This window comes from Pseudonocardia bannensis, assembly GCF_012911875.1.
GTDB classification, from domain to species: Bacteria; Actinomycetota; Actinomycetes; order Mycobacteriales; family Pseudonocardiaceae; genus Pseudonocardia; species Pseudonocardia bannensis.
In genome coordinates this window covers 1-52,826 of sequence record NZ_JAAXKZ010000028.1, presented here as the reverse complement: position 1 = coordinate 52,826, position 52,826 = coordinate 1, and the positions used below count along the sequence as shown (strand labels likewise).

At 72.7% G+C, this 52,826-nt stretch carries 44 protein-coding genes, 3 tRNA genes, 1 rRNA gene and 1 pseudogene; 28 read left to right on the top strand and 21 right to left on the bottom strand.

From position 1 onward, the window contains the following. The 5 genes from HF519_RS10415 to HF519_RS10395 all read left to right on the top strand — a co-directional run. The coding region (locus tag HF519_RS10415; RefSeq protein WP_281358481.1) for a sigma factor-like helix-turn-helix DNA-binding protein at nt 1-258 on the top strand (258 nt) is incomplete at its 5' end. Further along, nucleotides 251-913 (top strand): anti-sigma factor family protein, encoded by a 663-nt coding sequence (locus HF519_RS10410; protein ID WP_169412572.1) that lies wholly within the window; start codon nt 251-253, stop codon nt 911-913. The genes HF519_RS10415 and HF519_RS10410, both read left to right, overlap by 8 nt. A 134-nt stretch (nt 914-1,047) precedes the next feature. Next, nucleotides 1,048-1,614 carry a flavoprotein gene (locus HF519_RS10405; protein WP_169412570.1) on the top strand — a complete coding sequence of 189 codons (567 nt, stop codon included), beginning with the start codon at nt 1,048-1,050 and terminating at the stop codon, nt 1,612-1,614. 889 nt (nt 1,615-2,503) lie between these two features. Next, nucleotides 2,504-4,072, top strand: a complete 1,569-nt coding sequence (locus HF519_RS10400; RefSeq protein WP_169412568.1) for a hypothetical protein — start codon at nt 2,504-2,506, stop codon at nt 4,070-4,072. A 132-nt stretch (nt 4,073-4,204) separates the two neighbouring features. Further along, complete coding sequence (locus HF519_RS10395) at nt 4,205-5,098, top strand: IS5 family transposase (RefSeq protein ID WP_438826389.1); 894 nt, start codon at nt 4,205-4,207, stop codon at nt 5,096-5,098. Between the two features lie 7 nt (nt 5,099-5,105). On the opposite strand, the gene HF519_RS10390 is transcribed toward HF519_RS10395, so the two are convergent. Genes HF519_RS10390 through HF519_RS10380 form a run of 3 tightly spaced genes read right to left on the bottom strand, consistent with a single transcriptional unit; the run spans nt 5,106 to nt 7,691 of the window. Next, nucleotides 5,106-5,984, bottom strand: coding sequence for a hypothetical protein (locus tag HF519_RS10390; protein ID WP_169412563.1), 879 nt, complete (start codon nt 5,982-5,984; stop codon nt 5,106-5,108). An 8-nt stretch (nt 5,985-5,992) separates the two neighbouring features. Then, nucleotides 5,993-7,390, bottom strand: coding sequence for a hypothetical protein (locus HF519_RS10385; protein ID WP_211169828.1), 1,398 nt, complete (start codon nt 7,388-7,390; stop codon nt 5,993-5,995). Beyond that, on the bottom strand, nt 7,383-7,691 hold the full coding sequence (locus HF519_RS10380; protein WP_169412560.1) for a DUF6403 family protein: 309 nt from the start codon (nt 7,689-7,691) through the stop codon (nt 7,383-7,385). Before HF519_RS10380 ends, HF519_RS10385 begins: the two co-directional genes overlap by 8 nt. Before the next feature lie 169 nt (nt 7,692-7,860). On the opposite strand from HF519_RS10380, the gene HF519_RS30405 reads away from it, so the two are divergent. The 3 genes from HF519_RS30405 (at nt 7,861) to HF519_RS10370 (ending at nt 8,981) form a co-directional block, all read left to right on the top strand. After that, nucleotides 7,861-8,118, top strand: a complete 258-nt coding sequence (locus HF519_RS30405) for a site-specific integrase (RefSeq protein WP_211169827.1) — start codon at nt 7,861-7,863, stop codon at nt 8,116-8,118. Between the two features lie 68 nt (nt 8,119-8,186). Beyond that, nucleotides 8,187-8,459, top strand: coding sequence for a tyrosine-type recombinase/integrase (locus HF519_RS30400; RefSeq protein WP_211169826.1), 273 nt, complete (start codon nt 8,187-8,189; stop codon nt 8,457-8,459). A 75-nt stretch (nt 8,460-8,534) separates the two neighbouring features. Continuing rightward, entirely contained in the window at nt 8,535-8,981 is a 447-nt protein-coding gene (locus HF519_RS10370; RefSeq protein WP_169412558.1) for a hypothetical protein, read from the top strand. A 105-nt stretch (nt 8,982-9,086) separates the two neighbouring features. Here HF519_RS10370 and HF519_RS10365 read toward each other — a convergent pair. From HF519_RS10365 to HF519_RS10350, 4 genes are all read right to left on the bottom strand, one after another. After that, nucleotides 9,087-9,160 (bottom strand) — tRNA-Phe (locus HF519_RS10365). Nucleotides 9,161-9,197: 37 nt separating this feature from the next. Continuing rightward, nucleotides 9,198-9,271 (bottom strand) — tRNA-Asp (locus tag HF519_RS10360). Nucleotides 9,272-9,290: 19 nt separating this feature from the next. Further along, nucleotides 9,291-9,363 (bottom strand) — tRNA-Glu (locus HF519_RS10355). A gap of 398 nt (nt 9,364-9,761) precedes the next feature. Then, on the bottom strand, nt 9,762-9,998 hold the full coding sequence (locus tag HF519_RS10350) for a hypothetical protein (protein WP_169412556.1): 237 nt from the start codon (nt 9,996-9,998) through the stop codon (nt 9,762-9,764). Between the two features lie 335 nt (nt 9,999-10,333). Between HF519_RS10350 and HF519_RS10345 the strand changes: the two genes are divergently transcribed. From HF519_RS10345 to HF519_RS10335, 3 genes are all read left to right on the top strand, one after another. Further along, complete coding sequence (locus HF519_RS10345) at nt 10,334-10,615, top strand: metal-sensitive transcriptional regulator (RefSeq protein ID WP_169412553.1); 282 nt, start codon at nt 10,334-10,336, stop codon at nt 10,613-10,615. An 86-nt stretch (nt 10,616-10,701) separates the two neighbouring features. After that, nucleotides 10,702-10,923, top strand: a complete 222-nt coding sequence (locus HF519_RS10340) for a heavy-metal-associated domain-containing protein (RefSeq protein WP_169412551.1) — start codon at nt 10,702-10,704, stop codon at nt 10,921-10,923. Between the two features lie 34 nt (nt 10,924-10,957). Beyond that, complete coding sequence (locus HF519_RS10335; RefSeq protein ID WP_169412549.1) at nt 10,958-11,353, top strand: hypothetical protein; 396 nt, start codon at nt 10,958-10,960, stop codon at nt 11,351-11,353. Between the two features lie 24 nt (nt 11,354-11,377). Here HF519_RS10335 and HF519_RS10330 read toward each other — a convergent pair whose 3' ends face one another. From HF519_RS10330 to HF519_RS10320, 3 genes are all read right to left on the bottom strand, one after another. Beyond that, nucleotides 11,378-13,384, bottom strand: a complete 2,007-nt coding sequence (locus tag HF519_RS10330) for a SpoIIE family protein phosphatase (protein WP_169412547.1) — start codon at nt 13,382-13,384, stop codon at nt 11,378-11,380. A 75-nt stretch (nt 13,385-13,459) separates the two neighbouring features. Beyond that, entirely contained in the window at nt 13,460-13,672 is a 213-nt protein-coding gene (locus HF519_RS10325; protein ID WP_169412544.1) for a hypothetical protein, read from the bottom strand. Nucleotides 13,673-14,129: 457 nt separating this feature from the next. Beyond that, nucleotides 14,130-16,568 carry a GDSL-type esterase/lipase family protein gene (locus HF519_RS10320; RefSeq protein ID WP_169412542.1) on the bottom strand — a complete coding sequence of 813 codons (2,439 nt, stop codon included), beginning with the start codon at nt 16,566-16,568 and terminating at the stop codon, nt 14,130-14,132. Nucleotides 16,569-16,951: 383 nt separating this feature from the next. Between HF519_RS10320 and HF519_RS10315 the strand changes: the two genes are divergently transcribed. From HF519_RS10315 to HF519_RS10295, 5 genes are all read left to right on the top strand, one after another. After that, nucleotides 16,952-18,829, top strand: a complete 1,878-nt coding sequence (locus HF519_RS10315) for a propionyl-CoA synthetase (RefSeq protein WP_169412540.1) — start codon at nt 16,952-16,954, stop codon at nt 18,827-18,829. A gap of 167 nt (nt 18,830-18,996) precedes the next feature. Continuing rightward, on the top strand, nt 18,997-19,332 hold the full coding sequence (locus HF519_RS10310; protein WP_169412538.1) for a hypothetical protein: 336 nt from the start codon (nt 18,997-18,999) through the stop codon (nt 19,330-19,332). A gap of 67 nt (nt 19,333-19,399) precedes the next feature. Beyond that, entirely contained in the window at nt 19,400-19,591 is a 192-nt protein-coding gene (locus tag HF519_RS10305) for a ferredoxin (RefSeq protein ID WP_169412536.1), read from the top strand. Nucleotides 19,592-19,747: 156 nt separating this feature from the next. Beyond that, the gene (locus HF519_RS10300; RefSeq protein ID WP_169412533.1) at nt 19,748-21,355 is read left to right on the top strand and encodes an acyl--CoA ligase family protein; all 1,608 of its coding nucleotides are present in this window, start codon (nt 19,748-19,750) and stop codon (nt 21,353-21,355) included. 96 nt (nt 21,356-21,451) lie between these two features. Then, nucleotides 21,452-22,660 (top strand): MFS transporter, encoded by a 1,209-nt coding sequence (locus HF519_RS10295; RefSeq protein WP_169412531.1) that lies wholly within the window; start codon nt 21,452-21,454, stop codon nt 22,658-22,660. Nucleotides 22,661-22,681: 21 nt separating this feature from the next. Here HF519_RS10295 and HF519_RS30395 read toward each other — a convergent pair whose 3' ends face one another. Both HF519_RS30395 and HF519_RS30390 read right to left on the bottom strand, forming a co-directional pair. Then, on the bottom strand, nt 22,682-23,209 hold the full coding sequence (locus HF519_RS30395; protein ID WP_312860028.1) for a CinA family protein: 528 nt from the start codon (nt 23,207-23,209) through the stop codon (nt 22,682-22,684). Between the two features lie 28 nt (nt 23,210-23,237). Then, entirely contained in the window at nt 23,238-24,128 is an 891-nt protein-coding gene (locus HF519_RS30390; protein WP_438826388.1) for a DUF72 domain-containing protein, read from the bottom strand. A gap of 41 nt (nt 24,129-24,169) precedes the next feature. Between HF519_RS30390 and HF519_RS10285 the strand changes: the two genes are divergently transcribed. From HF519_RS10285 to hrpA, 3 genes are all read left to right on the top strand, one after another. Further along, nucleotides 24,170-25,006 (top strand): serine hydrolase domain-containing protein, encoded by an 837-nt coding sequence (locus HF519_RS10285; RefSeq protein ID WP_169412527.1) that lies wholly within the window; start codon nt 24,170-24,172, stop codon nt 25,004-25,006. 370 nt (nt 25,007-25,376) lie between these two features. Next, nucleotides 25,377-25,637, top strand: a complete 261-nt coding sequence (locus tag HF519_RS10280; protein ID WP_169412525.1) for a DUF8836 family protein — start codon at nt 25,377-25,379, stop codon at nt 25,635-25,637. Between the two features lie 74 nt (nt 25,638-25,711). After that, complete coding sequence (hrpA, locus tag HF519_RS10275) at nt 25,712-29,881, top strand: ATP-dependent RNA helicase HrpA (protein WP_498072983.1); 4,170 nt, start codon at nt 25,712-25,714, stop codon at nt 29,879-29,881. A 27-nt stretch (nt 29,882-29,908) separates the two neighbouring features. Here the strand turns inward: hrpA and HF519_RS10270 are convergent, their stop codons facing one another. Beyond that, nucleotides 29,909-31,246: an aminotransferase-like domain-containing protein gene (locus tag HF519_RS10270; protein ID WP_169412522.1), complete on the bottom strand. Its 1,338-nt coding sequence runs from the start codon at nt 31,244-31,246 to the stop codon at nt 29,909-29,911. A gap of 100 nt (nt 31,247-31,346) precedes the next feature. Here HF519_RS10270 and HF519_RS10265 point away from each other — a divergent pair, with 100 nt between their 5' ends. Both HF519_RS10265 and HF519_RS10260 read left to right on the top strand, forming a co-directional pair. After that, nucleotides 31,347-32,231 carry an alpha/beta fold hydrolase gene (locus HF519_RS10265; protein WP_169412520.1) on the top strand — a complete coding sequence of 295 codons (885 nt, stop codon included), beginning with the start codon at nt 31,347-31,349 and terminating at the stop codon, nt 32,229-32,231. Next, nucleotides 32,228-33,454, top strand: a complete 1,227-nt coding sequence (locus HF519_RS10260; RefSeq protein ID WP_169412518.1) for an acyl-CoA dehydrogenase family protein — start codon at nt 32,228-32,230, stop codon at nt 33,452-33,454. The genes HF519_RS10265 and HF519_RS10260 overlap by 4 nt, the downstream gene beginning before the upstream one ends. 50 nt (nt 33,455-33,504) lie before the next feature. On the opposite strand, the gene HF519_RS33530 is transcribed toward HF519_RS10260, so the two are convergent. Next, on the bottom strand, nt 33,505-33,735 hold the full coding sequence (locus tag HF519_RS33530; RefSeq protein WP_211169836.1) for a rhodanese-like domain-containing protein: 231 nt from the start codon (nt 33,733-33,735) through the stop codon (nt 33,505-33,507). Nucleotides 33,736-34,103: 368 nt separating this feature from the next. Beyond that, the gene (locus HF519_RS10245) at nt 34,104-39,602 is read right to left on the bottom strand and encodes a SpoIIE family protein phosphatase (RefSeq protein ID WP_169412517.1); all 5,499 of its coding nucleotides are present in this window, start codon (nt 39,600-39,602) and stop codon (nt 34,104-34,106) included. Nucleotides 39,603-39,848: 246 nt separating this feature from the next. On the opposite strand from HF519_RS10245, the gene HF519_RS10240 reads away from it, so the two are divergent. Continuing rightward, entirely contained in the window at nt 39,849-40,553 is a 705-nt protein-coding gene (locus tag HF519_RS10240; protein WP_169412516.1) for an acetoacetate decarboxylase family protein, read from the top strand. Between the two features lie 79 nt (nt 40,554-40,632). Here the strand turns inward: HF519_RS10240 and HF519_RS10235 are convergent, their stop codons facing one another. After that, the gene (locus tag HF519_RS10235) at nt 40,633-41,493 is read right to left on the bottom strand and encodes an alpha/beta hydrolase (protein ID WP_169412515.1); all 861 of its coding nucleotides are present in this window, start codon (nt 41,491-41,493) and stop codon (nt 40,633-40,635) included. Between the two features lie 68 nt (nt 41,494-41,561). Beyond that, entirely contained in the window at nt 41,562-43,520 is a 1,959-nt protein-coding gene (locus HF519_RS32800) for a carboxypeptidase regulatory-like domain-containing protein (RefSeq protein ID WP_169412514.1), read from the bottom strand. 455 nt (nt 43,521-43,975) lie between these two features. On the opposite strand from HF519_RS32800, the gene HF519_RS10225 reads away from it, so the two are divergent. Then, nucleotides 43,976-44,215: an early set domain-containing protein gene (locus HF519_RS10225; protein ID WP_169412513.1), complete on the top strand. Its 240-nt coding sequence runs from the start codon at nt 43,976-43,978 to the stop codon at nt 44,213-44,215. A 53-nt stretch (nt 44,216-44,268) separates the two neighbouring features. Continuing rightward, nucleotides 44,269-46,233 carry a 4-alpha-glucanotransferase gene (gene malQ / locus HF519_RS10220; protein ID WP_312860027.1) on the top strand — a complete coding sequence of 655 codons (1,965 nt, stop codon included), beginning with the start codon at nt 44,269-44,271 and terminating at the stop codon, nt 46,231-46,233. Between the two features lie 140 nt (nt 46,234-46,373). Here the strand turns inward: malQ and HF519_RS10215 are convergent. Then, nucleotides 46,374-46,628 (bottom strand): annotated as a pseudogene (locus HF519_RS10215) (RraA family protein); the annotation flags it as partial. A gap of 23 nt (nt 46,629-46,651) precedes the next feature. Continuing rightward, nucleotides 46,652-48,262 carry an AMP-binding protein gene (locus HF519_RS10210; protein ID WP_169412575.1) on the bottom strand — a complete coding sequence of 537 codons (1,611 nt, stop codon included), beginning with the start codon at nt 48,260-48,262 and terminating at the stop codon, nt 46,652-46,654. On the opposite strand from HF519_RS10210, the gene aroQ reads away from it, so the two are divergent. Further along, entirely contained in the window at nt 48,261-48,713 is a 453-nt protein-coding gene (gene aroQ, locus HF519_RS10205) for a type II 3-dehydroquinate dehydratase (RefSeq protein WP_169412512.1), read from the top strand. The two genes, HF519_RS10210 and aroQ, sit on opposite strands and share 2 nt — an antisense overlap. Nucleotides 48,714-48,718: 5 nt before the next feature. On the opposite strand, the gene HF519_RS10200 is transcribed toward aroQ, so the two are convergent. Continuing rightward, nucleotides 48,719-49,603 carry a diacylglycerol/lipid kinase family protein gene (locus tag HF519_RS10200; protein WP_169412511.1) on the bottom strand — a complete coding sequence of 295 codons (885 nt, stop codon included), beginning with the start codon at nt 49,601-49,603 and terminating at the stop codon, nt 48,719-48,721. A gap of 95 nt (nt 49,604-49,698) precedes the next feature. On the opposite strand from HF519_RS10200, the gene HF519_RS10195 reads away from it, so the two are divergent. Genes HF519_RS10195 through HF519_RS10185 form a run of 3 tightly spaced genes read left to right on the top strand, consistent with a single transcriptional unit; the run spans nt 49,699 to nt 52,048 of the window. Further along, nucleotides 49,699-50,496 (top strand): SDR family NAD(P)-dependent oxidoreductase, encoded by a 798-nt coding sequence (locus HF519_RS10195; protein WP_169412510.1) that lies wholly within the window; start codon nt 49,699-49,701, stop codon nt 50,494-50,496. Nucleotides 50,497-50,533: 37 nt separating this feature from the next. Continuing rightward, nucleotides 50,534-50,902, top strand: coding sequence for an RNA-binding S4 domain-containing protein (locus HF519_RS10190; RefSeq protein WP_169412508.1), 369 nt, complete (start codon nt 50,534-50,536; stop codon nt 50,900-50,902). A 39-nt stretch (nt 50,903-50,941) separates the two neighbouring features. Then, nucleotides 50,942-52,048 carry a quinone-dependent dihydroorotate dehydrogenase gene (locus HF519_RS10185; RefSeq protein ID WP_169412506.1) on the top strand — a complete coding sequence of 369 codons (1,107 nt, stop codon included), beginning with the start codon at nt 50,942-50,944 and terminating at the stop codon, nt 52,046-52,048. A gap of 652 nt (nt 52,049-52,700) precedes the next feature. On the opposite strand, the gene rrf is transcribed toward HF519_RS10185, so the two are convergent. After that, nucleotides 52,701-52,817, bottom strand: a 5S ribosomal RNA gene (rrf, locus tag HF519_RS10180). Nucleotides 52,818-52,826: the final 9 nt, after the last annotated feature.

The following is a 52,826-nucleotide window of genomic DNA, read 5'->3' as shown; positions in this document are numbered from 1 at the left end:
GCCCTGCTGTCGGCCGTCACCCGCACCCCGGAGGGGGACGCGCTCGCTGCCGAGTCGGCCGTCGAGTTGCGTCGCGCCATCGCGGCCCTGCCCGCCGACCAGGCTCGGGCCCTGGTGATGGCGGCCTACCGCGGGATGACCACCCGTGAGATCGCCGAGGCCGAGGACATCCCGCTGGGCACCGCCAAGACCCGTATCCGGGCCGCCATGCTGCGGCTGCACACCGCCCTGCAGAGCCGCCAGGTCGGCCATGACTGAGCACGACTGCGAGCACTACCGGGACTCCGCCCCGGAGCTGGCCCTCGGCATGATGACCGGGCGCGAGCGGGCTGCGGCGCTCACCCACCTGCAGTGCTGCCCCGCGTGCCGCGCGCTGGTCGAGGGGCTGACGCGGATCCATGACCGGTTGCGCGCGCTGATCCCCGACGCGGAGCCGCAACCGGGGTTCGAGAGTCGCGTGCTGGACCGGCTGCACCCGGTACGGCCGACGGCCGGTCGGCGGATGGCGGCTGCGATCGCGGTCGCCGTCGTGCTGCTGGGTCTGGGGTGGGCGTTCGTCGCGAACACCGCACCCGGCCCGCCGGGCGCCGTCGCCGCCGGGCAGCGGTCGGTGCTCTTCGCCGCGCTGACCACGAAAGGCCGGGAGATCGGGCAGGCCTACGCCTACCCGGGCGAACCGTCGTGGCTCTACATGTACCTCGAGGCCGGGCGCCCCGGGGGGATGGTGACGTGCACGCTGCTGTTCCGGGACGGGACGGGGATGACCTCCGACCCGATCCCGATCGTTGCGGGGGACGCCTTCTGGGGCGGGCCGGCGCCGGTCGACCGAACGATGCTCACGGGCCTGCAGGTCACCGACGAGGCGGGCCAGGTCATCGCGACCGGTCGCTTCGACGTCCCCGGTTGGCGCTGACCGTCCTGGCCCGTGACGCAGCCCCACCGCGGGCGTGGTCGTGAGACCGTGACGTCCATGCACCGCGCACCCGTCGCCGGTGGCGGCCCGGGCAGGGGTCTGCCGGCGCGTCCACGGTCGTGCCGGGTCGTGTGATGAGCGACCGGCGTGGCGTGATCGGGCTGATCGCCTCCGCAGCCGCCGGCACGGAGACCCTCCGCACGGACCTCGTCGAGCCCGCGCTGGACCGTGGCTGGCAGGTCGCGATCACCCTGACGCCGACCGCCGCCACGTGGCTGGGACACACCGGGGAGCGGGCCCGGCTGGAGATGCTCACCGGCTTCCTCGTCCGCGACGAGCTTCGGATGCCCGGCCAGCGCAGCCCGCACCCCACGGCGGACTGTTACATCGTCGCGCCGGCCACCGCCAACACCGTCGCCAAGCTCGCCCTCGGGATCTCCGACAACCAGGCCCTCGCCACCGCTCACGAGGCCGTCGGCAGCCGGGCCGTACCCGTCATCGTGTTCCCGCGGGTCAACACCGCGCACGCCGGACATCCGGCATGGCTGACGCACCTGTCGACCCTGCGGGCGGCGGGGGTGCACGTGCTGTGGGGCGAGGGCGCGTGGGCCCCCGACGATCCAGGTGCCGATCCGGGCGCCCGGCGCCTGCCGGCGGCGATGATCCTCGACCTGGCCGACCAGGTCACGGCGGCACGCTGACCTCCAGCCGGCCGTCGGCTGTTCGCCGGCGACGCGCCCGGCGTCGGACTGGTGCCGGACGACCGGTCCGCCGGCCAGGGAGCTGTGTACCGCTTCCCGCAGCTCCCGTTGCGGCCGGAGTCGTTCGGAGGAGGCCCGTGCCGGGGCCCAGGGTGCGGTGGGATTGAACTACCGCAATGCCCCTGCGGTGGCCGCCGCCCGCGAAACGGTCCGGGGCGGGGAGCTCGGCTCGGTCACGCATGCGCCCGACCGGCCGGCACCACGGCAGGCCACACCAGCGCCCCCGGGGGGAGAAGAGGCCGGACGACGCCGTCCGCAGCGCCGTCGCCCTCGACGCAATGGCCCGCTCGGCCGAAACCGGAACCTGGGTGAAGATCGGAAGCTGAGCCCGGTCGGCCGGGAACGCAGGCAGCCGCCGCGATCAGCACCGCCCTGGGGCTCGTGCGAGAGATCGTCGAGCACGCGGACATCGGTGTGACGACTAACACCCACGCGTAAGCCTCGCGAACGAGAAGCGGACCGCGACGCGAAAGCTGGACGTGCGTCTGCGGTGACGTTGCCGTCGATCGCCGTGACTGCTTGGACACTCGGCGGCAGGACCGCTGCTGCGATGTGGTGGCCAGGGGCGGGGTCGAACCGCCGCTCCCCCACCTGCTCACTCCGCAGCCTTGCTCGTCGTCCTGGCCGCCTCATCGACCGGGTCGGCCGTGTCAAGGCTGGAACCTCGCGGCGCCGGCCCCGCCTCTTCCTCTCGTGGTGCTCGAAGCCGTACAGAAAGTGCTCCCCGACGCGCCGTGTCTCGTAGCACGTCGCCAACAGTTCACCTCGTAGATCGACCGTGATCACCGAGGCATGATCATGTTCATCGGGGCAGGGGTAAAATCGGGGTGTGAATGCGGCGAACGTCGGCACCGAGAAGCCCTCCCACTCGGGGCGGAGGATAGCGCTGGTCGCGGGAGTCGGCTGCCTGGTCGTCGTGCTGATCGGCGGATTGTTGTGGCAGAAAGTATCGCTCGACTCCGCTGCGGAGGACTTCAGGGAAACCGCCGACGAGTATGTCACGAGCTTGCGGGATAAGAGGGACCAGGAGCTGGTCGAGGCGACTGCGCACCCGCCGGAACTCCCGGAGAAGCTCCTCGCCTTCCTGAGTGAGGACTACCAGAAGGCGCGTCTGAGGGACGTCACCCTCCGCGAGGGAGTGCGGTTCGTTCACGACCTCGAGGCGAGCACAGAGGCGATTCCGGGGGTCACCAGTGCGGACGACGACCTCAGTGAGAATCTGTACTATCTCCAGGGAATTTTCTACTACGCCACCGCGGGCGCCATCCAGGACAGATTCATCGAACTCGTCGACGGCGACTACCTCTCCTCCAGCGACAACAGTACCGACGAGAAGCGCAACGAGATCCTCAATCCGGTGAACCGGAAGGTGCTCGAAGGCCTCAGCGCCGCGGCGACCGAGTACATCACCTCGGTCGAGAAGATCAGGGGCACGCACGATCTCTACGCCGGGCACGCCGCGCGACACCTCGAGGAGGTGAAGAAGTACAAGAGCATGGCGGAGGAGTGTCTGGTCGGCTTCGCGAGGTTCGCACCCACCGAGGACACGACTGATTTCTACAAGGGCTGCGTGGACAGTCTCAATGCCCAGAACGCCCAGATCCTCCGCCCCTACAGCTACATCGTGTACCTCCCGGGCTTCGTGAAGAGCCACGACCTGACCACCGTGGCCCTCGACCAGCTCACCGAAGCGCTGAAGACCAGCGAACGCGGCGCCGGTGCGGCCGACCAGAGGTTCCTGGCGTACATCGGCGCGCGTATGGCGATCGCCAAGTCGCTGCTGCCGAAGGCCACTTCCGATGAGCACTTCGCGGGGAAGGCCGACGTCCTCAGGGTCATGCTGTCCGACGCACGCACCGAGCTCGATCACGCCGGGATCGGCGCCGAGGCGGCCACGGCGATCGACGACGCGCTGCACGACGCCGAGGTGACGATGACGCTGTACGACAACCCGGCCGATCTCGACCGCACCACGACGTTCACCCGCGTCGTGGGTGCGGGTGGGTTCATGACCAGGCTCTTCGAGGTCGCCACCAAGCCCATCGACTACGCCGAGTACCGGGAGAGCAAGTCCTACACCACGTCGTTCGCGAAGACGAAGGAGTACATGGACGAGGTCGAGGTACCAGAGTTCCTCTCAGCGGAGGTCGGTGACGTGTTGGAGAGCCTGAAGCTCCAGGAGGAGGCCTACGCGAGGATGGACACCGCCAGGGGTGATGCCCGGGACGCCGCCGCGGCCGAGCGCGACGTCGCCGTCGAACAGACAAAAAAGTCTCTCGAGGCGGTCGCGCAAAAGATCGACGACGAGTACGCGGCCGACTTTCGGGGGATGAACGCCAGCCTGTCGGGACAGCTCGACGCCGTGGTGGCGGCAACCATCGCGGCGACGACCGCCTAGGAGCTGTTTACGAAGTCGGCGAGGTGGGTCGCGGCTGGCGCGTGTCGGTGCCCGGGCATGAGTGAGGTCTCCGGTAGGTGATCAACGACCAAGAAGACCGCCCGCCCGGAGACCTCGTTGAGCAGCCTATCGATCGGAGCACGTAAAGACCTGACGGACCGGCAGTGGCGGATCCTGAAACCGCTGCTCCCGGCCCCGACAGGCCGAGGCCGGCCGCGAAAGTGGCCCCACCGCACGCTGATCGACGGAATCCGATGGCGCACCCGCGTCGGCGCCCCGTGGCGCGACGTGCCCGAACGCTACGGGCACTGGCAGTCGATCTACTCGCTGTTCCGCCGCTGGCAGCGCCAGAACGTGTGGGCGCTGGTGTGGTCCACCCTGCTGGCCTGGGCTGATGCAGGCGGGTTGATCCGGTGGGACGTCTCGGTCGACTCCACGATCAACCGCGCCCACCAGCACGCCGCCGGAGCCCAACGCCGCCCGCACGAGCAGGTCGAACCGCCCGGCGACGAGCCACTCGACCACGGACTCGGACGCTCCCGCGGAGGCTGGACCACGAAGATCCACCTGGCCTGCGAACAGGGCCGCCGGCCGCTCGCCGCGCTCATCACCGCAGGCCACCGAGGGGACTCACCGCAGTTCATCCCTGTCCTGGAGGCGCTGCGGGTGCCCCGGGTTGGACCAGGACGCCCACGCACCCGTCCGGACCGGGTGCTCGCGGACAAGGCCTACTCGTCGCGGGCCAACCGCGCCTACCTGCGCGACCGCAAGATCGCCGCGACGATCCCGGTCAAGGTCGACCAGCAAGCCCACCGACGCAGACGAGGCTCGGCCGGTGGGCGCCCACCGGCGTTCGACGAGCAGATCTACCGGCAGCGTCACGCGGTCGAGTGCGGGATCAACCTGCTCAAACAGCACCGGGCGCTCGCCACCCGATACGACAAGCTCGCCCTGCGCTACGAGGCCACCCTGCACATCGCCACGATCAACATCTGGCTACGCGCCCTCGCCGCCCAGACTTCTTAAACACGGCCTAGTAGCCGGGGCTCAGGCCGCGCAGCTTCCCGGACAGCGTCCTGGCACGGGCGGTGAACTGCTCGTAGTCGGAGGAGCGGCCGTCGCGGTCGGCGGCCGTGATCTCGTCGAGCAGCGTGGAGTAGGCCACGGCGAGGTGGGCGTGTTGTGCTGCGCGCCTGTGCCCGGGCGCTCCGTCGAGGTCGATGATCTGTCGCGCGACGAGCGCCATCTCGGCACTCAGCACGGCGCGGCTGTCGGCGGACTCCTCGCGCCGGATGCTGCTCGCCACCACCTGGCCACCTGCGCGTCGCGCCGCCAGATACAACGTGAGTGCGCCCCCGACCACAGCGGTGATCGCGGCGGTGGCGATGAGGTAGCGCGGCAGGGACGGGCTGAACGTCCGAGCATCGTTCGGCAGGACGTCGAGGTCGACCAACTGGTCGTAGTTGAGGACGACGACCTTCAGCGCGTCCAGTGGCCGGTCGACAAACCCGTCGATCCCGGCGCCGATCCTGGACTCGGCAACCGCCCGCTCGCCGAAACCCCCCTCGTCGATATCCCCGCCTGCGAGGAAGCCACAGCCGTAGGTGTCGAACTCGTCGTCCTCGCGGGCCATCACCAGTACCAGGGTGCCCGCCGCAGCGTTACCCAGCCCATCGCACGTCGAGCTGAGGTCTGCACCTGGCCCCAGCAAGACGACGACGAGCCGCCGGTTGCCGATGATCCGCTCCGCCGCCGCGGTGTCGAGTTCGATCCCGGGCGCGGCGTAGACCGATGTCGTGCGCACCGTCCGCGCGGCAGGTCCCTCGAACAGGCCTGCGGTCCACAGCGCCCAGATCGCCAGCAGCAGGCAGGCCACCGTGCCGAGTCCGAACCACGTCCCCAGCTGCCGCATGATCCGCGTCATACCCGCTGCCTCCGGAGGTAGTCGGCGGGCCGGTAGCCGTCGAACGGGACGGATCGGCCGACCCGGTCGAGCTCCGCGGCGGCGTGGTCGAGCAACGTGTGGGCGTGCTTGTCAGGCAGGCCCTTCACCACGGCGTCACGTGCGGCCTGCAGGTGGACGACCGCCCGGGCGAGTGCGGGATCGTCAGCCCGATCGGTGAGCCCGGAGACCTCGACAGCCAACGCGCTCAGTCCACCCAAGCGGGCGGCCGTGCCCAACGGTCTGCTCGCGGTGCGGCGCAGCAGGGACTGGGCAGACAGTGCGAGCAGGAGCACGGCGCAGCCGGCGAAAATCCAGGGGAGCGCAGGCAGCGTGACGGAGAGCGGGTCGAACGGCGTGTAGGGCAGCGGACGGTCGAACAGCCCCGCGTAGCGAACGTCGGCGATCTCGCCCAGGTACGGGCGCAGCAGGGTGTCCTGGGGGTACTGGCTCCGGCCGAGCAGGCTCCCGAACTGGGAGTAGTACCCGGCCGCGGCGACGTCGGCGAAGTCGGCGGCGTGCGGGCCGTGGTACTCGATCCATGAGCCGTACAGGACGACGAGCGGCGTCTCCGGGAACAGCCGCGCGAGCGCGGGGCCGTAGTCGGGCACCTGCTCCTCGAGCGGCTGGACGGGGAACGCGGTGTACAGCGCAGGCACACCCCCGAACGCTTCGGCCGACGCTTCGGCCGGCACGTCGGTCAGTGAGGCCCCGGGCGCGACGAACAGGCCCGTGGCCCGCAACTGCGTCGCGACAACCTCGAGCTCGGCAGCGGACGGTTCCCGCCGTTCGTCCGCTGGTCCCTCGACGCGCTCGTCGCCCGACCCGGTCAGCTCGTTGATCAGCGTGACCAGGGGCACGGTCACGTCGTTGCGGCTGAACTGTGCCCGCCACTCGTCGAGGGTGCTCGGGGCGATCTCGTAGATGCCGCCGGACACCCGCGTCCCGTCGATCGTGAGGACGGTCGTGTCCTCGTCGTCCTCCAGTTCGCGGCGGGTCTCGAAGTCCACGTCCGCGAGTGCCGAGCGCTGCTCCTTGGTGAGCCCGGGCGGCGTGGCGATGATCCGGACGTCGTGGTCCCCGATCGCCTGCCGCACCTGCTCCGCGTCCCACGCGGCGACAGCGCCGGGCAGCCGGACGACCGGCTCCGCACTCAGCATCGCCGCCATCTCCCCGGCCGACGGCAGGTCGACCGTCGGCAACTCGGGCGGCTTGTCGATCTCGGGTCTTCCGGGCACACCAGGGGATCCGTAGGTGACCTCCGCACCCTGGCCCTGGGCGGCGACGAAGAAGACGACGCAGACGAGTGCGCCGACGGCGAGCACGGAGCGCGCCACCTGAGTGATCAGCGACCTGCGGAACACGCGGTCAGTCACCGGCGGCCACCCGCCACAGCCGGTCGGCCCGTCTGGCGTGTTCGGCCGCGGCCCGCGCCGCACGGACACCGCCCCCGTGGGCGACGATCGCCTCCGCTCTGGCTAGCGCCTCCGCGGCCCCGTCCGGCTGGTCGGCGCAGGCCTCGCGGCTCACTGTCGCACTCTCGATCGCCGCCCGTGCGGTCAACCACGCGGCCTCCCGGTCAGAGGCGCGGGCCCGCAGCCCCGGCACCAGCGCGACGCCGACGCCGGCGGCGAGGATCACGACGCCCGCGGCCGCCCAGATCAGCCACGACGACACGGCGGGCCCACGATCATGACTTCGGAGCGTAGCCCGGCGCGGACCGCCCGCCGGCAGCGGGCACGCCCGGTGCCCGGTGTATCGCTCGGGGTAGCGTCGGCCTTCTCATCGAGGCGCTCGGGTTGAACGCGCCGTCCGCGCGGACGGTGAGCGGCCCGCTGGCTCCGGCGTGGCGGAACAGGCCAAGCACCTGCTCACGGCAGCGAAAGAGGACCGGCTCCACGCGCTCTACGTCCTGGCGCTCTACCTCGGCATGCGCCGCACCGAGCTGCTCGGGCTGCGGTGGGTCGACGTCGGCCTCGAGGAGAACACCCTCGAGATCGTGCAGACGCTCCAGCGGATCGAGGGCCGGCTCCAGTTCCTGCCGCCGAAGACGGACAGCTCGGCCCGGACCATCCCGCTGATCCGGGTCGTCGCCCAGCCCTGAAGGATCACCGGATCGCCCAGCACAAGGAACGGCTGCAGGCCGGCTTCGGCTGGACCGACAGTGGGCTCGTGTTCACCAGCAGAGTCGGGACGCCGCTGGAGCCCGACAACCTGCGCCGATCCTGGTACCCGCTGCGGAAGACGATCGGCGCCGAGGGGACTCGGTTCCATGACCTCCGCCACAGTTGCGTGACGCTGCTGCTCGGACTCGGCGTCCCGCCGCACGTGGTCCAGGAGATCGTCGGCCACGCCGACATGAGTGTGACGCTCGGCATCTACGCACACGTGTCGCTGAAGGACAAGCGCGAGGCCCTGGCGCTGCTCCAGGAGCGGATCGGGTGACGCGCAGCCTGCCAAGACCCAGGAGCTGTGTTAGACCGGCTAACCGACGCAGCTAGACCAAAGAGCGGAGTAGCCATGCCTGACGAGCGACTGCTGGCCTTGATCGACGCGGCCGAGAACGAGCGTCCGTGCCCCAACGTGCTCAACGTCCTCACCGGGAGCTGGCTGATCCAGGGGCAGCCCGTGAGCAGCCGCCAGTTCGAGGAGGCCACGCAGCAGTCCTTGCACGAGTCGATTGCGGCAACGCCCGACGCACGACGGTTCCGCGGTAGCCACGACGAGCTGCGTCAAGCGATCAGCGGGATCACACAGCCGATGCTGGACTCCGTCGCCCCCGGAGGAGGTGGGCCCGGGGAGCCCGCTCTGAACCTGATCAAAGTGATGATTGCCAGCGCGACCGGCCCGTCGCTCCACCCGCCTGCGATCCGCATCTCAGCTGCCTCGATCGCCGCATGGTGGATCGTGGACTTCAAGGTCAAGAACAAGGGAGGCGGCAGTGCGGGCTTCGGCATCTCGTTCTGAGCCGAGAGCTACATCCGTCGTTGGATGACCCCGTTGCTACAGCGACTGCTAAAGCTGAGCGTCTCAGGGAGAGCCAGGCGCATAGAAATGCCTGGTGAGAAGGTGTGGCCAGGGGCGGGGTCGAACCGCCGACCTTCCGCTTTTCAGGCGGACGCTCGTACCAACTGAGCTACCTGGCCGGACGGTCCGGAACATTCACCGGACCCCGGAAGGGAGCGACCCAGACGGGACTCGAACCCGCGACCTTCGCCGTGACAGGGCGACGCGCTAACCAACTGCGCCACTGGGCCTTGCTTCGTGCATCGTACGTACCCCCAACGGGATTCGAACCCGCGCTGCCGCCTTGAAAGGGCGGAGTCCTAGGCCGCTAGACGATGGGGGCTTGGATCACCGGGGCGATCCTTGCCCTCCAACGGCTTGCCGTTGGGAGCGAGACCAAGCATAGGGCAGGCCCTCCAGCTACCCAAAACCGGGGATACCCCATGCCTCACCGCACCCTGAAATCGCAGGTCAGGAGGCCTTGAACGCCCCGAGGGGCACCCGGCCCGGAGGCGCCGACCTGGGATTTTGCCGCCACCGACTGTTTTGTGACCTCGGCCACCATGATCGCGGGCTCTGCCGGAACTCCCGCACCTCGCATTCGAGGAGCGGCAGACCGGATGAACCGGTAGCTTCCGGACATCTCCCGGAACGGTCGCCATGTCGACCGGGGTACGTGCCGGCAGCCCCGGGGCCGGCGTCGGATCCGGAGAACGACGCCGGGCCGGAAGCCTCGGAGGGTCAGCGGCTGACCGGCGGCGGCTGGTCGGGGTTCGACGAGATCAGGCCGAGCATGTCGAGCAGCTCGCGCAGATCCTCCGAACCGGCCGAGTTCTCGGCAACGACCAGGCGAGCGCGGTGGACCTGATCGTCGGAGACCCGGTAGGCGTCCGCCGCCGTCCGCGGACTCGGGATCGCGCCCGACGGCACGGACCGCTCGTCACTAATGTCCCGTCGTGCGCTGCCGATCCCGCTCATCGACGCCTCCCCGTCCGGTCGTCACCTGGTCTCGGCTGAGCAGAGATGACGCAGGCCGGCATCGAGCACGCTGACGCCGACCCGGCCCCCATCACCCGGATCGGGAACCGCGCCCCACCTCGGACACGCCGCGCAGCCACCCCCGTGGCCGTGACCGGCACGTTACCGATCGTGCCGACCGCACGCATGCCCCTTCCCGGGTGAGGTCACCGACATTCGGTCACCCTCCGAGCACGATCAGCGATCACTCAGCGGCCGCAGGTCCCCAGCGGCGAGCTGGGGCGCCGTACCCCCGCTGGGTATGATCGAGTGCAGCGACCGAGCCGGGAGGACTCATGCCCGCGTACACCGACAGCCGTGAGGCCCACCTGCGGCGCCTGCGCCGCATCGAGGGCCAGGTCCGCGGCCTGCAGCGCATGGTCTCCGAGGACGTCTACTGCATCGACGTCCTGACCCAGGTCTCCGCCGCGACGCGGGCCCTGCAGTCCTTCGCGCTCGAACTGCTCTCCGAGCACATGTCCGGGTGCGTCGTGGAAGCAGCGCGGACCGGCCGGCAGGAGGGTGAGGCCAAGGTGCAGGAGGCGGCGGAGGCGATCGCCCGGCTCGTCCGTTCCTGACCGCTGCGGGCCCCCCGCGGGGCGACCGGTCCGCTCTGCCACCATCCGCCACCGTCCGTTCGCCCCGCTCAGTCCTGGAGGCCCCCATGAGTGTCGAGACACCGTTCCGCAGCAGCGTCACCGTCCTCGGGATGACCTGCGGGCACTGCACGATGTCCGTCACCGAGGAACTCGGTGAACTGGACGGGGTGCGCTCCGTCGAGGTCGACCTGGAGTCCGGTGCGGTCACCGTGCTCAGCGACCGCGAACTCGGCCGCGACGAGATCAACGCCGCCGTGGTCGAGGCCGGGTTCTCCCTCGCCGACTGAGGGCCGCCGCAGCCGGCGGTCGTAGGCTGCCGGCATGCCTTCGTTCCGCGATCGCCGTCGGTCGCGGCAGCGCCCTTCCGACGAGTCCGCTGCCGCGTCCGCGACGGGCGCCGCACTCCCCCCGGACGATCCCGAGCTCGACTCCTACCTCGCCGCCCTGTCCCCGGAGTCCGAGCAGGGCGTCACCGAGCTGACCGGGCGCTTCGGTTCGGCCCAGGTCTTCGCGCTCCGGCTGCCGGCGCTGCGCATCGAGCAACTGCGACGGCTCGCCGCCGAGCGCGGCGTCTCCCCCGGCGCCATGGCCGTCGAATGGGTGATCGACCGGCTGGACCGTGAGGACACACCCACCGGGCCGCTGCCGCGGATCCCCGACGAGCCGGCCTCCCGGGGCGGCAACCCACTGCGGCTGGGCCGGCGCAAGGACCGCTGAGCCACCGCGCCGGCCCGAGCCCCGTCAGCGCGGGAGCCCCTCGGGGGTCTCCACGATGTCGGCGAGCTGGTTCAGGGCGGTGAGAGCCAGGACCTGGTGGGCGGCGGTGCCGGCCGGGGCGACCAGTTGCAGCCGGCGGCCGTCCGCGGCCATCTGCTCGGTCAGCTGGTAGAGCAGCTGGACGCCGGCACTGGCCAGGTGCGTCACGCCGCTGAGATCGATCGTCAGCGGCAGCGCCCCGCCGCGGCCGGCCTCCTGGAGGCGTTGGTGCAGTTCGGTGACGGTGCACAGGTCGATCGGTCCGCGCACCGCCACCTGCGGCGAGCCGGCCTCGATGAGCTCGACGCGGAAGCCGTCCTCTCCGAACGCGACGGCGGGTCGCGGACCCGCGCGGTCGGGGCCGACGGCGGGTAGGTGGCTCAGCGCACGGTCCATCAGGACCGTGGTGCCGGTCGCGCTGCTGTCGATCTCCACGGTGTCCATACAGGCACGGATCAGCGCCAACCCCCGCCCCCGGTTGCCGGGATGGGGCGGTGGAACCGCCCAGCGACCGACGTCGGCGACCGTCATGCAGATCCGGCCGGTGGCGTCGAGGACCCCCTCGACCCGCACCGATCCCGCGTCGTCGGGGTAGGCGTGTTCGATGACGTTGCTGAGGGCCTCGAGCACGGCGAACCGGACGGCGTGCACGTCGTCGTCACTACCGCCCAGCGACACGAGCCAGTCGTCGAGCCGGGCGCGAAGCGGCGCCAGCGCGCCCGGGAACGCGGGGAGATCGGCGTGGAACGGCGTCGGGCGGGCCCCGGTCCACTGCACCGCCAGCAGGGTCACGTCGTCGGTGTGGCCGTCCCGGGTCATGCGTTCCACGGTCAGCTCGCACACCCGGTCCGGGACCGTAGCGGCCATCATGGGAGGGGTGCCCTGCGTCCGCGCGTCATCGGCGACGATCCGCAGCAGATCCAGGCCCTGCTGCAACGGCCGGTCGGGGCGCTCGACCAGTCCGTCGGTGTAGAGCAGCGCCACGTCACCGGCCTTCAGCCAGACGGTCTGCACCGGGGTCGCGGTGGTGGCGGCGGCGACGCCGAGAGGCCCGCCCGGTTCGACGGGCAGGTAACGGACCTGCCCGTCCGCGGCCAGCACCAGGGGCGGCGGATGGCCGCAGCAGGCGTAGTCCAGCCGCCCCTCGGCCGGGTCGAGCAGGGCCACGCACACCGTGCTGGCCACCGCCCCGGGCACCCGGGCGACGAAGCGGTCCAGCCGCGCCAGCACCTCGGGCAGCTCGCAACCGTCGAGGAAGAGCTCCATCAGCACCGCCCGCAGCTGGCCCATCACCGCCGAGGCCCGCGTGCCGGAGCCCACGACGTCGCCGACGACCAGCCCGACCCGGCCGTCGCCGAGCGGCACCGCGTCGAACCAGTCGCCGCCGGCGCCCTGCTCGCTGTCGGCGACCAGGTATCGGGCCGCCATCCCGACCCCGGGCAGCACCGGTAACCGCTCCGGCAGCAGGCTGCGCTGCAGGGCCATGACCACGTCCAACGCAGCCTGGTAGCGCTGTTCGAACGCGGTGGCCTGGGCCTCGGCCGCCCGCCGGGCCGCCACCACGTCCGTCACGTCCATCGCGTGCCAGACCACCCCGCGCACCGCGTCGGCGCCGGGACGGGTCGGTACCACCGTGAAGTCGAGGTAGAACTCCCGGAGCCGGCCGTCGCCCTCGGTGTCCAGCAGGACGCGCCACTCGCGCCCGGAGACCGGCCGCCCACTCGTGTAGGCCCTGTCGAGCAGGTCCACCAGTCGCTGCCCGGCCACCTCGGGGAGCGCTTCCCGGTAGGGAAGACCGATCACTCGGCGGGTGGGACTCAGCAGGGCGCGCCCCGCTCGATTGACCGCCGCGAAGACGTGGTCCGGTCCCTCGAAGACGAACACGCATGCCGGCAGATCCTCGAAGCACGCGGCGACCATCCGCGGATCGCGGAACACCCGTGGGTCCGGCTCACCCGCGTCCGACTCGGCGACCCGGCAGTCCGTGCTCACGACCGGTCCCACCGGATCGAGCCGCCGACGAGCATGATCACTCCGCAGGGCCGGGGCCGACCGGTGAAGGGCACCTCACTCCCCCGGGCGGGCAGCTCGGACCTGATCGCAGGTCCGCTGTACGTCCTCCCACACCCGGCGGGCCTCTCCGTCCTCGGCCATCCAGCTCGCCGCCGCCGCAGCCGCCGCCGTGTCGCCGTTGGCGGCCAGGACGTGCAGTTCCACGAGGCGGTCGATCCACAGCGGGGATGCCGGCTCGTCGCTCACCAGCTCCGTGGTCGGGCGCACTTCAGGACGGTTCGGATTCATCAGGTGTCCTTTCGGTCGGAACCCTCGGGGCGCATGTGTCCGCAGATCTGTACCGCCGCATGCAGTTCCATGCGTCACGTCGATCGGTGGGCGCGATGCAGCTGTGATCGGCGGGACCCGGTGACGCGCGATTGTCGGAGGGGCATAAGGTAGGACCCGTACGTCGTGTACTCCGAGGGTGTGTGGTTCACGCACCGGGCGTCTCGTACGACCAAACCCTCGGCCGCTCGAACACGGCCATCAAGGACTGCCCGCTACAGCATCGTGTAGCCGAGCTTCATGATCATGCCCCGACGTCGGCACGCCGGGCCGCAGCCGGTTCCCTTCGCAGGTCACCGGGGGTGGACGCTGCGGCCGGGTTCGAGGTGGCACGGCACGGGACGGCCCCGCGTTCCCGCCCCGGGTAACGAAGGTCTCAGTCTCCGTCGGGGTCCAGTCATCCGGCGTGCAGGCCGGTGTGCGCGGCCAACTCGGCGAACTCGCGGATCCAGATGTTCTGGGCGGAGACCGACCACAGGGAGGCGAGCCAGAACGGCGGCAGGCCGGTGAGCGGCACCAGCACCAGGTCGGGTCGCAGCAGCGCCGGGGGGAGCCGGGTGATGGTCACGTGGGCGATGTGTTCGTGGACCACGATCGTGACGGCCTCCTCCATGTAGCTGTCGGTCATCCGCTGTACCCGGCGGATCGCCCGCCCGGCGGGAGTGACCGGCGGGGTCCAGGCATCGGCGAAGCGCTGGGTGACCGGGGGCGGGTAGAGCACGTCGTGGTCGGCGAGTTCCTCGATGTCGACAACGTCGTGCCCGGCCAGCGGGTGGTCGACGCCGACCATCACCGACCGGGGCTCCCGCATGATCACCGGTCCGACCTCCACCCGCGGCAGATCCAGGGAGTCGGGTTCGTCCGGGAACCAGCTGACGAACACGTCGTCGCGTTCCTGGTCGCACCACTGACGGTGCTGCACCGAGGGATAGGCGTAGCGCACCAGCGGGACCCGGGGGTAGACCTCGGTGAAGCCGTGCACCAGGGCGGCGGTCACCTCCTCGCGCAGGGAGTTGGCGAAACAGACCTTCAACACCCCCTGCGGCTCCCGGCCGGCCGCGCGTTTGGCCCTGCGCAGCGCCTCCTCCAACCGCTGGAAGGCCGGACGCACCTCCTCGAACAGGGTCCGGCCCAACGGGGTGAGCCGCACGCTACGGCTGGTCCGCTCGAACAGAGGCGCGCCGATGCGGCGCTCGAGGGCGCGGATCGCCTGGCTGACCCGCGACGGGGTCAGGTGCAGGCGCGCGGCGGCCCGGCCGAAGTGCAGTTCCTCGGCGACCGCGAGGAACACCTCGATCTCCCGGGCGATCTCCATTCCGATCACGGCCTTACCTCGACCGACAGGCCTCTCTCGGTCAGACCCCCCAGGTACCCGGCGAAACGAGCCTGTAGCGGGCTGTTCGGAGGTGTCGCCTCCCGGGCCCCCGTCAGGAGGGGGTCGGCGGGCTCCGGACACCGCCACCCGTGCCTCCTTCGCCTCGTCGAGGCACGGGCTGCCGGTCAGCCGGTCGGCCTGCACCGCACCGGCCAGGGCCCGATAGCCGAGCGCGGACAGATGCAACCCGTCCCCGGAGTCGTAGTCGGGCCGAAGCCGGGCGGGATGGGCCGGCTCGGCCACCGCGGCCGCGAAGTCGAACACCCCGTCTGCGTGCGCGGGCCCCTGGGTGCGGACCCAGCCGTTCACCGCGTCGCGGACCGCGACGGCCTGCGGGGTGCCGTGCGCTCCCGTCCCCGACGGCGTGATCGTCGTGAGGAAGACCCGCAGCCCCGCGGCCCGCGCCTGGTCGGCGAACCGGACCAGGCCGGGGATGATCTCCCCCGCGCCGCGACCCGCCGCGATGTCGTTGGTGCCGATGTGCAGCACCACGTCGGTGACCCCGGCCACGGCGGCCACGTCGTGGACGAACCGGGTGCCCGGCGAGTCACCCCCGAGGTCGGGCCGGTCGGACAGCAGTTGGTTGCGGGAGATCCCGGCGTTCAGCACCGACATCGTGGCGCCGCCGCCGGTTGGGGCGAGCCGGCCGGACAGCGCGTCGGACCAGCGGTCGTCGCGATCGGGGTCGCTGCCCACCCCGTCGGTGATCGAGTCACCGACCAGCACGACGGCGTTGACGGGCCGGGGCACGAGCACGTCGACGCCGCTGAGCACCAGCCAGGACCGGATCGGGGTGCGGAACGCGGTGCCGTCCACGGCGTCGGCGAAGTCGCCGGCCTCGGAGACGTAGGAGGTCTGCAGCGCGACGGGATGGGTGGCGACCCGGTCGGGCGCCGCCGGCAGGAACATGCTCACCGCGATCGGCTGTCCGGCCTGGGCGACGAATGGGATCGGGTCGCTCAGCAGTTCGGCCCCCGGCGGGACGGCCACGACGGGCAGCCCGCCGAAGGACACCGGACGGACCGTGCCGTCCACCACCGCCGCTCCCACACTCGCGTGGGCCGCGGAGACCGCGCCGACCAGCAGCGGCACCGCGCCGTAGCGGTTGGAGAGCCGGACCCGGATCTCCGAGCCGGTGACCTGCGGGTGGACGATCATGCGCAGGGTACGTCCGGCCACCGTCGACGCGGTCGACGCGTCGGCCGCCGCCTGCGGGCTCGTCTGCCATGCGGTCACCCAGTCCGGGGCGCACGGCTGCAGCGGGCCGCGCTGCGCCGCCGGGCGCTGGCCGGCCTGCGCCGGGGACCCGCTCACCGCACCGACGGCGACCAGCACGCTCGCGACCGTCAGCAGCACCGTGCCGGTCGCGAGGCCGGGCGGCACCCAGCGGGGTCGGGGCCGTGCGGCGACCCACCGTGGACCGGCGCCCAGAGCCGCGATCACCCGCATCGCCAGGCCCACCCGAACCCCCTCGCCCCGAGACTGAAGCAGGCGCCGCTCCCCGGGTCCGCCGGGCGATCAACGTCCGGGGACGTTATCGCCGGGATCGGCGTCCTTGTGACGGCCGACGTGTCGCCCGTCCGGGTACTGCGCACGTCGCTACCCAGGGACGAACGACGCGTTCACCTCTATGGTGAGTCATCCGAACAGGTGGTCACGTTACGTTGTGTAGAGATGACGCTCCGAGTTCGCCGGCGCCACTCTCACCGCTCCGGGTGACTACGACGGCCTCCCCGCTCGACCAGGTGGCCGCCGGGCACCCAGAGCGCCCACCTACACCGGGAGGCCACCACGTCCTACTGTCGTGCCAGGACAGGAGCGACGACGCCGCAAGGAGGCCTCACGTGGGCGAATACCAGGACATCTTCCGCGCGAGCGTGGACGACCCGGAGGCGTTCTGGCTGGACGCCGCCGAGGCGATCGACTGGGACGTGAAGCCCACCCGCGCACTCGACTCCTCCAACCCGCCCTTCTACCGCTGGTTTCCCGACGGCGAGCTGAACGTCGCGCACAACGCGCTCGACCGGCACGTCGACGCGGGCCGCGGCGACCAGGCGGCGCTGATCTACGACAGCCCGGTCACCGGCACCAAGCGGACCTACACCTACGCCCAGCTGCGCGACGAGGTCGCGAGGTTCGCCGGCGTGCTCAGCGGGCTCGGCGTGGGCAAGGGCGACCGGGTCGTGATCTACATGCCGATGGTCCCCGAGGCCGCGATCGCCATGCTCGCCACGGCCCGGATCGGCGCCGTGCACTCGGTGGTGTTCGGCGGCTTCGCGCCCAAGGAGCTCGCGGTCCGCATCGACGACGCCGCGCCGAGCGTCATCGTCTCGGCGTCCTGCGGGATCGAGGGCAAGCGGGTCATCGAGTACAAGCCGCTCCTGGACCGGGCGATCCAGCTGGCCGCGCACAAGCCGTCGAAGAGCGTCATCCTGCAACGCCCGCAGGCCGAGGCCGCGATGGGTGAGAACGACATCGACTGGGCCGAGGCGATGGCCGACGCCACCCCGGCCGACTGCGTGTCGGTCAAGGCCACCGACCCGCTCTACATCCTCTACACCTCCGGGACGACCGGGAAGCCCAAGGGCGTCGTGCGGGACAGCGGCGGCTACGCGGTCGCGCTGCGCTGGACGATGCCCAACGTCTACGACGTCGACACCGGCGAGGCGATGTTCACCGCCTCCGACGTCGGCTGGGTCGTCGGGCACTCCTACATCGTCTACGCGCCGCTGCTCACCGGGGCGACGACCGTGCTCTACGAGGGCAAGCCGGTCGGCACGCCGGACGCCGGTCAGTTCTGGCGGGTCATCGCCGAGCACGGCATCAAGAGCATGTTCACCGCGCCGACGGCGTTCCGGGCCATCAAGAAGGAGGACCCGAAGGGCGAGCACCTGGCCCGGTACGACCTCAGCGGCCTGCGATACCTGTTCCTGGCCGGTGAGCGGCTCGACCCGGAGACCTACCGCTGGGCCTCCGAGCTGCTCGGCATCCCGGTGGTCGACCACTGGTGGCAGACCGAGACCGGCTGGCCGATCGTGGCCAACCCGATGGGCATCGAGGCGCAGGAGATCAAGCCGGGGTCGCCGACGCTGCCGCTCCCGGGCTGGGACGTCCAGGTCCTCGACACGTCGGGCAAGCCGCTCGAGGCCGGCACCGACGGCGCGATCGTCGTCAAGCTGCCGATGCCGCCCGGTTCGCTGCCCACGCTGTGGAACGACGACGAGCGCTTCGTCAACTCCTACATGTCGGCCTTCGACGGCTACTACCTCACCGGCGACGGCGGGCACCTGGACGAGGACGGCTATCTGTTCGTCATGGGCCGCACCGACGACGTCATCAACGTCGCCGGGCACCGGTTGTCCACCGGCGGGATGGAGGAGGTCCTCTCCTCCCACCCCGACGTGGCCGAGTGCGCCGTGATCGGCGTCGCCGACCAGATGAAGGGCCAGATCCCGCGCGGGTTCGTGGTGCTCAAGGCCGGAATCGAGGCCGACGAGGAGAAGCTGCGGGCCGAGCTCGTGCAGATGGTGCGCGAGCAGGTCGGCGCGGTGGCGGCGCTCCGGGACGTCGCCATCGTCCCGGCCCTGCCCAAGACCCGCTCCGGGAAGATCCTGCGCAAGACGATGCGCGGGATCGCCGACGGCCACGACGAGCCGGTGCCCTCCACGATCGACGACGCGTCCGTGCTCGACGCACTGCGGCCGGTGCTGCGCAGGGAGTGACCCGAACTGCGCCGTCCGGATCGCCCCGATGGGCCGGACGGCGTGACTTCGGCACGGACCGGGGCCGCGGGGTAACGCTCCGCGGCCCCCGTCTCGATGATCGGGCGACGGCCGCACGCTCCCCCACGGCGGCCGCGACCCCGGTTCATCGAGAGGAACCGCCTCTGATGCCCGCCATCGAGAGCCCCCGCCTGGCCGCCCTCGCCGGCCTGCTCGGCACCACCATCGTCCTCGCCCTGGCCGGTACGACGACGGCCCGGGAGGGCCGCGGATGCACCGCCGTCGACGTCCGGCGGGACGCGCAGGCGGCCCTGGCCGCGGTTCCCGGCGAGCGGCGTGGGCTCGACCCCGACGGGCGGGTCTGCGAGTCGCGGCCCCGCCGGCCCGTACCGGCCCATCTGACGCCGGTGCCGACCCCGCAGACCCCGGTGAAGATCGTGGCCCGGGCACCGGCGCCGGCCCCGGGATCGGCGGCCACCACCGCTTCGGCCGTCACCCGATGAGCGCAGCCGTTGGGCCAAGGGTGTCCTGGCTCATCAGGATGGCTGCCGCAGGGTGCACGATGACGCCATGAAGGTCGTCGTGGATTTCGATCTGTGCGAGAGCAACGCGGTCTGCATGGGCATCGCGCCCGAGGTGTTCGAGGTACGGGAGGACGACTTCCTCTACATCCTCGACGAGAACCCGCCCGAGTCGATGCGGCCGAAGCTCGAGGAGGCCGTGCGCAGCTGCCCGCGCGCGGCCATCTCACTGCAGGACTGAGCCGCACCTGCCCGCCGGCGTCTCGGACCGCCTTCGCGGGAACGGCCCTACAAGGGCCTCCGCCCCGGTCCGTGGGCCTGGTGCGGCTTGCCGCTCATCCGGCCAGGGGTCAGGATCACCCACGCAGTCGCCGCATCCGCCGGAGGAGAGTCACCGATGACCACCGTCTGGAACACCCCGCTGACCCCGCTGGCGTTCCTGCGCCGCTCGGCCGAGGTCTATCCGGACAAGCCCGCGATCGTCTACGGCGACCGGCGGCACAGCTACGCCGAGTTCGCCGGCGAGGCCACGCGGGTGGCGCACGCGCTGAAGGGCTCCGGGATCGGCCCGGGTGATCGGGTGGCCTACCTGCTGCCGAACGTGCCCGAGATGCTCGTCGCGCATTTCGCGGTGCCGCTCGCCGGTGCCGTGCTCGTCGCGATCAACACCCGGCTGTCGACCGAGGAGGTCCGCTACATCCTCGACCACGCGGGCTGCAAGCTGCTGGTGGTGGACGCGGCCCTGTACCCGGTGGTCGCACCTGTCGCGGGCGACCTGCAGACGGTCGAGGAGATCATCACGGTGATCGACCCGGCGTCCCCCGGTGACGGCATCGGCAGCGGCACCACCTACGACGACCTGCTGGCGCGCGGCGCGGACGACCCGCTGCCCTGGGAGGTCGAGGACGAGAACGCCACGATCTCGATCAACTACACGTCGGGCACCACCGGCAAGCCCAAGGGCGTGCAGTACAGCCACCGCGGCGCCTACCTGAACTCCTTCGGTGAGATCGTGCACTCCGCGCACACCCCGGACACCGTCTACCTGTGGACGCTGCCGATGTTCCACTGCAACGGCTGGTGCACGCCCTGGGGCGTCACCGCGATCGGCGGAACCCATGTGTGTCTGCGCGAGGTGCGCGGCGACGTGATCTGGAAGCTGATCAACGAGCACCGGGTCACCCACCTCAACGGTGCACCCACCGTCGTCACGACGATCTTGCGGGCGCCGGAGGCGACGACGCTGGACTACCAGCTCGTCATCACCACCGCCGGTGCACCACCGAGCCCGACCACGATTCTGCAGATGGAGCAGATGGGCTTCCGGATCGTGCACGTCTACGGGCTCACCGAGACCTACGGGCCGTACTCGGTGAACCAGTACCAGCGGGCCTGGGACTCGCTCGAGCCCGAGGAGCGCGCGAAGATGCAGGCCCGCCAGGGCGTCGGCATGGTGTGCGCGGAGTGGCTGCGCGTCGTCGACCAGAACATGAACGACGTCCCCGCCGACGGGACGACCATGGGCGAGATCGTCATGCGCGGCAACAACGTGATGATGGGGTACTACAAGGACCCGGAGGGCACCGAGAAGGCGTTCGCCGGCGGCTGGTTCCACTCCGGCGACCTCGGCGTCATGCACCCGGACGGTTACGTGGAGCTTCGGGACCGGGCCAAGGACGTCGTGGTGTCCGGCGGGGAGAACATCTCCACGGTCGAGGTCGAACAGGCGATCGTCTCGCACCCGGCGGTGCTGGAGGTCGCGGTGATCGGCGTGCCGGACGAGAAGTGGGGCGAGCGGCCCAAGGGGTTCGTGGTGCTCGCGCCCGGCGGGTCCGCCACCGAGGACGAGCTCATCGAGCACGTGAAGTCGAAGATCGCCCGCTACAAGGCGCCCAAGGCCGTCGAGATCGTCGACGAGCTGCCGAAGACGTCGACCGGCAAGGTGCAGAAGTTCGAGCTGCGGGAGAAGGAGTGGACCGGGGAGGGCAGCCGGATCCGCGGATGATGCCCGGCATCCGGTGTCAGGGAGGCCGCTTTCCCACCATGTGACGGCGGCGACGTGGCTTTCCTGACACGGGGCAGTCGATTAGCGTTGCTCACTATGAGCGCCGGGACCGCGACCGCCGCGACCGCGCCGCGCGCCGCGCCCGGAGCCCTCCGGGCCGCCACCGGCGCCGTCGCCACCACCACCGTCTCGGTGTTGCCGGTCTTCCTCACCGGCGCCCTCGCCGTGCAGATCTCCGCCGAGCTGGGCTTCGACCCGGCCGGGCTGGGTCTCATCGTGGCGCTGTACTTCGGGGTGAGCGCGCTGGCGTCGCTGCCCGTCGGGTGGCTGGTCGAGCGGTTGGGGTCGGGACCGACGAGCCGCGTCGCCGTGTTCGGAGCCGCCGCCGTGATGGTGGCCGTCGCGGCCGGGGCCCGGTCCTATCCGGCGCTGGTCGCGATCCTGCTGTGCAGCGCGCCGTGCAACGTGATGGGGCAGCTGTCGTCGAACCTGACCCTGGCCCGGTCCGTGCCCGCGCACCGGCTCGGGCTGTCCTTCGGCGTCAAGCAGGCGGCGATCCCGCTGGCCACACTGCTCGCCGGGACGGCGGTCCCCACCGTCGCGCTGACCATCGGCTGGCGGTGGGCGTACGTGATCGGGGCCGGGCTGGCGCTGTCGGCGCTGCTGGTCAACCCCCGGCACGTCGCGGCCCACCGGCGGACCCGGGCCGAACCGGGCGAGCGCGCGACAGCGGCCCTGAGTGTCATCGGGCTGGCCTCCGGGCTCGCCGCGGCGACCGCGACCGCCCTGGGCATCTTCCTCGTCGCCTCTGCCGTCGACCGGGGCATCGACCCCGGGCTGGCCGGGCTGGTGCTGACCCTCGGCAGCATCGTCGGGCTGTCGATGCGGTTGCTGCACGGATGGCTGGCCGACCGGCGCGACGGCGGGCACGTCGCCGTCGTGGCGGCGAGCCTGGCGCTGGGCGCGGCCGGGCTCGTGCTGCTCGCGACCCCGGGCACCCTCGCGCTGGTGATCGGCACGATCCTCGCGTTCGGGCTGGGCTGGGCGTGGCCGGGGCTGCTGCAGTTCGCGGTGGTCCGGCTCAACCCGTCGGCCCCGGCGGCGGCCACGTCGATCGTGCAGGTCGGGGTGTACGCGGGCGGGTGCCTCGGACCGGTGGGCTTCGGCTTCGTCGCCACCCACGCGTCGTTCCCCGTGGCCTGGCTGTGCTGTGCCGCCACGATGCTCGTCGCCGCCGCCGGAATGGTCGTCGGCCGGCGGATGCTCGTCGCGCACCGGGTCGCGCGCGAGCCGCTGTCGCGGTAGCGGCACCCGGGGCTCACGGGCTCACACCGCGGGAGCGCACCTCTCGTCCGCCGTGTCGTCCACGGCCTCGATGAGGAGGCTCAACGCCGTCATCGCGGTCGCATGGCAGACCGCCGCCGGGTCCTCCGCGTCCAGTTCCAGCAGCTGGACCTGGTGGGTTCCGGGACCGTCGAGGGCCACGAACACCGTGCCCGGCTCGCGGCCGTCCTGGGGGTCCGGCCCGCCCGCCCCGGTCACCGCGACGGCCACGTCGGCCTGCAGCAGTCGGCGCACGGTGCGCGCCATCGAGCTGGCCGCCACCGCACTGACCACCGGGCCCGGGGGCACCGCGAGCAGGTCGTGCTTGACGTCGCTGCTGTAGGCGACGACGGATCCCTGGAACCACTCCCCGGCGTCGCCGGCGGCGGCGAGTGCACCCGCGATCATCCCGCCGGTCAGCGACTCGGCGACCGCGACCCGCATGCCTGATGCCAGGGCCAGCTCGCCCACCCGCTCGGCCAGCGCCTGCCGTTGCTGCTCGTCGTCCGTTCGCTTCGATTCGTCCCGCACGCCGGGTCCGTACCCCGCCCGCCGGGATTCAATGCAGGAGGCCGACCGGCCCTGCGCCCAGCCGCTCGGCCAGCCCGATGGCGTCGTAGGGCGCGTGCACCTTCGCGTCGTTGTCGAAGTAGAGGTACACGTCCCGGCCCTCGGGGTGCTCCGGCGCCGGCGGCGCGACCGTGTGCTCGGTGACCGGCGACCTCCCGTCCTGCCACGCCCGCACCTTCTCGGCCCAGCTGTCGAGCGCGTCGGGGGCGTAACCGCTGACGTAGAGCTCCGAGTCGCCGTGCAGCCGGGCGTAGACGAAGTCGGCCGTGACGTCGTCCAGATACGGAAACGTCCCGGCGGTGTCGGCCACGACCAGCGCGACACCGTGGGCGCGCAGCAGCTCGATGAACGCGGGATCGACGAAGCTGGGGTGACGGACCTCGAGCGCGTGCCGCAGCGGCCGGTCGGCATCGGTTTCGGTGACGGCGCGGCCGTCGAGGCGCTCGTCGTGCCGGGCGGCGAACTCGGCGGCGGCACCGGTGCTGCGCGGCAGCATCGTGAGGAACGCGTCGAGCCGCTCGGGGTCGAAGCGCATCCGCGGCGGCAGCTGCCACAGCATCGGGCCGAGCTTCGGCCCGAGCGCGAGCATCCCCGAGGCCAGGAAGTTGGCCAGCGGCACCTCGACGTCGCGCAGCTGCTTCATGTGCGTGATGAACCGGCCGCCCTTGACCGCGAACAGGAAGTCGTCCGGGGTCTGCTCGGCCCACGCCCGGTAGCTCTCCGGGCGCTGCAACGAGTAGAAGGAGCCGTTGATCTCGATGGTCCGCACCATCCGCGAGAGGTGCTCCAGCTCGCGGCGCTGCACCAGTCCCTCCGGGTAGAAGGTCCCGCGCCACGGCGGGTACCGCCAGCCCGACGTCCCGATCCGGATGTCCGCCACCCCGCCGAGTATCCCGCCGCCGAACTGGGCAGGATGGCCGGATGGACGCGCGCACGCTCGACACGGTCGTATCCGGGGTGCTCGACTGGCCCGTCGACCACGCGTTCGCCGCGGTCGTGAGCGCCGACGGGTCGGTGCTCGCCACCACAGGCGAACCCGACCGGTCCTTCCGGCTGGCCTCGGTGACCAAGCTGCTGACCGCGTACGCCACGCTGATCGCGGTGGAGGAGGGTGCGGTCGAGTGGGACCAGCCGGCCGGCCCGGAGGGCTCGACGGTCCGGCACCTCGCCGCGCACGTCTCGGGGCTGGCCTTCGACACCGAGACCGCCCAGGCCGCGCCCGGCCGCCGCCGGATCTACTCCAACACCGGGTTCGAGGTCCTCGGTGACACGATCGCGGCCTCCAGCGGGATCCCGTTCGCCGACTACCTGCACGAGGCCGTGTGCGAACCGCTCGGGATGACGACCACCCGGCTCGAGGGCTCTCCCGGCGCGGGTGCGGTGTCGACGGGCGCGGACCTGGTCCGGTTCGCCGCCGAGTTGCAGGCACCCACGCTGGTGTCGCCGTCGACCCTCGCGGGCGCCGTCGAGGTGGCGTTCCCGGGGCTGGACGGGGTGTTGCCCGGCTACGGCCGCCAGCAGCCCAACGACTGGGGTCTCGGCTTCGAGCTGCGCGACGGCAAGTCGCCGCACTGGACCGGGACGACGAGCTCGCCGGCGACGTTCGGGCACTTCGGGCAGTCCGGGACGTTCCTGTGGGTGGACCCGGCGGCGAAGGCGGCGTGCGTGGTGCTGACCGACCGGGACTTCGGCCCGTGGGCGATCGAGGCGTGGGCACCGTTCACCGATCAGGTGCTTGCGGCGCTGCGCAGGCGGTGACCCGGATCACGCGGCGCAGCCGGGAATGAACCACCCGGGGCCCCTGTTGTACCCCCTGTCCGAGCCGGGCGATCTGTGTCCCCGGGTCTCACATAACCAGAGCCGCCGCGGAAGATCGTTCGGCTGAAGCCGCGGTGCGCCACTCGCCGCGAGGCGACCAGCGCCCGGCTCGGACACCTACCTCAACCCCACCGGGGAACCGGGAATCTTCCGGCCCCCGGAGCGGTTGACATAGACGTCCGGATCGGGCGACCCGTGTCCCCGGGTCCCATCTGAGAACTGCCGCTGCGAGCGGCCTGCGCGCCGAGAGGCGACCGGCGCCCGGTTCGGACTCCCATTCTTTCCTTTCCACGTGAGGACGGCTGCCACCATGAAAGGCGACCGAGTCGAGATCGTCATCGACGCGGGCAGCGGCACCACCCGGACCTACGACGTCACGGCGACCCGCGCCGGACGCCGCATCGACATCGCCCACGGCCGCGGGGTGATCGAGGTCAGCGAGGTGACGCGCGGCGGCACCGCCGTGCGGACCGCCCGTTTCCTGGCCAACCGGGTGCTGGCCCTGGTCGAGCACCCGGCCGTGGACGCACCCGCCGCCGACGAGATCACACCCACCCTGCGGTCCGCCTGAGCGGCTCCGCCAGGCAGACTGCGAGAACGATGTCCTTCACCACGGCCCGAGGCACTGACGCGCGCCCTGCGCAGGTGGACGGCACCCCGTTGGTGCCGGACCACGCCACGGCGGAATCCGTGACCGGGTCCGGCCGCACCGAACGTGCGGGCCGGACCGGCCCGGAGTCGCCCGCCGACGCCCTTCCCCGGACCGAGCGCACCGGTCGCTCGCGCCGCCCACGCCGCCGCGGATCCCGTGGCCGCGCGGGCGCCACGACCGGTCCTTCGGAGCGCGGCACCGCGCCCACCGGTCCGGACCCCGCATCCTTCGCCGACGGCAGCGGCTCCGGCGACGCCACCGCCCTCGACGACGCCACCGTCGCCGACCTCTCCTCCCGGATCGGCGAGCTCGGCCCGCGCGACGCGCATCAGCTGCGCCGCCGGCTCGACAGCGCCCGCCGGTCCCGCAACCCGCGCGCGCACGCGGAGAGCGCTGCCCAGCTCGCCCAGGCCGTCGCGGCCGCCGAGCACCGCCTCGAGCGCCGGCGCGCGGCCGTCCCATCGATCTCCTACCCGCCGACGTTGCCGGTCAGCGCGCGGCGCGAGGACATCGCCGCAGCGATCCGCGACAACCAGGTCGTGATCATCGCGGGCGAGACCGGGTCCGGGAAGACCACCCAGCTGCCCAAGATCTGCCTGGAGCTGGGTCGCGGCATCCGCGGACTGATCGGGCACACCCAGCCCCGGCGCCTCGCCGCCCGCACCGTCGCCGCCCGCATCGCCGAGGAGCTCGGCACGGAACTCGGCGACGTCGTCGGTTGGAAGGTGCGATTCACCGACCACGTCGGTGACAACACGCTGGTCAAGCTGATGACCGACGGCATCCTGCTGGCCGAGCTGACCGGCGACCGGATGCTGCACCAGTACGACACGCTGATCATCGACGAGGCCCACGAGCGCAGCCTCAACATCGACTTCATCCTCGGGTACCTGACCCGGCTGCTGCCGCGCCGTCCCGACCTCAAGGTCATCATCACTTCGGCGACGATCGACCCGGAGCGGTTCGCGCGGCATTTCGGCACGCCCGAGCAGCCCGCGCCGATCGTCGAGGTCTCCGGCCGGTCGTACCCGGTGGAGATCCGCTACCGGCCCGTCGTCGACCCCGACGATCCCGACGCCGACCCGGACCGCGACCAGCTCGAGGCCATCGGCGACGCCGTGGCGGAGCTGCAGCGCGAGGGCCCCGGCGACATCCTGGTCTTCCTGCCCGGTGAGCGCGAGATCCGCGACGCAGCGGACGCGCTGGCCAAGCGGGACTTCCGCAACACGGAGATCCTCCCGCTCTACGCCCGGCTCTCGACGGCCGAGCAGCACCGCGTCTTCGCACCCCACCCGGGTCGGCGCATCGTGCTCGCCACCAACGTCGCGGAGACGTCGCTGACGGTCCCCGGCATCAAGTACGTCGTCGACACCGGTACCGCGCGCATCTCCCGGTACTCCCGCCGGCTCAAGGTGCAGCGGCTGCCGATCGAGAAGGTCTCCCAGGCCAGCGCCAACCAGCGTGCCGGCCGATGTGGACGGACCTCCGACGGCGTCTGCATCCGGCTGTACAGCGAGGACGACTTCGACGCCCGCCCCGAGTTCACCGACCCGGAGATCCTGCGCACCAACCTCGCGTCGGTCGTGCTGCAGATGATCGCGCTGGACCTCGGCGAGATCTCCGAGTTCCCGTTCGTCGAGCCACCGGACTCGCGCGCGGTCGGCGACGGGCTGGCCCTGCTGCACGAGCTGGGGGCCCTGGAGGACGGCCGGCGGACGCTCACGGCCGTCGGCCAGGCGCTGGCGCGGCTTCCCGTCGACCCGCGGCTGGGCCGCATGCTCGTCGAGGCGAACCGCACCGGCTGTCTACGCGAGGTGCTCGTGATCGCCGCCGCCCTGTCGGTGCAGGACCCGCGGGAGCGGCCCACCGAGCAGCGCCAGGCCGCCGACGAGAAGCACGCCCGCTTCGCCCAGGACGGCTCGGACTTCCTGGCCTTCCTCAACCTCTGGACCTACGTCGCGGAGCAGCGGGAGGCGCTGTCGGGCAACAGGTTCCGTCGCCTCCTGCGCGAGGAGTTCCTGCATTTCCTGCGCATCCGGGAGTGGCAGGACCTGCACAACCAGCTGCGGTCGGCCGCGCGCAACGCCGGGATGACGCTCAACGACGTGGATGCCGACCCGAACCGGATCCACACCGCGGTGCTGTCCGGGCTGCTCAGCCAGGTCGGCCTGCGCGAGGCCGAGTCCCGGGAGTTCCAGGGTGCTCGCGGCGCGAAGTTCATGATCTTCCCCGGTTCGTCGCTGGCGAAGAAGCAGCCGCGCTGGGTGATGGCCGCCGAGCTCGTCGAGACATCGCGGCTGTGGGCGCGCACCGTCGCGCGGATCCAGCCGGAGTGGATCGAGCCGCTCGCCGAGCACCTGGTCAAGCGCAACCACTCCGAGCCGCACTGGTCGCGCAAGCGCGCGGCGGCCGTGGCCACCGAGCGGGTCACCCTGCACGGCATCCCGATCGTCGCGAACAGGACCGTCGACTTCGGACGGATCGATCCCGCGGCCTCGCGCGAGCTGTTCATCCGGCACGCGCTCGTCGAGGGCGACTGGGACACCCGGCACCGGTTCTTCCACGCCAACCGCGAGCTGCTCGACGACGCCGAGGAGCTCGAGCACCGGGCCCGGCGACGCGACCTCGTGGTCGACTCCGAGACCCTCGTCGCGTTCTACGAGGCGCGCATCCCGGACCACGTCGTGTCCGGTCGCCACTTCGACTCCTGGTGGAAGAAGACCTCGCGCCGCCAGCCCGAGCTGCTGGACTTCACCGCCGAGATGCTGCACACCGCGCAGGCGGGCCAGGTCGACCGCTCCGCCTACCCCGACCACGTCGAGGCCGGTGGGCTGCGGTTGCCGCTGTCCTACGCGTTCGAACCGGGCCGCCGGACCGACGGGGTCACCGTCGACGTGCCGGTCGCCGCGCTGCACCAGGTCGACCCGACGCCGTTCACCTGGCAGGTGCCCGGGCTCCGCGAGGAACTCGTCACCGCACTGATCAAGACTCTGCCGAAGACGCTGCGCCGGCTCTTCTCCCCCGCCCCGGACCACGCCCGCGCGGTGCTGGCCCGGCTGCGGGCGGGCGACGAGCCGTTGCTCGACGCGCTCGAGCGCGAGCTGGGCCGGATGCGGAACGTGGACATCCCGCGCGAGGCCTGGGAGCTCGACCGGCTGCCCGAGCACCTCACGGTGACGTTCCGGGTCATCGACGAGAAGGGCCGGGAAGTCGCCACCGGCACCGACCTGGAGGCGCTGCGCCGCAAGCTCGCGCCGAAGGTGCGCGAGGAACTGGCCGCGGCCGGTGGGGACCTGGAGCAGACCGGGCTGACCTCATGGTCGATCGGTTCGCTGCCGCGTGAGCACCGGATCCGCCGTGGCAACCACGTCGTCACCGGCTACCCCGGTCTGGTCGACCGGGGTTCGAGCGCCGACGTCCGGGTGTTCCCGACGGCCGCCGAGCGCGATCCGGCGATGTGGCGCGGGCTGCGCAGGCTGCTGCTGCTGGAGACACCGTCCCCGGCCAAGCAGGTGCAGCGCGGCCTCGACAACGCGGCCAAGCTCGCGCTGTCGCGCAACCCGCACGGCGGGGTGGCCGCGCTGCTGGACGACTGCGTGACCGCGGCCGCCGACGCGCTCATCACCCGGGCGGGCGGCCCGGCGTGGGACGAGGCGCGCTACGCCCGGCTCCGGGAGCTGTTCCGCACCCAGCTCGGTCCGACCACGCTGCAGGTGCTGCACGGGGTCCGCGCGGTGCTGGTCGTGTGGCATCGGGTGCAGGCCCAGCTCGCCGAGCTGACCGCGCCGGTGCTGAAGGCGGGCGTCGCCGACGTCACCGCGCAGCTGGCGGAGCTGATCGGACCCGGTTTCGCGACCGCGGCGGGGGCCAACCGGCTGTCCGACGTCGCCCGCTACCTGGAGGCGGTCGAGCGCCGCATCGAGAAGCTGCGGGTCGATCCGCGCCGTGACGCCGACTGGACCGCCCAGATCCGGATCGTCGACGACGAGTACCGCGCCGAGCTGGCCGCGCTCCCCCCGGGCGTCGAGCCGTCCCCGGCGCTGCGCGAGATCCGCTGGATGATCGAGGAGCTGCGGGTGAGCCTGTACGCGCACCCGATGCGTACCCGGTACCCGATCTCGATCAAGCGGATCCAGAAGGCGATCGACGAGCTCCCCCGCTGACGCCCGCCGTGCGCGGACCCGTCGGGGCTAGTCGACGGGGTCGTCGTCCGGGCCGCCACGCGCGATGGCGGCCAGCACGTCCAACGCTGCGGCCAGGGTGTCGACGGGTGGCGCGGACAGCGCGAGCCGCACCCCGGCGGGCGCCCGCCCCGCGCCCACCGCGAACGCGGCGCCGGGGCTGATCGCGATGCCCCGGCGCGCCGCCGACGCGACGAACGTCTCCGCCCGCCACCGCTCGGGCAGTTCCCACCACAGGTGGTAGGCCGCCGGGTCCGCGTGCACGGTGAAGCCGCGCAACCGGCCGCGGGCCAGTTCCTGACGGGCGGCGGCGTCGCGCCGCTTGGCCGCTTCCACGGTGGCCAGGGTGCCGTCGGTGACCCAGCAGGTCGCCGCGTCGAGCGCGAACCGCTGCGCCGCCCAGCCGCCCGAGCGCACGGCCGCGGCAACGCGGTCGACGAGATCGTCGGGCGCTACGACGAAGCCGAGCGTGAGTCCGGGCGCGAGCCGCTTGGACAGGCTGTCGACGAGCACCGTGCGCTCGGGGGCGAACGCGGCCAGCGGCGGCGGGGCGTCACGCAGAAAGGCGTAGATGACGTCCTCGACGGCCGGCACGTCGATCGCGCGCAGCACCTCGGCCAGCGCCGCCCGGCGGTCGGCCGACATCGTCGTGCCCAGCGGGTTGTGCAGCGTCGGCTGGCAGTAGACCGCGCGCAGCGGGGCGGCCCGGTGCGCGGCGGCCACCGCGTCGGGCTCCAGCCCGTCGGCGTCGGTCGCGATCGGGACGAGCGTGACACCGAGCCGGGCCGCGATGCCCTTGACCACCGGATAGGTGAGCGCCTCGACGCCGAGCCGCTCGCCGGCCGGCACCAGCGCGGCGACAGCGGCGGCGACGGCCTGGCGTCCGTTGCCGGTGAACAGGACCCGCCGCGGCTCGGCCTGCCATCCCGGATGTCCGAGCGCCACCACGGCGGCCTCCCGCGCGGCGACCGTGCCGGCCACGCCCACCGGGGGCAGGGCGGCGGCGAGCACGTCGGTGCGCAGCAGCCGATCCAGGCTGCGGGCCTGCAGCGCGGGCTGCTCGGGCAGGACGGCGAAGTTCAGCTCCAGGTCGGCCCGAGCACCACCTGGTTCTGCCAGGGCCGGCTCGGGCGGGGGCGCCGCCGCGCGCACGAAGGTGCCGCGTCCGACCTCCCCGACCGCCAGTCCGCGGCGCACCAGTTCCCCGTAGACCCGAGCCGCCGTCGAGGTGGCGATGCCGTGGCGTCGGGCGAACCGGCGTTGCGGCGGCAGCCGGTCTCCGGGCCGGAGCCGGCCGGCAGCGATCTCGGCCGCGACCGCGTCGGCGATCCGGTGGTAGTCACCCATGAGTCCCTCGCTATTGCACCGAGAGCAATGTTTTTATTGCACTGAGCATTCTCTGCTGCATACCGTCGAACGGGCAAGCACCTGCGGGATGGAGAACGCGATGGGCTCGGCGGTGATCGGCGGGATCGACCTCTGCTTCGACGACAGTGGCGGCGCGGACGGCGCCCCGCTCGTACTGGTGCACGGTCACCCCTTCGACCGCTCCATGTGGTATCCGCAGCTCGCGCACCTGAGCCGCACCGGGACCCGCGTGATCGCGCCCGACCTGCGCGGCTACGGCACGAGCGCGGTGGTTCCCGGCACCACCGGGATCGCCGTGTTCGCCTGCGACCTCGCGGCGCTGCTCGACCACCTCGGCATCGGCGACGTGGTGCTGGGAGGCCTGTCGATGGGCGGCCAGATCGCCATGGAGTTCCACCGGCTGTTCCCGGACCGCGTCCGCGGGCTCCTGCTCGCCGCGACCTCGCCCCGGGCGGAAACCGCGGCCGGAGCGAGGAATCGCACCGAGGTAGCCGAGAGATTGCTTCGAGACGGAATGCAGGAGATCGCCGACGGGCTGCTGCCCTCGATGATCGCCCCGGATAGCGCCGACACCCGTCCCGGCCTCGCGTGGTTCGTGCGGGACATGATGCGCAGCACCCCGCCGGCCGGGGCCGCGGCCGCGCTGCGAGGGCGGGCCGTCCGGCCCGACTACACCGCGACGCTCGCCACCGTCGCCGTCCCGACGCTCGTCGTCGTCGGCAGCGAGGACGTGTTCATCCCGCTCGCCGAAGCTGCGTTCCTGCAGGCGTGCGTCCCCGGGGCCGAACTCGTCGTGATCGAGGGGGCGGGACACCTGCCGAACCTCGAGCGGCCGGCCGCGTTCAACGCGGCGGTCGATCGGCTGCTGTGCCGCGTCGCCGCCGCTGCGCCCGTTCCGGGCGGTGCGCGCGCGCCCGGGATGTCAGGATCGCCGCACGGTCCGGCGATGAGGAGTCAGCGGTGACGGCAGGGACGACGGCAGCGACGACGGCAGGGACGACCCGGTACACGCAGCTCGGCGAGGCGCTGGGAACGGATTTCTTCTCCGTCCAGGATCAGTTCACCGCCGAGCAGTGGGAACGCTTCATCGCCGTCCGCAGGTTCGTCGACGACGAGGTGTTGCCCGACATCGGCGGCTACTGGGAGCGCGCCGAGCTGCCCTGGCACCTGTTCCGGCGGCTGCCCGAGCTGGGCATCGTCGGCGAGGACATCGACGGGTACGGCTGCGCCGGGATGAGCCCGATGGCCTGCGGGCTGGTGCACATGGAACTGCACCGCGGCGACGGCAGCCTCGGCACCTTCCTCGGCGTGCACGCGGGACTGGCGATGCAGTCGATCGCGATGTGCGGCTCCGACGAGCAGAAGCAGCGCTGGCTGCCGTCGATGGCGACGATGGACAGGATCGGCGCGTTCGCGCTCACCGAGCCCGACCACGGCTCGGACTCGATCGCGCTGGAGACCACGGCCCGCCGCGACGGCGACCACTGGGTGCTCGACGGCGTCAAGCGCTGGATCGGCAACGGCACCATCGCCGACCTGGTCATCGTCTGGGCGCGCGACACCGACTCCGGCGAGGTGTTCGGCTTCGTCGTCGAGACCCCGGCCGAGGGGTACGAGGCAACCGTCATCCCGGGGAAGGTGTCGCTGCGCTCGGTGTGGCAGGCCGACATCCGGCTGACCGGCGTCCGGGTGCCGGAGGAGAACCGGCTGGTCGGCGCCAGGTCGTTCAAGGACACCGGACGGGTGCTGGCCAACACGCGCGGGATCTGCGCGTGGATGGCGCTCGGGCATGCCACCGCCGGCTACGACGCCGCGCTGCGCTACGCCATGGAGCGCAAGCAGTTCGGCAAGCCCTTGGCGTCGTTCCAGATCGTGCAGCAGCGTCTCGTGCACATGCTCGCGGACCTGACCGGCATGCAGCTGTACTGCATGCAGATCGGGCGGCTCGCCGACGCCGGGCGGCTCTCCCCGACCGTGGCCGGGCTGGCCAAGATGAACAACACCCGGACCGCCCGGAAGATCCTCTCCGAGGCCCGCGACCTGCTGGGCGGAAACGGGATCCTGCTCGAACACCACGTGGTGCGGCACTGGACCGACATCGAGGCGATCCACACCTTCGAGGGCACCGAGACGATGCAGACCCTGATCGTCGGCCGCGACATCACCGGGATCGGCGCCTTCGCCTAGCGCCTCGGTTGCTCGCGCCCGGGGATCATCGCCCGAACAGCGTCATCCGCTCACGGGTGGTCCCGCCGCGCGCCATGCCCGAAACCGCCGGTCAGGTCGGTCGCCCGGTGCAGGCCCAGATCCTGCAGGGAGGCCGCGGCGAGGCGCGGGCTGTAGCCCTCGGAGCAGAACACGATCCAGGTGACGTCGGCCTGATCGGTGGCCCAGCTGATCAGCCACACGTCGACGTGGTCATCACCGTGCAACCGCCGGCACCAGCGGCGGTCCGGGTCGATCCGCACCTCTGCAGGCCGGCGCGGACCTGATCGGCGATGCGCCGGGTCAGCGCGGAGAGGTCGGACAGGCCGAGCAGGGTGGGCCCGCTCGTGCGCAGAGCGGTGCGGGGGGCGTGCAGCAGCACGGTCGTACTCCAGGGCGGGGCGAGCGGAAGCGGACGCCGAGGTCAGCTCGCGCAACAGCACTGGTCGAAGTGGACGGCCCGCCGCGTGCCCCGGATGGGGCCGAGGAATGCAGCGGGGGCCATGCGGCCATCTGAGCACATCGGTGTCGGCCCGTCCCGGCCCGCGAGAACGACCACGGCGCGTCACCGGCACATGTTCGGCACAGGCCCGGCGGCACGGCTCCCGCAGCGGACCGGCCTCGCCGCGCCTCACACGCGGGTCCGGCCCGTGCCCGGATCATCGGCCGGCACCACCGCGATCACCTGGTCCAGCCCGGCGAGCACCAGCATGCGGCGTGCCGGGCTCCCGGACGGCGTGATGACGGTCAGCTCGATGTCCGCCGCACGGGCCCGCTGCGCCATCTCCGACAGCAGCGCGATCCCGGCACTACTGACGTAGCAGTCGGCGGCCAACGTCAGGATGATCGGCATGCCCTGCCGGAGCTGATCGATCAGCTCCGAGCGGATCGTCGCCACACCGGCCAGGTCGAGGTCACCGTCCACATGCAGCCGGACGGAGGACCCGTCGGCCCACCGGCGCAGCCGGGTCGGACCGGGCGGGGGCTCCGGGGGGCCGCCGGCGTCGGGCTCGTCGAGCCTGCCTCCCGGCAACGGCACCGGCTGCTCGACCGGGACCGGCGGCAGCCGGAAGCGTACGAGCGTGCCGGTCTCGCCCTGCTCGAGCTCGACATCCTCGCTCAGCTCCCGGATCAGGGCCAGCCCGCGGCCCCGGTAGCCGGGGTCGGCGGGCGGTGGGCGCCACCGACCGGTGTCGGCGACCCGTACCGACACCGCTCCGGTCGGCTCCAGGATCAGCTCGATGTCGACCGAGCCGGGTGCCCCGCCGAGATAGGCGTGCTCGACGGCGTTCGTGACGGCCTCGCCGAGAACCAGCTGCAGGTCGGTGACGGCGTCCTCGCTGAGCCCGGCCTCCGCACACCATGCCGCCACTCGGCGCCGCAGCCCGGCCAGGCGTTCGGCCTCGGCCGGCATGAGCAGGCGCAGCGGCACCGGGAGCAGCCGCGCCATCACCAGCGCGATGTCGTCGGGTGCCGACCGGCCGGCCGCCATCCGGTCCAGCAGCGCGTCCGCCGCATCCTGCGGGCGGCCGTGCGACAGCGCGCCGAAGGAGTCGATCAGCCGGTCGAGGCCGTCATCGATCACCTCGGTGCGTCGCTCGAACAACCCGTCCGAGCACAGCAGGATCGTCGAACCGGGCTCGATCCGGTCGACGGCCTCGACGAACGGCGGGCGCCCGGTCACCCCCAACGGAGTACCCCGACCCTCGAACAGCAGCCGGACCCCGCCCGGTCCGGCGACGAGAGGCGGCGGGTGGCCGGCACAGGCGTAGCGCAGCTCACCGGTCTCACAGTCGATCACTGCGCAGGCCACGGTGCTGGCCATCGCGCCGTCGATGCGCAGCGCGAAGAGGTCGAGCTGCTCGAGGGCCGTCGCCGGGGACTGACCGTTGACCAGGTTCGCGGCCAGCGCGCTGCGCAGCTGCCCCATCACCGCCGCCGCGGACGGGCCACGGCCGACGACGTCGCCGACGACGAGCGCGACCTTCCCCTGTTCGAGGGCCAGCACGTCGAACCAGTCCCCGCCGGCCTCGGTACCCGCGGTCCCGGGCAGGTACCGGGTGGCCAGCGCGAGCCGGTCGAGATCGGGCAGTCGCTGCGGCAGCAGGCTGCGCTGCAGGATGACGGCGACCTCGTGCTCGGCCTGGTGCAGGCGGGCCCGCATGACGGCCTGGGCGCACTGGCTGGCCAGGGTGAGCGCGAAGCTGCGCCGCTGTGGGCTGAACACCGGCCGACCGGCGAACCGGAGGCCCAGCGCGCCGATCGGCCGGCCACCGACCAGCAGCGGGATCGCGGTGTGCACCGGGTAGACCTCGTCGTCGGGGCCGACATCGGGATCGGGGCCGTTCGTGGCCGGCCCGCCCCGATCGGCCTGCCACACCGGTTCGCCCGTGCGCACGGCGTGGGCGAGGGGGTGCGCGGCCCCGGCGGAGAGCTCCGCCGACCCGGCGCCCTCCGGCCAGCCCTCCTCCGCCAGGGGGTACAGCGCTCCGGTGTCACCGGCCAGCAGCACGACGACCGCATCGGCCTCGAGCGCGGACAGCCCGTGCGCCACGATCACCGCCGCGACGGAGTCGAGGTCGGTGGCCCGCGACAGCGAGGTGGCCACCGCGCTCAGCCGCTCGGCGACCCGGCGGCCCTCGGTCTCGGCCACCAGCAGCGAGGAACGGTCGAGGGCCTGCGCGGCCAACTCGGCCACGGCGACCGCGGCCTCCCGGTCGTGGGCCCCGATGACCCGCGGCTCGCGGAACGCCGCCCCCAGCACCCCGAGGCAGCGGTCGCCGACGACGAGCGGCAGCAGCGCCAGGGACGCCAGCCCGGCCCCGGCGGTCGCGGGCTCGAGCGACGGGCTGCGGTCGGGCCGGTCCGCGAGGTTGTCCAGCCACATCGGCCGCCGGGTACGGATCACCTCCGAGACCGGTAGCTCCACGTCCTGTGGGATGGACGACCAGGTGCGGTGCGCCGACAGGCTCCAGCCCTGGCTGGTCAGCACCTCCAGCGCGCCGTCCCGCAGCTCCCATGCCCCGACCAGAGGCGCGTCGAGCAGCGTGACGAGGTGATGCGACGCGATGCGGGCCACCTCGGCCGGTGTGGCCGCGGCCGACATCTCCGCGGTCGCCCGGTGCAGCATGCCGAGTCGCTGCGCGGCGGCCCGCTCCAGTTCCAGGAGCCTCGCGTTGTCCAGCGCGACCCCGGCCCGGCGGGCGATCTCGGCGAACAGTTCGAGGTCCTGCGGGTCGTAGCGTGGGGAACCGGTCGTCCGTCCCACCGCGACCATGCCCAGCATCCCGCCGCGCGCGACCAGCGGGGCGACGACCATCGAGCGCAGGTCCGCCTGCTCCCACAACGTCAGCTGTTCGAGGTCCGCCTCGGGCATGCCCGCCACCAGCTGGGAGAGATCGATGATCCGCGGCTCCCGGGACGCCATGACCCGCCGGTGCAACCCGGACCCGCTGTCGAGCCGCCACAGGAGCTGTTCCACCGCGGGGTCGGTCGCCGCGACCGCCCGCAGGGTCAGGTCGTCGTGGGAGGCGCCCTCGTGCACCCGGACGACGTCGGCGAGGCCCTCGGCCACCAGGACCCGGGCCAGCGCGTGCAGCCGGCCGTCCGCGGTCACCTCGGCCTCCATGGCGTCACCGAGTCCCGCGTAGACCCGGTGCCGGCGCTGCTCGAGGTGCCGCGCATCGATGTCGAGGCAGCCACCGACGTAGCCCGTGAGCCTGTCGCCACCCACCGGGGCGCCGCGGTCGAGGACCCAGCGGTAGCGGCCGCTGTGGTGTCGCAGCCGGTACTCGACCTCGAACGGCGCACCCCGCCGGACCGCCGCCGACGTCACCTCCCGGTAACGCTCGCGGTCCTCCGGGTGGATCCGGTCCCGCCAGTCCGTACCCAGCTCGGCGACCGGGTCGGTGACGCCGGTGAAGTCCTGCCAGCCCTTGTTGACGAACACCCGGTGCCCGCCCGCGTCGTCCACCCAGATCAGCGCGGGAGTGGAGTCGGCCATCGCCCGGAACCGCAGTTCGGCGGCGCGCCGGGTGCGCCCGAGCTGGAGGTGGTTACCGACCCGGGCCAGCAGCTCCCGCGCGGAGAACGGCTTGACCAGGTAGTCGTCGGCGCCGGCCGCCAGTCCCTCGACCGCCGCCTCCTCCCCGGCCCGCGCCGAGAGCAGCACCACCGGCAGCCCCGCCGTGCGGGCGTCGGTGCGCAGCGCGCGGAGCAGCCCGATGCCGTCCAGCCCCGCCATCATCACGTCCGCCACGACCAGGTCGGGCGGGTCGGCGCGGGCGGCGTCGAGGGCCTCGACCCCGTTGGCGACGGTCTGCACCGTCCAGTGCTCCGAGAGGAGTCGCTGCAGGTAGTCCCGCATGTCGGCGTTGTCGTCCGCGACCAGCACCCGGTCCCGGCGGCCGGCCATGTCCGGCATCGGCCGCGCGGGCACCTCCGCGTCGGGGCCTGCCGGGTGGTCCGGCTCGCCCGCGTCGCCGCGGAGCCAGCGAAGTGCTTCGTCCAGGAACGGTCCGGCACCCGCGCCGGTGGGCCGGGCGGGCGCTCCGCCGGTCGCGCCGATGCTCTCCACCGGCAGGTGCGCGAAGCCCATGGGGATCCGCACGGTGAACGTGCTCCCCACATCCGGTGTGCTGGTCACGTCGATGGTGCCGCCGTGCAGCTCGACCAGCTGGCGGACGAGGGTCAGCCCGATGCCGCTGCCCTCGTGCGAGCGGGCCCGCGCACCTCGGACCCGGTGGAACCGCTCGAAGAGCTGGGGCAGCTCGGCGGCCGGGATGCCGGTTCCGGTATCGGCCATCCGCAGCACGGCGTGCTCGCCCTCGACCCGCAGGGTCACGGTGATGCCGCCGGTGAAGGTGTACTTGACGGCGTTGGTGAGCAGGTTGAGGACGATCTTCTCCCACATGTCCTGGTCCACCCATACGGGCCGGGACGTGGGCGGGCAGTCGACGTCGAGGCGCAACCCTGCCCGCTCGGTCGCCGGACGGAACAGCCCGGCGAGCTCGGCGGTGACGGCTCCGAGATCGACCGGGACGAACGTGGCCTCGGTCCGGCCCGCCTCGAGCCGGGCGACGTGGAGCAGGCTGTTGACGAGCCTGAGCATCCGCTGCGCGTTGCGGTGCGCCAGTTCGACGTCGACCCGCACGGCCGGGTCGGTCGCCGAGGTGCGCAGCTGCTCCAACGGGCCGAGGATGAGCGCGAGCGGCGTTCGGAACTCATGACTGACGCCGGTGAAGAACTCGGTCTTCGCCCGGTCCAGGGCCGCGAGGGCCTCGTGTCGGCGCCGCTCCGCCTCGTGCGACCGGGCGGTGGCCACCGCGGTGGCGATGTGCCCCACGGCCAGGCTCAGGAACGAACGGTAGTCCTCGTCGACGCGGATGCGCGGTGGCACGCCGATCAGCAGCGGGGCGGGCGAGCTGCCGTCATCGCCGGGCAGCGCCGCCAGGGCGACGTGCCGCACCGGCGTCGCCGAGCGGGTCGCGGGGAGGCCCGCAGGCATGTCCACGATCTGCACACCGGGGGTGACCGGTGGGGGGACGAAGTCCTCGGGCGTCTCCCGGAAACCGGGGGCGGCGACCAGCCGGGGTTGCCCGTCCGGGTGGCTGTAGAGCAGCGCACACGGCACGTCCGGTCCGGCGGACGCCAGCACCGCGCCGACCTCCCGCAACGCCTGGTCCACCGTCCGCGCCTCGGGCGCCACCTCGGCGAGCCGGCCGAGCAGCCGCAACCGCCGCTCGCCGACGACCTTGCCGGTGGTCTCCGACGTCACGTTGAAGATGCCGGCCACGGAACCGTCCGAGCCCCTGATCGGGCTGTAGGAGTAGCGCCAGTAGGTCTCCTCCGGGAAACCGCTGCGGTGCATGACCAGCAGGTCGTCGTCGCGGAACGCCGGCTCGCCGGTGGCGCGCACCTGTTCCAGCAGTGGCCCGACCTTGTCCCAGATCTCCGGCCAGACCTCCCGGCACGGCTGCCCGAACCCGCCCGGATGCTTGTTGCCCGCGCCCGCGACGAACGCGTCGTTGTAGAGGAAGGCGAAGTCCGGACCCCAGCACAGCACGAGTGGGTGCCGGGAGCCGAGCATGATGTCGATCGCCGTGCGCAGCTCTGTGGGCCAGTCCCGCACAGGCCCTAGGCTCGTCCGGGACCAGTCGGTCTCGGCGATCAACCTGCTGACCGAGATGTTCGGTTCCGAGGCACTCGCCGACGGCACGGTCGGTTCACCCACCGGACAACCGTCTCATTCCTGATCCACCCCCGGCCGCAAGCGTGCCAGGTCGCCGTCGGCGCAGCACCCCGTGGTCCGTCCAGGCCGCCGACGGCCCTGCCCGCCCGTTCCCGGACGTGGACGGTTGCGCGAGACTCGGGTGCTGTGGCGACCTTGCTCGACGACGGCAGCTGGGAGATCCAGGGCCGGCGCATCAGCTTCCCGGTCCGGATCAGCGAGGCCTCGGTGGCCTGCGCGACCTACCTGGTCCGCGCCGACCGGGCCCGCCGCCTCGTCGACGGCACCGGTCTGGAGCTCGTCTCGGTGGCGGGCCGGACCCCGCTGTTCCTCGTGTTCGTCGACTACAAGGTCAACGACCTCGGTGACTACGACGAGGTCGGGGTGGCGCTGCTCGCACGGCACCGTGGCCGCACCGGGCCGTACATCCACCAGCTCCCGGTGACCCAGACCTTCACGATGGAGGCCGGCCGGGCGCTGTGGGGGCTGCCGAAGTGGCTGAGCCGCACCGAGCTCGACATCTCCGGCGGGCACGCCGACTGCCACCTCGCCGAGGACGACCGGCACGTGCTGAGCGCATCGCTGAGCACCCTGCCGGGGCGGCTGCCCGGCACCGTCCCCGGCACGCTCACCGCGCTGGCACCGCAGGGCGACCAGGTGCTGGTCAGCGGGGTCCGGATGCGGGCCCGCGGGGTGCGGCTCGGGTTCGGCGCCGCTCGGGTCGTGCTGGGCAGTGGCCACCCCATGGCCGACGAGCTGCGCTCGATCGGGTTGCCGCGCCGCCCGGTGGTCACGACGATCGTCGACCACGTCGCGTTCGACATGGACCCGGCGACACCCGTCCCGCGCTGAGCCTCCGCCTCCCGGGCGCAGAGGTGGCTCTCGGGGCGTCGGACGCAACGGAGACCCCTCTCGCTCGCCGGGAACGGGTTCAGCGGTGGGCTGCCAGCCAGCTGCGGAGGTCGGCGAGGGGGCCGTCGCGCTCCGGCTCGTTGTAGATCTCGTGCCACAGGCCCTCGTACCAGTGCACGGTCTGGTCCGGTGAGCCGCTGGCCGACTCCAGCCGGCGGCTGCCGGCGGGCTCGGTGAGCACGTCGGCGGTCCCGTGCTGCAGCAGCAGCGGCAGGCGCAGCCCGCGGGCTCGTTCCGGCAGCACCTCCATCTGTGCGAACAGCGCCGAGGACAGTCCGAGCGTCGGGTTGCCGCGGTACACCAGCGGGTCGGCCTGGTACGCGGCGACGACGGCCGGGTCCTTGCTGATCTTGGTGGCGTCGATCCCGGCCGGCCGCAGCGTCGGCGCGACCCGCGTGAGCAGCTTCAACACCGGCACGGCGGCCTTCGGGACCGCGTTGCTCGCCAGCGCGGGTGCGGAGAGCGCGAGGCCGCGCAGATCGTCCTGGTGGTCGAGCGCGTAGGCCAGCGCGATCTGCCCGCCCATGCTGTGACCGAGCAGGAACACCGGCAGGCCCGGGTGCCGGGCGACGACGTGGCGGCGGAAGGTGTCGAAGTCGGCGAGGAAGTCGGCATAGCGGCCCAGGTGGGCACGCCGCCCGCCGGAGCGGCCGTGGCCGCGGTGGTCGAGGGCGTAGACGGCCCAGCCGTCCGGGACCAGCACGTCCACGACGTTGCCGTAGCGGCCGGAGTGCTCCCCGAGGCCGTGGCAGATCAGCAGCACACCGGTCGGCACCGCACCCCCGGGCCCGTCGGCGCCGGGCAGCCAGCCCTGCCAGAACAGCTCGATCCCGCCGACACCGCCCAGCCGGCCTTCGACCCGTTGCGCCTGCACCGCCATCCCTCGCCCCGTTCGTCGGCCCCGCACGTCGACGGGAACCTATCCGGTCCGACGGGACGGCGCGCCGGTCAGTGCGGGCGGTCGGCCCCGCCGTCGCCGCGGTCGGACGGCGCGGAACCGGCCGCCGTCGCAGGCCGCTCGAGTTCCACGTCGTGCTCGACGTCGGCCTGCTCGGGGACCCGGACGACCGCCGCGACCGGGTCGTGCCCTGGGGACGTGACGGCCAGCGTGTAGTCGCCGGCCGCGAGGTCACCGATTCGGTACCGCCCGGCGGCGCCGGTATCCACGGTGCCGACGACCTCGCCGTCCTGCAGCAGCGTCACGGTCGCTCCGTCGACCGGCCGGCGGCCCGCGCGCACCGTCCCGGCAACGGAGGCCGAACCGACCAGGAGCACCTCCACGTCGAGCGGCCGACCGTCGACGGTCAGGGCGACCGCGCCCGGCTGGTGGCCGTCGGCCGAGGACACCAGTACGTAGCCACCGGGCCGGGGCGCCGCCACGACGCCGCGGCCGTCGACGTCGGCCACGCTGCGGCCGGCCTCACGGCCCCGCCCGTCCAGGAGGGTCATCGCGGCGTCCGGGACCGGCACACCGTCGCGCCGCGCCACCCGGAAACGGACCGGTCGGGCGTCCGCGGAGACCTCGTCGATCTCCGGCTCGACGGGAACCGGTGCCGCGAGCGAGACGACCGCGGCCGCGCCCGGACGGGGGTTGGGGTCCGCGAAGCCGAGGGTGCGCAGCAGGGAGACGTCGGCGGCGGCCTCCTCGGCCGCACGCGCCGCTGCGCGCGCGGCGGCCCGGGATTCCCGTGTGGACAGCGGGACGACCGGGGGCCGGTCGTCCTGCTCGCCGTCCGGCGCAGCGCCTGACGGCTCCGCCACCGCCTCCGCCGGGACGACCTGCGGGATGACGGCGAGCCCGAAGGCGGGCGTCGGGTCCGGGGGCGTGGGTGCCGCGTCGGCGCGGCCGTCGTCCTCGTCCACATCGAACTCGGCCCAGTCGGTCCACCCCGGCCAGTCGCCGGTCACCGGCTCCGCCGCCCCGGACGCGGCCGGCCCCGAGGCGTCCGTCGCGGGCTCCGCCGGCGCGGATGCAGCGGGAACCGGCACCTCGCCCGGTGCCCCGGGAGCGGGCGCTACCTCTGCCGCCGGGGCCTCGGCAACCGGGGCGATGGCCGTCGGAGGCGGGGTGGGCCCCTCGGCCGCGCCCAGCGACTCCCGCACGTCGGGGGCAGGCTCGGCGATCTCCTGCTCGATCACGTCCGGCGTCTCGGCGGCAGATTCCGTGGTCGGCCCGTCGGGTGCCCCCGCCGCACGGGGGTCAGATGCCTCCGCCTCAGGGTTCGCGGCCTCGGCCGCAGCGACGACCGGTGTGCTCCGCACGGCCGGACGGTCACCGAATCCGGAGGAGCGCCGTCGCGCCGCCGGCACCGCGGGCGGATCGGACGGCGCGGACAGCAGCACCGGTGGAGCCGCCGCCGGCAGCGTCAGGCTGCCGTCGGGCACCCGGCCCCACGGCGCGCTGACCGTGTCACGGCTCAGCAGGGGGGCCGGCGGCGCAGCCGGCTCGACCCGGCGGGGCTGGGCCGGCAAGGAGACCTCGGGGAGCTCGGCGATGGCGGCGACCTGGGCGGCCTCGGGCTCGACGGCCTCGGGCTCGACGGCCTCGGGCTCGACGGCCTCGGGCTCGGCGGTGGCGGGCTCGGCGGTGGCGGGCTCGGCAGACGCGGCGGTGGGCACGGGTTCCGTGACGGGCTCGGCCGGGACCGGCTCCCGCTCGGCGACGGGTTCCATCGGGATGGCGTCGGTCACCGGCTCCGCGTCGGCCGGGTCGGCGGCGGACCGGGCCTGCTCGGCCTGCGCGGCGGCCCGGAGCTGAACGAGCTCGGCGACGGTCCGCGGGCGCCCCGGGTCCTCGGCGGTCTCGGCAGCGCTCTCGGCGGGGCGGGGCTTGCGCAGCAGGACCACCAACCCGGCGACGACGATGACTCCGAGGCCCAGCCCGATCAGGCCCAACACGCTCGTCACGGGTGTCTCCTCGCCAACGATCCGGCACTCAGCGTGCGGGATCCGCCGAACCGGATCGGGGGCCGGGAGGACGGCGCGGATGCCCGGTTCTCGTGCGGCGGAAGCACGCCGGGCCGCGAGGCCCGCCCGGCAGACGTTAGCACCCGCCAGTACCCGAGCCGGGCTTGGTGATCGACTTCCGGCGCACCGGTGATCATCGCATCGACGCTGCTCGCGGCATGTGTACGGCCCGGCGCCGGGCCCGTTGCGGGCCCGCCGGACCGGCTTCCCGGCCCTGCCGCGACACGCCGACGCGACGCGCCGGGATCGACGAGCGGTAACACGGCGGTCACGGAGCAGGACGGCGCGTCGCCGAGACGAATGCGGGCGGCACCGGGCAGGCTGCCGCGGCACGCCTCCGAGCGACAAGGAGACCGCCGTGATCCGGCTGTCCCCCCGCTGCCGGGAACGTCGAGGTGACCTTCGCGCTGCCCCTCGGCCTCGCCACCGGCCGATGCAGCGTCGGCGGCGACTTCAACGACTGGAGGCCCGGCCGGCACGAACTGCGACGCCGCACCAACGGCACCCGATCCACCTCGGTCACGGTGTCGCGCGGTACCCGGCTGCGGTTGCGCTACCTCGGCGAGAACGGCAACTGGTTCAACGACCCGGACGTCGCCGACGTGGACGGCTCCGACACCATCCTGGTGGTCTGAAGAGCAACGCCGGCACCCCGTGTCGTGCGCACACGGACGGGGAACGTAGCGGCGTGAACGGCACCATCGACGACGACCTGACCGAACTCGCCGCCGCACACGGCGTGGCCACCACCTACCGCGACGGCGACCGACGGCCGGTGACGGTGGACCCCGAGGTGGTCATCCGGGTGCTGGGGCTGCTCGACGTGGATGCGAGCACCCCGGACGCGCGGCGCGCGGCGCTCGCGGCCGCCCGGGAACGGGCGGCCGCCGGCACGCTTCCCGGCACGATCGCGCTGCGCAGCGACCGGTCGTACCGGCTGCCCGGCGCCGGGGTACTCGTCGATGAGTCGGGCGCGCGCCGCGACGTCGACGGCGAGCTCCCCGCGGGGCTGGAGCCGGGCTACTACCGGCTGGAGCTCGGCGACGCGCAGAGCACGGTGATCGTGGCGCCGCCGGAGCTGCCCGATCCGCCGCGCGCCTGGGGCTGGATGCTGCAGCTCTACGCGCTGCACTCGCGGGGCTCGTGGGGCATCGGCGATCTCGGCGACCTGCGCGAGTTCGTCGACTGGACCGGGCGCGAGCACGGCGCCGATGCGGTGCTGCTCAACCCGCTGCACGCGATCGCACCGGTTCCACCGGTGCAGCCCTCTCCCTACACACCGTCGAGCCGGCGGTTCGCGACGCCCCTGGCGCTCCGGGTCACCGATCTCGATGCCTACGCGCGGGCCGACGCCGCGACCCGCGCCGAGGTCGACGCGCTGCGTCCGGAGACGGTCGGCGACCGGATCGCGCACGACCGGGTCTGGGCGGCCAAGCGTTCGGCGCTGGAACTGCTGTGGCGTGCCGAGGGCCGCCCCGAGCCCGAGATGGGCGACGACCTGCGGGACTTCGCGACGTTCAGTGCCCTCGCCGAGCGCTACGGCGGGCGCTGGAGCCTGTGGCCTGAGCAGTTGCGGCACCCGGCGAGCGACGCCGTGGCCGCGGCGCGACGGGAGCTGGCACCGCGGGTGGCCTTCCACGCCTGGGTGCAGCAGCAGGTCGACCGGCAGCTCGCCCAGGTCCGCGAGGCGGCCCGCGCCGCCGGGATGCCGCTGGGCGTGATCCACGATCTGGCCGTGGGCTGCGACCCGGAGGGTGCCGACGCCTGGGCGCTGCAGGACGTGCTCGCCCTGGACGTGACGGTCGGTGCGCCACCGGACGCGTTCAACCAGCGCGGCCAGGCCTGGGGGTTGCCGCCGTGGCGCCCTGACGTGCTTGCCGCGACCGGCTACGCCGCCTACCGCGACCTGCTGCGCGCGTTGCTCTCGCACGCGGACGGGCTGCGGATCGACCACGTGGCCGGGCTCTTCCGGCTCTGGTGGGTGCCGCCGGGCGAGTCGGCCGACCGTGGGACCTATGTGTACTACGACGACGACGCGATGCTCGCCGTGCTCACCCTGGAGGCCTGGCGCGCAGGTGCGTTGGTGATCGGCGAGGACCTCGGCACCGTCGAGCCGGAGGTGACCGAGGCGCTCGCCGAGCGGAACATGCTCGGCTCGACCGTGCTGTGGTTCGCCCGGGACCGCGACGCCCCCGGCGAGCCGCTGCTGCCGCCGCAGCAGTGGCCGGCCGAGGCGGTCGCGACAGTGTCGACGCACGACCTGCCGACCGCGTCGGGGTTCCTGCGCGGCGAGCACGTGCGCGCCCGCGCGGAGCTCGACCTGCTCGACGACGTGCCGGCGGAGAAGGACAGAGCGGCCGCGGAGCGCGACGAGCTGGTGGCGTTGCTGGTCGCGGAGAGACTGCTGACATCGGCCGACGCGCCCGAGGAGCAGATCGTCGTCGGCATGCACGCGCTGTTGGCCCGCAGCCGGTGCCGGCTCGCGCTGGTGTCCCCGTACGACGTCATCGGCGAGACCCGCCAACCGAACCTGCCCGGGACCGTCGACGAGTACCCGAACTGGCGGCTGCCGCTCCCGCTCACCCTCGAGGAGCTGCGCGCCGATCGGCGGGTCACTGCCGTCGTCGAGGAGGTTCGGCGCCACCGCCCGTGACCGGTCCACCGGTTGTCCACGTGGGGGATCCTCCTGCGGATCTCAGGTGCGGCCGGCGCCGGCCTCAGACGGTGAAGCCGAGGACGCTGGGTGCTCCGGTGGCGAGGGCGCGCAGATGCTCGTCGACGATCGCCGGCCGCCACCTCGACCCCGCCGATGACCACCGGCTTCCCGAGGGTGCCGGGATCGAGGGTGCTGCCCGACATCGGGGTCGTCCCGCGGGCGTGGACCGGAAGTCCGATGGTGCGTAGCCCGCGCATGTCCCGGCAGTAGCCGTCGATCACGATGCCGGCCAGCCCGCGGCGGCGCGCCTCCGCCGCGAACAGCTCACCGGAGACCGCTCGCCGGTGCCCGTCGGTGGCCACCAGCACCGAGCCGGGCTCGGCCGCGCGCAACGCGACGGCGGAATGCGAACGGATCAGTCCCCTGCCGCCGCCCGACCCGGTGTCGGGAGCCGAGCCGCCCGCAGCGCGCTGCGCCGCACCTTGCCCGCGTCGTCGCGCACGGCCTCGTCGGTGAACTCGATCGTCCGCGGGATCTTGTACGGCGCGAGCCGCCCGCCGAGGTGGGCCAGCAACCCGGCCGCGGCGACCGGGACCCCGGTCTGCACGATCGCGTGCACCACGTTGCCGTAGTCCTCGTCGGGCAAGCCGATCACGGCGCAGGTGAGCACCGCGGGATGCTCGTACAGCGCGGCCTCCACCTCCGCCGGGTACACGTTCGCCCCGCCGACCAGGATCATGTCGGTCCGCCGGTCGGCCAGATACAGGTAGCCATCGGCGTCGAAGTGCCCCATGTCCCCAAGGGACTCCCAGCCGTCGCGCTCGCGCGGCTCGGCGCCGATGTAGTGGTAGGTGCGCCGGTCGTCGACGGGCCGCATCCAGATCTCGCCGATCTCCCCCGGCGGCAGCTCGCGGCCCTCGGCGTCGCACACCTTCATCCGCCCGGCCTTCACCTGCCCGACCGAACCGGGCCGGGCCAGCCACTCCGCACCGGTGATCATCGAGTTGGCCTGCGCCTCGGTGCCGGAATAGAGCTCGAGCACCCGCTCCGGCCCGCACCAGTCCAGCCAGCCCCGCTTGACGTGCGGGGGGCACGGGGCACCGACGTGCAGCACGGTGCGCAGCGACGTCAGGTCGGCCGCGCGCCGCACGTTCTCGGGCAGCCGCAGCATCCGGCCCATCATCGTCGGCACGACGTAGAGCCAGGTGACACCGTGCTCCGCGATGAGGTGCAGGGCGCGTTCGGCGTCGAACCGGCGCATCAGCACGACGTGATGGCCCTGCAGCAGCGCAAGCAGGGAGAACATGTACGGCGCGTTGTGGTACAGCGGCGCAGTACAGAGCATCACCCCATCGCGGTCGATGCGCAGCGAGTCCGCGCGCGGCACCACGGCCTCGAGGCTCGCCTCGTACCCGGAGACGATGATCTTCGGCCGGCCGGTGCTGCCTCCTGATGTCGGCGCCTTCCACGACGGGCCCACCACATCGGGGAGCGGCGCCGCCGACTCGCCCGAGGTGTCGTGGTCGCCGGGCAACCACGGGCGCCGGTCGCGCGGCTCCAGCCCCACGACCAGCGCGGGATCGGCGACCGCGACCAATGCATCGAGCTCCCCGGGTGGGAGCCGGTGCGACACGGGTTGCGGGACCGCGCCCAGCTTCCAGGCCGCCACGGACGCCTCGATGTGCCGGACCCCGTTGGGCAATGCGATGGACACCAGCGAGCCGCGTCGAACCCCCCGCGCGGCGAACGCCCGGGCCAGCCGGTTCGTGCGGTCCTCGAGCTCCGCCCGGGTCACCCGCTCCTCGCCGTCGGACACCGCGGGGGCGTCCGGCGCCGCGGCGGCCGACGCCCGCAGACCCGCGGCGAGCGCGGTGCTCACGCGGGGCGCGCGGTCGGCCGGAGGGACATCGGGACCGGGGGCACCACCGCCATCATGCCCGTCACCCTCGCGCAGCGCGTCGCGTAGAGCAACGCCGGAGCGCTCCGGAACACTGGCGGCGCTCCCGTCGACGAAGTGAGGCTGCATGACCACCGTGTTCGTCCTGAACGGCCCGAACCTCAACCTGCTGGGCACGCGCAAACCCGAGGTCTACGGCACGACGACGCTCGCCGACGTCGAGGAGCTCTGCCGGCGGGCCGCCGGCGAACACGGGCTGACGGTCGAGTTCCGGCAGTCCAACCACGAGGGCAGGCTGGTCGACTGGATCCACGAGGTGGGGGCGGAGGTCGCGGCCGGCCGCTCGATCGGGGCGGTGGTCAACGCCGGCGCGTACACGCACACCTCCGTCGCACTGCACGACGCGATCGAAGGGGCGAGTGTTCCGGTCATCGAGGTGCACATCTCGAACGTCCACCGCCGCGAGGAGTTCCGGCACCACTCCTACCTGTCCCCGGTGGCCGCGGGGATCGTCGTCGGCTTCGGGGTCCAGGGCTACGTGCTGGCCATCGAGGGCCTGCGCCGCCTCACGCAGGAGTGAGCCACTCAGACGATCGTCGTCAGGGCACCGGCCGCGATGTCGACGGTCACCGGGGTGCCCGCGTCCAGGTCCACGAGCTCGCCGTCGATCTGCAACGGCAGTGGGCTCACCGTGCGGAACCGGTACTCGCGCACGCTCGGCTGCGGACCGAGGCCACGCAGGGCGGCCCGCAGCGCGGTGCCCAGCACCCGCCACTTCGCCGTGTGCCGCAACATGATGACCTCGAACCGACCGTCGTCGGGACGCCCGTCCTCGCTGAGCGTCGCGTACTTGGCCATCTCCGGGATGTTGGCGAACACCAGGCTGTCGATGCTGCGCCGGTCGCCGTGGGCGAGCTCGATCTCGAAGGGGCGGAAGCGGGAGAACGTCCGGACGGTCGTGACGATCTCGCGGAACGACCCCTTGTATCCCTTCTCCAGCTCGACGGCCACGACCGGGGTGAGGCCCAGACCGATGTAGGAGTGGGCGTAGCGCACGGAGGCGTCCGGACCCTCGCCGACGGTGAGCCGCAGCAGGTCCATCCGACGCACGTCACCGGCCACGATGGATTCCACGAGGGGGCGCTCCCTGGTGACCCGGCGGTGGTCGTTGGCGTTGCCCGCCGCGAGCACCGCGCACACCGCCCCGTTGCCGGGGGTCTGCATGACGCCGTCGACGACCTCGTTGTAACCACCGTCGCCGCTCACCGAGACGATCAGCGGCCGGCCCGTCGCGGCGGCCTCACGCGCGATCTCCCGGGCGTGCCCGGCGTACCGGGTGGGCCGCAGGTCGACCGGCTGACCGGGCGCGCGTGCCGCGAGCTCGTCGCGCAACTCGCAGGCGAGCCGCTCGGCGTCGCCGGTGCTCTGCGGGTTGAACACGAGCACCACTGAGTCGAACGCTGCGGCCACTGCAGCACCTTACGGGGCGCGGCGGGCATCCCGGTCGTCCGGCGCGCGCACGACCCTCGATGCGGGCCCGGCAGGCAGGGAGCAGAGTGAGCGGCATGGATCTACGGTTGTCCGGCAGGCGAGCGGTGGTCACCGGTGGGAGCCGCGGCATCGGGTTCGCGGTCGCCGACGCGCTGGCCGCCGAGGGAGTCGACGTCGCGCTCGTCGCCCGCACCGCCGAGACGCTGCAGAAGGCCGCTGCGCAGGTGTCGCGGCACGGTCGCCGGGCGGTCGCCCTGGTCGCCGACACCGCCGACGACGACGCCGTGCGAGCCATGGTGCGGACGGCGGCCGAGCAGCTGGGCGGCCTCGACATCCTGGTCAACGCCGCAGCGCGCCCCGCCGGCTCCGGACCCGTGCCCGATCTCGCCGGGCTCACCGACGACGATCTGCGGGTCGAGCTGGAGACCAAGCTCCTGGGTTACCTGCGCTGCGCCCGTGCCGTGGCGCCGTACATGCTCGAGCAGGGCTGGGGCCGCATCATCAACATCAGCGGGCTCAACGCCCGCAAGTCGGTGTCGCTGGTCGGGTCGGTGCGCAACGTCGCGGTCGCGGCGATGACCGCGGCGCTCGCGGAGGAGCTCGGCCCGCACGGCGTCAACGTCACCGTGGTGCACCCCGGGCTCACCGTGACCGAACGGACCCCCGGCGTGATCGCCGACCGGGCCCGGGCCCGGGGTGTCACCGAGGGCGAGGCGCGGGCGCAACTGGACGCGACCACCACCGTCGGCCGGCTGATCACCGCCGAGGAGGTGGCCGACGTGGTGACGTTCCTGGCGTCGCCGCGCAGCGTCGCGATCAACGGCGACGCGATCGCCGCGGGCGGCGGCACCCCGGGAGTCGTCCACTACTGACCTGCACGCTGTCGGTGCCGTCCGTCATCATCGGTTGATGGAGTCCACCCGCCTGGACCGCTGGTTGTGGTCGGTCCGGTTGACGAAGTCCCGCGCGGACGCCGCGGCCGCGTGCCGCGGTGGCCATGTCCGGGTCAACGACAAGCCCGCCAAGCCCGCGACACCGGTACACGTCGGCGACACGGTCCGGGCCCGCGTGCACGACAACACCCGGATCGTCGAGGTCACCCGGGTGATCGAGAAGCGGGTCGGGGCGCCCGAGGCGGTGCGCTGCTACATCGACAACACCCCCGTCGCACCTGCGGAGGCCGCAAGCCCGGTGGCCCGCCGCGACCGCGGTGCCGGGCGCCCGACCAAGCGGGATCGCCGCCTGCTCGATCAGCTCAGGGCGTTCGACGGACCCTGACCGCAGTCCCGTGCCGGGCCGCCGACGAAGATAGGGCCCATGTACGACCTGCTCTTTCGCCTGGTGTTCCGGCGCATACCTGCCGAGCTCGCACACCGACTCGGGTTCGGGCTGATCCGGCTCGCGGCCGGGCCCGCCGCCCTCGCACGGCTGTGGGCCGCGGTGACCGGTCCGCGCGACCCGGTGCTGCGTACCCGGGTGATGGGCATCGAGTTCCCCGGCCCGCTCGGCCTCGCCGCCGGGTTCGACAAGGACGCCGAGGGCGCGCGTGCGCTGGGGCGGCTCGGATTCGACTTCGTGGAGATCGGGACCGTCACGGCCCGGCCGCAGCCGGGCAATCCTCGGCCCCGGCTGTTCCGGCTGCCCGAGGACCGGGCCCTGGTGAACCGGATGGGGTTCAACAACTCCGGTGCCGAGGTGGTCGGCCGACGGCTGCGCCGGCTGCGCGCCGCGGACGGCGAGAGGTCCGTCATCGGCATCAACATCGGCAAGAGCAAGGTCGCGACCCCGGACGAGGCGATCGACGACTACGTGCGGAGCACGACGATCCTGGGCCCGCTGGCCAACTACCTCGTGGTGAACGTGAGCTCGCCGAACACCCCGGGGCTGCGGGACCTGCAGCAGGTCGAGGTGCTCGAGCCGCTGCTGGCCTCGGTCCGGGACGCGCTGGTGCATGCGGTGCCCGAGCGCCGGGTCCCGCTGCTGGTGAAGATCACGACCGATCTGGCCGACGAGGACATCGACGCCGTCGCCGACATGGCGGTCAGGTTGGGCCTGGACGGGGTGGTCGCCACCAACACCACGACCTCGCGCGAGGGGCTCTCGACACCAGCGGCAACTCTCGCCGAGATCGGGGCCGGAGGCGTCTCGGGACGGCCGCTGGCGTCGTCGGCGCTCGCGGTCGTCCGCCGGTTACGCGCCCGCATGGGCCCGTCGATGACGATCGTCTCGGTGGGCGGGATCGAGACGGGCGAGGACGCCTACCAGCGGATCCGCGCCGGGGCGTCGCTTGTGCAGGCCTACACCGGGTTCATCTACGGCGGCGCACGGTGGCCGGCCCGGATCAACCGTGAGCTCGCGGCTCTGCTCCGTGCCGACGGCTTCACGAGCGTCAGCGACGCCGTGGGTGCCGACGACCGGGGTTGACCGGTCTCACCGCATCGGTGCGCTCCAGCCGAGTGCCGTGGCACGCGCCCGGCACTCGGCACAAGACTCGTCACGGACGAGGACCGGGCGCCCATCCGGCACGAACAGGTGCAGCGAGCGAACAGCTCGCGCGAGCACTCCGCCAGGTGCAGCACCACCGCGCGCGCTCCGATGTCCATGCTCGATCACCAGCGGCGACAGTCACGTCCGTCAGAACCCGGGCCTCGTCCCGCTCGGCACGACGACCTCGCCGGTTATCAGCGCGTCCTCATCGGAACGGGCGACGGCGGCGGCGTCGACCACTCTCGCCACTGCGCCGGCCCGACGTCACCGACTGAGCCGGGATCGCGGGACGGGGCTCACGACGACCGTTTCGGCTGCAGAGGCCCCGCTCTCGAACCCCATGGCTCGGTGCGCCGACGAACGGGGTGGCCGCGGACGTCGTGGAAACACGACACAATGGAGCCTGGAGTGGGTCATGCCGAGCGTTCGCCGCCGCACGGACAGCAGCAGCGCACCCATCGGCGCCCCGACCCGCAGCCAGAAATAAGACGATGCAGCCGGCCCGGCTGAAGCATTCACCTATGACAAATGGGTGTGGCCCTCCGCGGGATACCGCGGAGGGCCACACCCATTTCTTTTCACCGTTGAATGTCGGCGGTGACCTACTCTCCCACACCCTGGCGAGTGCAGTACCATCGGCGCGGGCGGGCTTAGCTTCCGGGTTCGGGATGGGACCGGGCGTTTCCCCACCGCCATGACCACCGACAACACTATC

Excerpts from the sequence above, each read along its gene's own strand:
- HF519_RS10410 (WP_169412572.1), top strand. The coding sequence starts at position 251 with ATGACTGAGCACGACTGCGAGCACTACCGGGACTCCGCCCCGGAGCTG.
- HF519_RS10405 (WP_169412570.1), top strand. The coding sequence starts at position 1,048 with ATGAGCGACCGGCGTGGCGTGATCGGGCTGATCGCCTCCGCAGCCGCC.
- HF519_RS10390 (WP_169412563.1), bottom strand. The coding sequence starts at position 5,984 with ATGCGGCAGCTGGGGACGTGGTTCGGACTCGGCACGGTGGCCTGCCTG.
- HF519_RS10370 (WP_169412558.1), top strand. The coding sequence starts at position 8,535 with ATGCCTGACGAGCGACTGCTGGCCTTGATCGACGCGGCCGAGAACGAG.
- HF519_RS10350 (WP_169412556.1), bottom strand. The coding sequence starts at position 9,998 with ATGAGCGGGATCGGCAGCGCACGACGGGACATTAGTGACGAGCGGTCC.
- HF519_RS10345 (WP_169412553.1), top strand. The coding sequence starts at position 10,334 with ATGCCCGCGTACACCGACAGCCGTGAGGCCCACCTGCGGCGCCTGCGC.
- HF519_RS10340 (WP_169412551.1), top strand. The coding sequence starts at position 10,702 with ATGAGTGTCGAGACACCGTTCCGCAGCAGCGTCACCGTCCTCGGGATG.
- HF519_RS10335 (WP_169412549.1), top strand. The coding sequence starts at position 10,958 with ATGCCTTCGTTCCGCGATCGCCGTCGGTCGCGGCAGCGCCCTTCCGAC.
- HF519_RS10310 (WP_169412538.1), top strand. The coding sequence starts at position 18,997 with ATGCCCGCCATCGAGAGCCCCCGCCTGGCCGCCCTCGCCGGCCTGCTC.
- HF519_RS10305 (WP_169412536.1), top strand. The coding sequence starts at position 19,400 with ATGAAGGTCGTCGTGGATTTCGATCTGTGCGAGAGCAACGCGGTCTGC.
- HF519_RS10300 (WP_169412533.1), top strand. The coding sequence starts at position 19,748 with ATGACCACCGTCTGGAACACCCCGCTGACCCCGCTGGCGTTCCTGCGC.
- HF519_RS10295 (WP_169412531.1), top strand. The coding sequence starts at position 21,452 with ATGAGCGCCGGGACCGCGACCGCCGCGACCGCGCCGCGCGCCGCGCCC.
- HF519_RS10285 (WP_169412527.1), top strand. The coding sequence starts at position 24,170 with ATGGACGCGCGCACGCTCGACACGGTCGTATCCGGGGTGCTCGACTGG.
- HF519_RS10280 (WP_169412525.1), top strand. The coding sequence starts at position 25,377 with ATGAAAGGCGACCGAGTCGAGATCGTCATCGACGCGGGCAGCGGCACC.
- HF519_RS10270 (WP_169412522.1), bottom strand. The coding sequence starts at position 31,246 with ATGGGTGACTACCACCGGATCGCCGACGCGGTCGCGGCCGAGATCGCT.
- HF519_RS10265 (WP_169412520.1), top strand. The coding sequence starts at position 31,347 with ATGGGCTCGGCGGTGATCGGCGGGATCGACCTCTGCTTCGACGACAGT.
- HF519_RS10235 (WP_169412515.1), bottom strand. The coding sequence starts at position 41,493 with ATGGCGGTGCAGGCGCAACGGGTCGAAGGCCGGCTGGGCGGTGTCGGC.
- aroQ (WP_169412512.1), top strand. The coding sequence starts at position 48,261 with ATGACCACCGTGTTCGTCCTGAACGGCCCGAACCTCAACCTGCTGGGC.
- HF519_RS10210 (WP_169412575.1), bottom strand. The coding sequence starts at position 48,262 with ATGCAGCCTCACTTCGTCGACGGGAGCGCCGCCAGTGTTCCGGAGCGC.
- HF519_RS10195 (WP_169412510.1), top strand. The coding sequence starts at position 49,699 with ATGGATCTACGGTTGTCCGGCAGGCGAGCGGTGGTCACCGGTGGGAGC.
- HF519_RS10190 (WP_169412508.1), top strand. The coding sequence starts at position 50,534 with ATGGAGTCCACCCGCCTGGACCGCTGGTTGTGGTCGGTCCGGTTGACG.
- HF519_RS10185 (WP_169412506.1), top strand. The coding sequence starts at position 50,942 with ATGTACGACCTGCTCTTTCGCCTGGTGTTCCGGCGCATACCTGCCGAG.